Consider the following 51,407-nt stretch of genomic DNA (forward strand, 5'->3'; position numbering starts at 1 on the left):
GGATGGACCAGTACGGGATACCCCGCACGCATATTAAAGAGATCAACGGGGCCTATACCGCGCAGGCATTTATCACCACCGACCAGGACGATAACCAGATCACGGCGTTCCACCCGGGAGCCATGGACCATGCCCACGAGGTAAAAGTCGGTGACGCCAGCGGTGTGAAGCTTGGCATAGTCTCGCCGGACGGCCGCCAGGGCATGATCGATCACGCCAGCCAGTTTGTCGAGGCGGGTATTCCGTTTGTGTTTGACCCGGGACAGGCTATGCCACTGTTCGATGGCGATGACTTCAGACGGTTTATTGAGCAGGCAACCTGGGTGTGTGTGAACGACTATGAATCGCAACTGCTACAGGACCGTACCGGCTGGTCGTTGCCGGACATTGCCTCACAGGTTGACGCCCTGGTGGTGACCCGTGGTGGCGAGGGCTCGCAGATCTATACCGACGGCGCCTGCATCGAAGTCCCGACGGCAAAAGTGGATGCCATAACGGATCCTACAGGCTGCGGTGATGCCTACCGTGGTGGCCTGTTGTACGGCCTGATGAACGGGCTCGACTGGGAAGTTACCGGGCGCATTGCCGCCTTGATGGGGGCGATCAAGATCGAACGGCACGGTACCCAGAATCACGCCTTTACCCTCGATGATTTCCGCGCACGATACCGGGACAGTTTTGGAAGCGATCTGACAGTATTGTAAGAGAGGATGGTTGTGTTCCGTTCAGCAAAATCACAGGATATCGATGTTGTTCACCAGCTGATTGTCAATGAAGCGGCACAGGGCCGCTTTGACCCGCGACTGGCGGACGAAGCTTATCAGTCAGGGTTGCGCAAGAACCTGAATAATATCCGCAAGCGCAGTCGACGACTTGACGAGGATGCCAGTGCCCAGCTGCTGGCCTGGGAAGCCGACGACGGCCAACTGGCGGGTTGCCTGATCAACAGCGCCATTATGTCCGGTCTCGGCAACGAAATCTGGATGATCGCCGTTTTGCCGGAGTTTCGCGGCCGGGGGGAAGGTGCGCGCATGCTGGACAAGGCGCTGGCATACCTGCATCCCCGCGTGGATGTCTTTTCGCGTTGTGCGGCGCAAGCCCAGGTGTTGTACCAGATGAACTTGCGGCGCGGTTTTTTGCCGCTGGATGTCACCGATACAGGTGTGCGTGTGATGAAATTGCCAAAGATGGGTGCGTCGCTTGTCGGGCAGTGTGCTGTTCACCAGGAACTTGAGCCTTTTATGGAGATCCCTGTGGACTGAACTCGGGTTTTCCTGGCAGCTCGCAAGTTGGCCGTTTGCCGGACGGGTGCACGAAGATAATACGCCTGCAATGGTCGCGGCAGGGAGAGTGTCAGTTGTTCTCGTGCATGTCGAGTTGCGAGCGCAGTTGCTCCGGCCTGGTTATGGGGGGCATGCACTGTACGCCCTGGCATAACCAGGCAATGCCGTCCTCCTGTGAGTCGCGAGTGGCGAGCAGGCCGGGGAGGTTGTTTGTTTCATCCGGAATAAAGAAAGTCTGGCGACGCGGGGCATAGTCGTTTCCGACAGCCTGTTTCCAGATGTCCGGGTTACAGCCTGGGCGGATAACCAGTGTGTCTACCGGGTTCAGGTATTCTTCCAGCGCCAGCAGTAACCCGGTATGTCCGTAGGGCCCCTGCTGTATGTGGTGCCAGGCCGACTTCAGGGTGTTTTCTGCTGCATCGGTATAGCGTGTATCACCGAGCAAGTGGCCAAGCCGGCCGAATACTTTGGCCGCGATGGCGTTACCCGATGGCATGGCATCGTCGCCCAGGGGTTTGGGGCGCTGGATCAGGTTTTCATGATCGTCGGCCGTGAACCAGAAGCCGCCGTCCGGGTCGGCGAAGTGTTCCAGTACGACATCGGCGAGTTGCAGGGCGAAAGTCAGTTCATCGCTGTTCCAGCGCACTTGCAGGCGTTCCAGAATGGCGTCGATGAGAAAGACATAATCGTCCAGGTAGGCCGACAGGTGCGCGCGACCGTCCTTGCAGGTGGCAAAAAGCCGGTTATCCGACCACAGCGTGGCGCGAATAAAGTCCAGTGCGCGCCGGGAGGATTCAAAAAAGGCAGGTTCATTAAATACCCGTGCCGCCTGCGCCATGCCCTTGATCATCAGCGCGTTCCACGACACCAGGATTTTTTCATCACGCCCCGGGCGTATGCGTTGTTCACGCGCCCGGAAAAGTTTGTTGCGCGCAGAGGCCAGTACGGCTGTTACCTCCGGGAGATCATGGCCGGTTTTTTCCGCAACGGTTTCGAGTGACTCGTACACATGCGGGTTCCAGCGTCCCTCGAAGTTGGGTTCGCGGTTAAAACCATAGCGTATGGCGGACACGGCATATTCGTCGTCAGCCAGCAGTGTGTGCAGTTGTTCCTGCGTCCAGACATAGAATTTTCCTTCCTCGCCTTCACTGTCGGCGTCCAGACTGGAGTAGTAACCACCTTCGGGCGCCTGCATTTCGCGCTGCACCCAGGCAGCGGTCTCGGAGACGATACGCCGGTAGAGCGACTGGCCGGTCGCCGCAAAGGCTTCGCTGTATAACGACAGCAGCGGGCCGTTGTCGTAGAGCATTTTTTCGAAGTGCGGGATCATCCACTGGTCGTCGACCGAGTAACGGCAGAAGCCGCCACCGAGCTGGTCGTACATGCCGCCGAGCGCCATGCGGTCGAGGGTGAACAGGGTCATATCGAGCGCTTCCTGGTCCTTGCGTCCGGTGATATCCCAGTGGCGCAGCAGACGTTCGAGACTGGTCGGGTGCGGGAATTTGGGCGCCTTGCCAAAACCGCCATATTGCTTGTCGTACTGGTTGGCGAGTTGTTGCCGGGCCACGTCCAGCGGCATGCTGTTGAGTGTGTCCGGCGTTGCACTTTCACTGTGGTGCATGTTGCGCATGAACTCCACCAGCGACTGGTTCTGTTGCTCCAGCTCGTCGCGCCTGTCACGGTAAAAGGCTGCAATGTGTTCACACAGGTCGGTAAAGGCGGGCAGCCCATGGCGCGATTGTGGCGGGAAGTAGGTGCCGCCGAAGAAAGGAATCTGATTCTCCGGGTCGAGGAACATGGTCAGCGGCCAGCCGCCGTTGCGTTGTGTGAGCAGGGAATGCGCCGTCTGGTAAATCTTGTCCAGGTCCGGGCGTTCCTCACGGTCGACCTTGATGTTGACGAACAGTTTGTTCATTACCCTGGCCGTGTCAGGATCTTCAAAGGATTCGTGCGCCATGACGTGACACCAGTGGCAGGCCGAGTAACCGATCGACAACAGTATGGGCCTGTTTTCACGGCGTGCCCGGTCCAGTGCCTCATCCCCCCAGGGGTACCAGTCAACCGGGTTATTTGCGTGCTGTAACAGGTAGGGGCTGGTTTCGTTTGCAAGATGATTGGTATATTGCGTGTCGCGGGTCATGGTTGGGATCCGGTATAATTCCTGACTGTAACAGTCAACTATACAGAGGCGGTCTTGCCGCGCACAAGCGAGCGGAAACCTTTTTAATTCTATGGATCTTTCCCTCGTCATTCCCGTATTCAATGAACAGGACAATGTGCAGCCGCTGCTGGACGAGATTTGCCTGGTGCTGGATGGCCGTTTTGAATACGAGGTGATTTTTGTCGATGACGGCAGTAGTGACGCTACAGCCGAAAGACTGACGGTGTTGCGTTCCGACTATCCAGCGTTGCGCGTTTTACGTCACGCCGTAAATGCCGGTCAGAGTGCTGCTCTGTTATCGGGGTTGCTGGCTGCGCGTGCAGCGTGGATTGCTACGCTGGATGGTGATGGCCAGAACGACCCGGCCGATATTCCTGCGTTGTACGAGGCTGCGCAGGCAGATGACAGTCTGTGGATGGTGTGTGGCTGGCGCAGGCAGCGGCGGGACAGCTGGCTGAAGCGGCTGTCGTCACGTATCGCCAATGCAGTGCGTGCCACCCTGCTTGGCGATGCCACACCGGATACCGGCTGTGGCCTCAAGCTGATGCGCCGTGACGCCTGTTTGCAGTTACCGCGTTTTGATCACATGCACCGCTTCCTGCCGGCACTGGTGTTACGTGCCGGGGGCGGGGTGCGTTCCCTGCCGGTCAATCACCGTCCGCGCCGGCGCGGTGTCAGCAAGTACGGCCTGCATAACCGTCTGTGGGTCGGCATTGTCGACCTGTTCGGGGTCATGTGGTTGCGCCGTCGCCCGTTGCGCCCTGAAGCCCGCGAGGAGCAGTGAGTCTTGCACCCGTATCGACGTCTGTTGAAAGGCTTGTTGCTGATCGTACTGCTGGTCGGTATCGGCTGGCTGGTGCAGTCCGGTGCATTTGGCATGTTACCGGACAAGGACTGGATTGATCGTGAGATTCGTGACCAGGGCATGGCTGGACAGTTGTGGTTTATCGCGATTGCCGCCCTGTTTGCCTCGCTGGGTCTGCCGCGCCAGGTGGTGGCGTTTCTCGGCGGCTATGCGTTCGAATTGACGGGGGGAACCCTGCTGGCCCTGCTGGCCGTGCTGATCGCCTGCGTGATGACGTTTGGCTACGGACGCGTCGCAAGGTGTTTTCTCGGTGTGTCCGGCGTGCCGGAGCGGTTCCGCCGCGTTGCCTCGTTTGTTGACGCGCATACGTTTACCACCACGCTGGTCATTCGACTGCTGCCGGCCGGCAGTAACCTGTTGCTGAATCTGGCCTCCGGGCTTGGCGGCATTCGCGCGCTGCCATTCTTTGCCGGTTCGGCGCTGGGTTATGTGCCGCAGATGCTTGTCTTTGCGCTGCTCGGCAGTGGCATCCGGGTCGATCCCGGCATGCGTATCGGTATCGGTGTGCTGCTGTTCATGATATCCGGCCTGCTGGGCGTGCAGCTTTACCGGCGTTACCGGGGGCGGCTGCCGGCTGCTGCAGAAGAACAGGCGTGAATACGCAAATTTCACCGGGCCTGGATTACGCACCGTCATGCCGGCGCAGGCCGGCATCCAGGGTGTCACGTGCATTGGATACCGGTCTGCGCCGGTATGGTGGAAGATGAATCATCCGGGGCATCCTGTAACACACTGGCCGCAACTGCTACTGGCGGCTGCGGCGCTGGCAGTGATCCAGTTGTGGCTGCGCCCGTTGCTGCCGGTGGACGAAACGCGTTACCTGAGCGTGGCCTGGGAGATGTGGTGGCGCGGCGATTTCCTGGTGCCGTACCTGAACGGCGAAGCCTACAGTCACAAGCCGCCGTTGCTGTTCTGGCTGATTCACGGTTTGTGGGCGTTGTTCGGGGTGTCGGCGCTGTCTGCCCGGCTGTTGATGCTGGGCCTGAGTCTGCTGGCGTTGTGGTTGTCGGCACGGCTGGCGCGTCGCCTGTGGCCACAGCAGGCCGATATGACGGCTGCCCTGACCCCCTGGTTGTTGCTGGGAGGGGTGTTCTGGCACAACTTCTTTACCCTGGTTCAGTTTGACCTGTTGCTGGTCATTGCGGCGCTGGTGGCGTGGCTGGGGATGCTCGATGCAGCGCAACGCCTCGTGCGTGGCTGGGTGCTGGTTGGGGTGGCGCTGGGCTTCGGCGTGCTGGCGAAGGGGCCGGTTATTTTCCTTCCCGTATTGCCGGCAGCGCTGCTGGCGCCCTGGTGGCTGGACGCGTCCCCGCGACGCGCGTGGCACTGGTATGCCGGCCTGTCTGCCGCGCTGATATTGGCGGCAGGTATTGCGCTGGCGTGGGCCATCCCGGCCGGGCTGGCCGGTGGAGAGGCCTACCGCGAGGCGATATTCTGGGGCCAGTCGGCCGGGCGGGTGGTGGATTCCTTTGCGCACCGCAGTCCCTGGTGGAGCTACCTGTGGCTGTTGCCGGTGATGTGGTTGCCGTGGCTGGTCTGGCCAACCCTGTGGAAGGCCGTGTGGCAGCTCGGCAAGCCGCTGCAGTGGGATCGCGGTGTACGTTTCTGCCTTGCCGTGCTGCTACCGGCATTGTTGCTGTTCAGCCTGGTGAGCGGCAAGCAGGGCAAGTACCTGTTACCCCTGTTCCCGGTGCTGGCTGCGCTGCTGGCGCGGGCGCTGGCCGGCTGGCGGCAGGTCCGGCCGGAACAGCGCTTCAGCCTGCGCTTCGCGGCTGCGCTGCTGGCAGTGACGGGTGTGTTGCTGCTGATATTGCCGTGGTGGCCGGATGGCCCGGCGTGGCTGGCACAGGTCCAGCTGATGTGGGGGCCGGCGCTGTTGCTGTGGGCGGTCGTGTTGACGCGCCTGAGCCTGCCGTTGCCGGCCACGGTGCGGGTGGCTGCGCTGACGCTGATGTTCACCACGGCGGTGATTTACCTGGGCGTGTTGTCGCTGGCAACTGCGCCATTCGATATGGCGCCGGCCAGCCGGCAGATTGCACAGTTGCAGGCGCAGGGACATCCGCTGGCGTGGCTGGGCAAGTATCACGGCCAGTTCCACTTTGTCGGGCGCCTGCAGCAGCGCATCGAACCGCTGCGCGACAGGGCGGCCTTGCAGGACTGGTTGAAGACGCACCGTGACGGCTACCTGCTGGTCAATCACAAGCGGCTGCCGGAGCACTTGCCCGCGGACGTGGAAGTATGGCCCTACCGTGGCGGCAGCCTGGTTTTGTGGCCGGTATTTCGCCTGCTGGAACGGCCGGATTGGCTCGACGCGCTGGCGGCGAACGCGTAAGCTTGCCGGCTTTGAATGGCGTTGTATCAAGGAATCCGTTGTGAGTGAAACCCTGCCCCCGTTGCGGTTGAAGAAGAATGAGGAACGCCGCATCCGCGCCGGTCACGTGTGGGTATACAGCAACGAGGTGGACAATACGGCGACACCGCTCAAGGCGTTCACCCCCGGACAGGCGGTACAGGTGCTGGCGCACAACGGCAAGTCGCTCGGTAATGCCTATGTCAACCCGGCTTCGCTGATTTGTGCGCGGCTGGTGAGCCGTGACCCGAACTACGTGCTGGATCGCTCACTGATCGTGCACCGGCTCAAGGTTGCCCTGTCACTGCGCGAACTTTTGTTCGACCGGCCTTTTTACCGGCTGGTGTACGGTGAATCCGACCAGTTGCCGGGGCTGGTGATCGACCGCTACGACGATGTCTGCGTGGTGCAACTCACCACTGCCGGTATGGAAGCGGTGCGCGAGCAGGTGCTGGAAGCATTGGACAAGGTGCTTCATCCAAAGGGTGTGGTACTGCGCGGCGACAGTTCCATTCGCAAGTTTGAAGGGCTGGACAGTTATACCGAGACCCTCGGTGACGTCCCGGAACATATTACGGTGGAAGAAGCCGGGCTGGGTTTTGACGTGTCGTTGCAACTGGGACAGAAGACCGGCTGGTTCTACGACCAGCGTATGAACCGGCTGCGTCTGCGTGCCTACTCGAAACAAAAACGCGTGCTGGATGTGTTCAGTTATGTCGGTGGCTGGGGTTTGCAGGCCGCTGCCGGCGGTGCCAGCGAGGTGTTTTGTGTCGATGCCTCGGAACAGGCGCTGGATCGCGTGCACGCCAACGCCGAGGCCAATGGTTTTGGCGATAGCATAGCCAGTATCCAGGGCGATGCGTTCGAGGTGCTGTCACAGTTGCGCGTCAATCAGGAACGCTTCGACGTGGTGGTGCTCGATCCGCCGGCCTTTATCAAACGCCGCAAGGACAGCAAGGCCGGTGAGCAGGCCTATCACCGTATCAACCAGTTGGGCATGCAGGTGCTGAATAAAGACGGGATACTGGTTTCAGCATCCTGTTCGCATCACCTGGGAGAAGAACAGTTCCAGAAGATCCTGTTGCAGTCCTCGCGCCACCTGGACCGCAGTCTGCAGATTCTGGAACGCGGACACCAGGCGCCGGATCACCCGGTGCACCCGGCCATTCCCGAAACGTCTTACCTGAAAGCGATGTTTTGCCGCGTGTTGCCGAGTTGATATGCTGACCTACCCGAACATCGATCCCGTGGTTGTATCGTTTGGCCCGTTTGCCATTCACTGGTATGGCCTGATGTACCTGATCGGTTTTGTCGCCGTGTGGTGGCTGGGCACGATCCGTGCGCGCAAGCCCGGTTCGGGCTGGAAGCCGGAAGAGATCAGCGACCTGTTGTTTTATGGCGCGCTGGGCGTGATTCTTGGCGGGCGTATCGGTTATGTCCTGTTCTATAACTTCGGCCTGTTCCTCGACGACCCGTTGATGCTGTTTCGCATCTGGCAGGGCGGCATGTCGTTCCACGGTGGAATGCTTGGTGTGTTCTTCGCCATGTGGCTTTTTGGCCGCAAGACCGGGCGCACCTTTTACCAGGTCACCGATGTCATCGCGCCCTACGTTCCCATCGGCCTGGGCGCCGGCCGGATCGGTAATTTTATTAACGGCGAACTGTGGGGGAAACCCACCGACCTGCCCTGGGGGATGGTGTTCCCGTTCGTGGATAACCAGCCGCGGCATCCGTCGATGCTCTACGAAGCTTTTCTGGAAGGACTGGTGCTGTTCCTGATCCTGTGGTTCTACTCGGCAAAGCCGCGTCCGCGTCGCGCAGTATCCGGCATGTTTATGCTGTTCTATGGCATTTTCCGTTTTGTTGTTGAATTTGTACGTATGCCCGATGCACACATCGGTTACCTGGCATTTGGCTGGGTGACCATGGGGCATGTGCTGTCGGCGCCGATGATCCTGTTTGGCATGTATTTATTGTGGTGGGCCTACGCCGGGAGAGGGAAGCGTGAAGCAGTATCTTGATCTGATGCAGCACGTGCTGGATAACGGCGTGCACAAGGAAGACCGTACCGGTACCGGGACATTGAGTGTGTTCGGTTACCAGATGCGTTTCGACCTGGGTGAAGGTTTTCCCGCCATCACCACCAAGAAACTGCACCTGCGTTCCATTATTCATGAGTTGCTGTGGTTCCTGCAGGGCGACACCAATATTCGTTACCTGAAGGAAAACGGTGTCAGTATCTGGGACGAATGGGCCGATGAGAACGGTGAACTCGGGCCGGTATACGGCTCCCAGTGGCGCAGCTGGCCGGCCGCAGATGGCCGGCACATTGACCAGATCAGCCAGGTGATCGAACAGATCAAAAGCAACCCGGACTCACGGCGTATTATTGTCAGTGCCTGGAACGTCGGTGAAATCGATCACATGGCGTTACCGCCGTGTCATGCGTTCTTCCAGTTCTACGTGGCCGAAGGCAGGTTATCCTGCCAGCTGTACCAGCGCAGCGCGGACATCTTCCTTGGCGTACCCTTCAACATTGCCTCCTACGCCCTGCTCACCATGATGGTGGCACAGGTCACCGGCCTGCAATCCGGCGATTTTGTGCATACGCTGGGTGATGCGCACCTGTATTCCAATCACCTCGAACAGGCGCGCACCCAGTTACAGCGCGAGCCGCGCGCCCTGCCGACCATGAACATAAACCCGGACGTGAAAGACCTGTTCAGTTTCACCTTCGATGATTTCGAACTGGTCGACTACGACCCGCACCCGCACATCAAGGCGCCGGTTGCGGTGTGATGAAAATTTCCCTGATTGCCGCCCTGGCGCAGAACCGTGTCATCGGCCGTAACAATCAGCTGCCGTGGCGATTATCTGCCGACCTGCAGCATTTCAAGGCATTGACCATAGGCAAGCCCATTATCATGGGCCGCAAGACCTGGGAATCACTCGGTCGTTCCTTGCCGGGACGAACCAATATTGTCATTACCCGTGATGTCGGCTATCAGGCCGAGGGTTGCGTGGTGGTGCATTCCGTCGAGCAGGCGCTGGAAGTGGCGGCGGGCAGTGATGAGGTGATGGTGATTGGCGGGGCGAATCTTTATCAGCAATTGCTGGATCGGGCAGATCGCTTGTATCTCACGCTGGTCAAGGCGGATATTGAAGGTGATGCGTGGTTTCCCGAATTTGATCTAACGCACTGGCGTGAAGTTGAGCGTGAGTCCCATTCACGGGATGACAAAAACGAATTCGATTATGAGTTTGTTTTGCTGGAGCGTGTTTGACGGTGTTCTGAATTCGTCGAGGGTGGGGGTTCTCCCTTTTTTCAGACGATGACTTGCCCGCTGCGCAGGGAACCTGCGTAGCAGGCAAACCGTTGAACCGGAAACCGGGAACAGACCGGTGCTTTCCACCGTCGTCAATTGCTATTCATCCTCAACAGGTGATTTCGCCCCCGGGCAGGCATATTCCACCCGCTCAGGCTGTGCCCCGTCTATCCGCATTGCCGTCAGCGTTCCGCCCCACAGACAACCGGTATCCAGTGCATGCACGCCTTCGCCGTCATACGCCCCCAGTGTCGACCAGTGTCCGAACAGGATTTTCATGCCAGCACTTTTGCGTGGCCATTCAAACCAGGGTTTCAGGTGTCTGGGCTGGGTGCCGGGCGCGCCCTTGTGTTCGAGAGCCAGTCGTCCGTTGGCATCGCAGTAGCGCAGCCGGGTCAGGCAGTTGGTTGTGAAGCGCAGGCGGTCATGGCCGTGCAGGGATTCTGACCACAGGTTGGGGTGGTTGCCGTACATGGTCTCAAGGAAATCCATGAAATCGGGTCCACGCAGTGCGGTTTCTACCTCGGTGGCGCAGCGCCTTGCGGTTTGCAGATCCCATTGTGGAGGCAGCCCGGCATGGATCAGGGTGTAGCCGCTGCGCCGGTCATGGTGCAGCAGGGGGCGGCGGCGCAGCCAGTCGAGCAGTTCGGGGCCATCCTCGGCGTGCATGATCCGTTGCAGGGTGTCCCTGTGTTTTCGATATTTGGGGATGTGGGCCGAGGCCAGCAGGTGCAGGTCGTGGTTGCCAAGCACGGTCGTGGCATTCAGACGGTGGAGAAAACGCAGGGTTTCAAGCGATTTGGGGCCGCGGTTGACCAGATCGCCGGCGAACCAGAGTGTGTCGTGGCGTGTGTTAAAACCAATTTGTTCCAGCAGCCCCTGTAGCTCGTCGAAGCAGCCCTGGATGTCACCGATTGCCCAGATTGCCACCGGTCAGTGAAGAATGCGCGGGATCGACAGGCTGAAGGGCGGGATATCGGCGTCAAATTCAACACCGTCATCAGCGATCATCTGGTAGCTGCCGCGCATGCTGCCCACCGGAGTTTCCAGCATGGTGCCGCTGGTATAGCGGAAGTTCTCGCCGGGTTTGAGGTGCGGTTGTTCGCCGATCACGCCTTCGCCCCTGACCTCCTGCACCCGGTTGTTGGCGTCGGTGATCACCCAGTGACGCCGCAGTAACTGTGCGGGCACCTTGCCGCGGTTTTCGATGGTGATGGTATAAGCGAACACATAGCGCCCCTGTTCGGGGAGCGACTGCTCTTCGATGTAGCGGGTTTCCACATCGACCTTGATATCGTAACTGTCTGTTGCCATGAACCACTGCTCCTTATTACACCAACAGGATACGTGCTTTGCGACAGGCCGTACAGATTACCCCCTGCAACTTCGTGGGAGGCAGGTCGTCGCAAACGGGTCTATATTTATAGTGAACATTTTGACGTGCAGGAGAGAGTTATGTTCCTGAAAGATAAAAGCACCGGCGATCTGGTGGAAGTGCTGGACATTGCGGCAATGGTAGATCCGTGCCGGGCTGAGCTGGAGGGGCGTTACCACGCGGGAGAGGAGTTGCAGGATCCGGCGCGGTTTCCCAAGCAGCAGCTGACATTTCCTTCCGGGGAGGCGTTGCCGCGTTGCTGGATCGATGCGGACTATCGTGGCAGTCGGCATTAAACCCCAGGCAACCTGTTGAAAAAAATGAATTAATCGCTACTCCCGCAGTGCCGGCATTGAGCGCACACGTGCTTTTGTCTGGCTGCGCTGCGAGGCCGATGTTCATGAACTTGCCGGAAGTGTGAACCGGTTAACAGCACGACCCGCCCAAATCGTGAATTATGCCATCGTACCCCAAAGTATCGGAAACACACCGGCGGCGTTGTTATGAATGCTATAAAATCAAAGCGTTACAGAAAACCGGGTTTGATGGTTGTGTTGACCTGCAGCGTGGCGCTCGGTGTCGTGCTGAGTAGTGTCGCGCAGGCGTCCGGGGTGTCCCGGGGCGTGCAGGAGCGGGTAGCCAGTCTACAGCAATTTGGTGAGGAAATTATCTCCGGTGAATGGCTGCAGTCGTTTGCAGATTTTGACCTGACAGCACGGATGAAAAACTGGAAACCGAAAATCGAAATCGATAACGGCGGCGATGGCCTGCGTATTTCTCATCCCTTCGGCGCGCATGGTCCGGCGCTCAAATTTTCCACCAGTATTCCGAAACACGTGAAACACAGCCTGCATGCCGGTGGTGATAGCCAGATTGGAAGTCTTAACGATAACCCGGACGGCTATATTTTCCTGCAGCGCCGCTGGTAGTCGACGCGGGTTTCACGGCTTCCGGTCTTCCTTTTCCAGCTGTGCCAGCTGGTTCGCCAGTGCAACGTATTGTTCCAGCGTGATCATCTCCGGTCGCGCGCCGGGGTCAACTTCGGCCGCTTCAATATATTCCGCAGCTAACAGTTTCTTCAGTGTGTTGCGCAGCGTTTTGCGGCGCTGTGAAAAGGCCGTTCGTACCAGCCGGGACAGGCTGGCCATGTCGTCGAGTTGTGCAGGTGGATGTTGCCAGGGTGTCAGGCGCACGATAGCGGAGTCCACTTTGGGCGCGGGTGTAAAGGCGCCGGGTTTAACCCGGAACAGTGGATCAACCTTGCAGTGGTATTGCATCATCACCGACAGTCTGCCGTAGTCCCTGTTGCCCGGAACGGCCGCCATGCGGTCGACGACCTCTTTCTGCAACATGAAGTGCATGTCCTGTATGGCTGTTGACTGCTCGATCAGGTGAAACAGCAAGGGCGTTGAAATGTTGTAGGGCAGGTTGCCCACCACACGCAGTTTGTCATCACCTGCCAGTGCCGGAAAATCAAATGTCAGAACATCCTGCTGGTGAATAATCAGTTCGCCATGCCCGGCGGCCTTGTCCCTCAACGGTTGTATCAGGTCGCGATCCAGTTCTATGACGTCCAGTTTTCCGCAGGCTTCCAGCAGTGGCAGGGTGATGGCGCCCTGGCCAGGACCGATTTCCACGACCCGCTGGCCGGGTTGCGGGCTGACGGCCTGCACGATGCGCTGGATGATGCCGGCATCGTGGAGAAAGTTTTGCCCGAAACGTTTGCGCGCCTTGTGCATGGTCAAGCGGCCATTTCGATGGCGCACTGAATGGCGGCAATCAGGCTGCCGGGATCGGCGTTCCCCGTGCCGGCGAGTTCCAGCGCAGTACCGTGGTCAACCGAGGTGCGGATGACAGGCAAACCAAGGGTAATGTTGATGGCCTGGCCAAAGCCCATGTGCTTGAGCACCGGCAGTCCCTGATCATGGTACATCGCCAGTACGGCATCGGCCTGCGCCAGCCAGGGCGGGGTGAAAAGTGTATCCGCCGGCAGCGGGCCGCTGAGGTGCATCCCCTCCCGCACAAGCTGTTCGATAACAGGCTGGATGATATGTGCGTCTTCGTGGCCCAGGTGGCCACCTTCACCCGCGTGCGGGTTCAGCCCGGCCACCAGTATGCGTGGTGTGTCGATGTGAAAGCGCGATTGCAGGTCGCGGTGCAGGCAGCGAATGACGGCTTCGAGGTTTCCCCGGGTGATGGCAGCAGGTACCTCGGACAGTGGCAGGTGAGTGGTGGCCAGTGCAACCCGCAGGCCAGGCGCCGCCAGCATCATGACGACCTGGTGGTTGCCGGTTTTTTTCGCCAGATATTCGGTATGTCCGGTGAAAGGGATGTTGGCATCATTGATGACGGCCTTGTGAACCGGTGCTGTCACCATGGCCTGAAACGTTTGATCGAGACAGCCTTCGATGGCGGTATCCAGCGTCCGCAGGACATAGGTCGCATTGTCCGGGCTGGGTTTTCCGGCCTGTGAAGGGGTGTTCAGGCTGACGGGCGCAACACACAGTCGTCCGGACTGTGCCATTTCAGAGGGATCGAAACGCGGCAGTTGTCCCGTTTTCCCGCCGGGCAGTGTGCGTTCCAGCAGCAGTTGCGCATCGCCGATCAGCACCAGTTCGGCATCGAACCGACCGGCGTCCAGTGCTGCGCATAACTCCGGGCCGATACCGGCCGGCTCACCCGTGGTGATGGCAATACGCGGTGTCACGAGCCGTTGTCGATATACTCAACATAGGATTCATCCCGCAGCCGACGCAACCAGATTTCCAGTTCCTCGTCCGTTTTACGCTGGCGTATCGATTCGCGAACCCGTGCACGACGGTATTCTTCCGTGTCATCATGATCGCGACGGTCCAGCACCTTGATCAGGTGCCAGCCAAAGCGGCTTTTGACCGGTTTGCTGACTTCGCCGATGTCGAGTACGTTCATGGCTTTTTCGAACTCCGGCACCATCTGGCCGGGGCTGACCCAGCCAAGGCTGCCGCCCTCGCTGGCAGAGCCGGGGTCCTGTGAGTGGGAGCGCGCCAGCTCGGTAAAATCATCGCCTGCCATGATACGGTCATAGAGCTGGGTGATACGGGTTTCGACTTCTTTTTCATTCACCAGTGCATCGGGACGCAGCAGGATATGACTGGCCAGTGTCTGGTGGATGGTGTGTTGTTCCTCGCCGCGAATATCCTCGATCTTGACGATGTGGAAACCGCTCGGGGTACGAATCAGGTCGCTGATCTGCCCGCGTTTCAGCTGCCCCACGACGTCGGAGAAAAATGAAGGCAGTTGCCCGGTCTTGCGCCAGCCAAGGTCGCCCCCGTTGAGCGCGTCCTGGCTGTCTGATCCTGCAATGGATTCCTGTTTAAAGTCAGCGCCATTCCTGAGTCGCTCAAGAATCTTCCCGGCCCGCTGTTTCGCTGCCTGGATCTGTTCCGGACTGGCCGCTTCCGGAAGTGAGACCAGAATATGCAGCAGGTGGTATTCGCGTGACTGGTCGTTGAACTCGGCAGCACTTGCCAGCAGGTTGTCGATTTCCTGCTCACTGACCTGCACCCGGTTATCCACCATCTGCTGGCGGATCCTGTTCATAATGATCTGGTTGCGGAACTCCTCGCGAAAGGCGACGTAATCAAAGCCGTCTTTTTCCAGCACTTCGCGGAATTCCGTCAGTGTCATGCCGTTCTGTCTGGCCATGCTGCGCAGGTTGGCATTGAGCGTTTCGTCGTCAACGCGGATACCGCTGCGTTCCGCGATCTGTAACTGGAGGTTTTCCAGTATCAGGCGGTCCAGTACCTGCTTGAGCAGGATGTCGCGCGGCGGCAGCTGTGCACCCTGTTTCCGGAGTTGTTCGACAACAAGACGTTCCCGGTTGTCCAGTTCACTTTGCAGGATAACGTCATCATTGACCACGGCCACGATGTGGTTCAGTGGTGTATTCGCGAGGATTTGCCCCGGCAATATCAATACCAGAGCCAGCAGGAGGGATATCAGTTTCATTCAGGTCTCAGTTCTCAGGTCGTTCAGTGTAGCCAAGGATACCATCTTCCAGCACCGACTCGATGTCATTGCCAATACGCGTCAGCCCCTTGAGGACGAACTGGAACATAATGGAACGATTGGTTTCATCCTTGTTGGGAATAATGTATTCGCGGGCAATCAGGCGCACCCCCCAGCAGCAGCTGTCATATTCGATCCCCGCCATGGTCTCAAGTTCCGAAGATTCGTTCAGATCGTAGTACCAGCGCCCGAGTACGTGCCACGACGGTGTCAGTGGCCAGAGAATCGAGGCGTCGATCTGGCTCTGGGATTGCCTCAGGAAGCGGTAGGACAGGTTGGCGACCTTGCGGTAGCCGGGGCGGTACTGGAGCCGCAGGTTGCCGCGCTCGGTCTGCTCATCGTAGGGATCCCAGACCAGGTCAGCCTTGCCCCGCCAGGCACGCGACAGCGCCAGTTCCATTTCACCGGCGATGCTGGAGCGGCTGCGCGTGCCGGGCGCACTGTTGTCAATGGTGACATTCCGGTTGGCGAAGTAGAACAGTTCGCCAAGCGAGGCGCGGAACAGCTGGGCGCCGGTTTCGGCGTCGAGCACGCGTGTCGAAACAGCCACAGCCGCCTGGTTGGCGTCACCCATCCGGTCGGCGCCATTGAAACGGTTGTCAGAAAACAGCTCGCGATAGGTGAAAGTGGGTTCACTGCTGTCAAACAGGGGGATGTTTGTTTGATCCTCACCCTTGACGTACAGGTAGCGAAGGCGGGGTTCGAGGGTGTGGGTGAGGCGCCTGCCGCCAAATTGCAGGGGGCGTTCGAGGAACAGTGTACCGTCCAGGCTGCCAATCGGTGTCGTGCGGCGCTGTTCTTTCTCCACGCCAGGATTTTGCTGGTCGAGCTTGTAGGCGGTATGGCGGACACCAATGCGCGGTGTGAGCTCGAAAGCATTGCGGCGCAGCGGCCAGCGGATTTCCGGCTGTATATCGATGCGGTCTGCGGTTACCCGTGCATCCTGATCGAAGCTGATCAGCGTGGCATTGAGTTTTGCATCCAGCCCCAGCGGTCGCCACGGGCTGCTGGCCTGCAGGGTCAGTGCAGGCAGGCGTTCATAGGGGCGGTCTTCGGGTGCAATGGTCCGGTCGATTGTCTGGTAGTCGTCAAAACTGATGCCGGCCTGCCACCAGCGGGTGCGGTAGTTTGCCTGCACCGAGCGCTTCAGGTGGGTGGCGCTGGCGAGGCTGAGCGAATCACCCAGGTCATTCAGGTAGTCCTTGTCGGACACCCGGTCATAGTCGATGCGTGTCGACAGGTGTTCCCCGAACCGGCTGGTGTCGCGGAACGTGAAGCGGTTGCGGTTTTCGCCGGTGGCATCGTCGTTGGGCAGTATCTCGTAGTTGATAATGCCGTCCTGGCGCTGCCGTTTGTAACGGAATTCAGTACTGATCTGCGCCCCGCGCTTTTCGAGATAACGGGGTGTGAGTGTGGCATCGTAGTTTGGTGCCAGGTTGAAATAATAGGGCAGGGAAACTTCCGGACCTGAACGGCTGGATGAACCAAATCCCGGCACCAGGAAGCCACTCTTGCGGCGTTCGTCGATCGGGAACGACAGGTAGGGGGTGTAAAGTACCGGCACACCCTTGATATCAAGGCGAGCGTGTCGCGCCACGCCCTCACCTTCTTGTTCGTACAGGGTGACCTTGCTGGCGCGCAGCATCCACGCATTGCTGCTGTCGGCGCATGTCGTATAGGTGGTTTTGTCGTACCGGGTGACACCGGGCTTCAGTAGCCGGGCGGTTTCCGCACTGCCGCGTGCGTGTCGGCTGTAAAGGCGGAACTGCGTATTGTGAAAGATACCGCGATGCTGTTTCAGCCACAGGGTGCCCCGATCAGCGGTCAGGGTCATGTCGGGTTGGTCAATGCGTACCTGGCCCTCGGCCAGCACTTCCTCGTCAGCCTCGGAATAAATGACCTTTTCTGCTTTCAGCCGCTTGTCGGCGCGGGTGACCTCGGCATTGCCGGTTAATGTCAGTTTGCCACCCGTCTCGCGAATGGCGGTTTTGCCGACCAGTCGGGTCGGGGCCTTTTCCGGGTCGCCGCTAAAGGATGGCTGAAAATCCTGTACCGGTTGCGGTGGGCAGACGGCCCAGGCTGACGTCGGCTGGTACGGGTCTTCGTGGATATAGGCGGGGTCGTTTTCGTCGGTGCGTTTTTTTTCCTTGCCGGTCACATCCTGTAGCAGCTCGACACCGGTGCAGGTCCGGCCCGGTATTGAAGTGGAGCAGTCTGAAGAGGCCGCAGCACGATGTGCAGGAGACAGGCCGAGCGCCATGATCAGGAGGAAGATTCGGATGTTCACAAACAGCTATTCGGCTCGGCTGGTTCAGTCGGGATGCGTCTCATCGCGCAAGTAGCCAGTATATTCAATTGTTCAGGCAAAATCGCGCCCGATTCCACTGCCCGCCATGGACGTCAGGGTTATTTATCCAGGCATGCCGTTATAATGCGCGTAACCACCACGGGACTCAGCACGGGATACGCATGACAGACCGGCTCGAACTGCTTCGGCAATGGGCGCATCGTCAAATTGACTGGCCGGACATGGCGCTTGCACCGGCCTCTTCAGACGCCAGTTTTCGCCGTTATTTCCGTATCTCCCGTGGTAATAACAGCTTTATTCTTATGGATGCACCGCCCGGGCAGGAGGATTGCCGGCCGTTTATCCATGTCAGCGCTCTGATGCTGGCGCTTGGCCTGCATGTCCCGGAAGTCCTTGCCAGCGATCTGGAACAGGGATTTCTGCTGTTGTCGGATCTTGGAAGCCGCAGTTACCTGGATGCGCTGGACAATACCACGGTGGACCGCCTGTACGGCGATGCCATGGGCGCGCTGCTCGCACTGCAAAGTTGTGTGGCAGCAGATTGCGGCCTGCCAGACTACGATCGGGAACTGTTGCTGGCCGAGATGGGGCTGTTTCGCGACTGGCTGCTGGGCAGGCACCTGGGGATTGAGCTGGACAGTACGCAGGCGGCAGAACTGGAGGCCTGTTTCAATCGGCTGGCAGACAGCGCACTGACACAACCACAGGTGTGTGTGCACCGGGATTACCATTCCCGCAATCTCATGGTTTGCGACCGGCACAACCCGGGCATACTCGATTTCCAGGACGCGGTGATCGGGCCGGTGACCTATGACCTGGTGTCCCTGCTGCGCGATTGCTATATCAGCTGGCCGCGCGAACGGATCGAGGACTGGGTGGCCGGTTACTATGACCTTGCCCTGCAAAGCGGCATCATGCGCAAGGCGCAGGGGGGTGAAGCCGACTTCCTGCGCTGGTTCGACTGGATGGGCGTGCAGCGGCACCTGAAGGCGGCCGGCATCTTTGCACGCCTCAAGCACCGCGATGGCAAGCCCGGCTACCTTGCGGATATCCCGCGTACGCTGGGTTATGTCAGTGAAGTCTGCGCTGACTACCCGGAACTGTCGCTGGTGGGTGAACTGGCAGAGCGTGCTGTAGCGGCGCTATGAAAGCCATGATCCTCGCAGCCGGACGCGGCGAGCGCATGCGACCACTGACGGACCGGTTGCCAAAGCCGTTGCTGGAAGTCGCCGGCAAGCCACTCATCGTGTATCACATTGAGGCACTGCGTGATGCCGGTTTTCACCAACTGGTGATTAACCATGCCTGGCTGGGTGAACAGATTACGGCATACCTGGGCGATGGTTCGCGTTTTGGTGTGCAGATCCGCTATTCAGCCGAGCCGGAAGGTGCGCTTGAAACCGGCGGCGGTATTTACCGTGCGCTGCCGTTGCTGGGCGACGAGGCTTTCCTGGTGGTGAATGGCGATATCTGGACGGACTACCCCTATGCCAGCCTGCATCACCCGCCGTCGCAGCTTGCCCACCTGGTACTGGTCGACAATCCACCGCACCACCGGCAGGGGGATTTCAGTCTGGAAAAAGGTATGGTCACAGATGCTGGAACCTCTGCATTGACCTTCAGCGGTATCGGTGTGTACCGTCCCGGGTTATTCAGGGGGCATGCGCCAGGCGCTTTCCCGTTGGCCCCCCTGTTGCGCGAGGCCATGCGTCGTGGCCAGGTAAGTGGCGAACACTATCGCGGTCGCTGGACGGATGTTGGCACACCACAACGATTGGCGGAACTTGATTCATCATCAGGGAGCAGGGTGCCGCATGGGTGACGAGATCAGCCACAGCCAGTTCGTGCTTGCCGATTTCGAAACCTTCCGCGAACGCCTGGTTTCCGAGACCGTGTTGCTGGGCCGCTGGTTTGAGGAAGAGGTGTTCTCCACCCGGGTGCCGGTTTGCGGTCTGGAGCTGGAGGCCTGGCTGATCGACAGGCAGGCCCGCCCGGCATCGGTGAACCAGGATTTTCTCAACGCCATGGGCGATCCGCTGGTTGTGCCGGAGCTGGCACAGTTCAATGTCGAACTGAACGTTTATCCGCAACCGCTCGGGGAGCGTGCGTTATCGCGCCTGCACCGACAGCTCGACGAAACCTGGCGGGAAAGTGAGCGGGTGGCGGCCGGCATCGGTGGCACGCGCCTGATGATGATCGGAATTCTCCCCAGCGTACGCCAGCAGGATCTCAGCCTGGATAATATGTCGAAACTGGAACGCTACCGCGCGCTCAATGAGCAGGTATTGCGTTTGCGGGAAGGCAAACCGCTGACGCTGGACATTCAAGGGCACGAGCATCTTCAGATCGTGCACCAGGATGTCATGCTGGAATCCGCGACCACCTCCCTGCAGTTGCACCTGAAGGTCGGCCAGAAACAGGCGCCCCGTTACTATAATGCAGCACAGATCCTGTCTGCACCACTGGTTGCGGCAAGCGCCAACTCGCCCTGCCTGTTTGGCAAACAGTTGTGGGAAGAAACCCGTATCCCGCTGTTTGAGCAGTCGGTAGAAGTGGGTGGGTTTGCCGGCGCCAGTCGTGGCCCGGTACGCCGTGTCAGTTTCGGCACCGGTTACATCAAGGCATCCCTGTTCGAGTGCTTTGTCGAAAACCAGCAGCACTTTCCTGTGCTGTTGCCTATGAAGTATGAGGAACCCGAGCGGGAATTGCGCCATTTGCGCTTGCACAATGGCACCATCTGGCGCTGGAACCGGCCCCTTATCGGTTTCGATGACGATGGCACGCCACACCTGCGTATCGAGCAGCGCGTTATGCCGGCAGGGCCTACCGTGATCGACAGTATTGCCAATGCAGCATTTTATTTTGGACTGGTGGAAGCACTGGCGCAGAGTGAAATACCACCGGAAAACCAGCTGCCGTTCGCCACCGCGCGCGACAACTTTTACGCGGCGGCGCGCGATGGACTGGAGGCGCAGGTTACCTGGCTGGACGGACGCAAGGGGCCTGCGCAAAGCCTGTTGCTGGACAAGCTGGTGCCACTGGCGGGTTATGGACTGAAGCTGTTGGGTATCGATGCAGCAGATCGTGAGCGTTATCTTTCCATTATCAAGCAGCGGGTCAAAAATGCCTGCACCGGTGCCGCCTGGCAGCGTGCCTGGCTGGCACGTCATGGCCATGACATGCAGGCGTTGACCAATGCCTACTACGACCGCCAGAAACGGGGGGAACCCGTGCACGAGTGGGACAGCTGATGGGCAGCATGCTGCGACAGCCGGAGTCATTGCCCGAGGCATTTATCGATACACCGCCACAACAGCTTGCCGATCTGCTTGGCGGGCCGACACTGGTGCACCTGCAGGGCCGGCGTGAAAACCCGTTGTTCATTTCTGTACTGCTGCACGGTAACGAAACAACCGGCCTGCTGGCGGTGCAGGCACTGCTGGAACGCTATTATGACCGCGACCTGCCGCGTTCATTGAGCCTGTTTATCGGTAATGTCGATGCGGCCCGCGACGGTTTGCGTCGTCTGGCCGGTCAGCCCGATTACAACCGGGTCTGGCCGGGCAGCGACGCCCCGGAAACGCCGGAGAAACGCATGATGGCCGAAGTGTTCGACATCATGCAAAAGCGCCGGCCGTTTGCCAGCGTGGATGTACACAACAACACCGGCATCAACCCGCACTATGCCTGCATCAACCGCGTTGACCACCGTTACGTGCGGCTGGCCAGCCTGTTCAGTCGCACGCTGGTGTATTTCACCCGGCCAAAGGGTGTGCAGTCACTGGCGTTTGCCGGGATCTGTCCGGCCGTCACGGTCGAATGCGGCAAGGTCGGGCAGACGGCCGGCGAACAGCATGCGCTGGAGTTTCTCGATGCCTGCCTGCACCTCAATGAAATCCCCGACCAGCCAGTGGTCGATCAGGATGTCGATGTGTTTCATACCGTGGGAATTGTACGCGTGCCGCGCAGTCTGAGTTTCGGTTTTGGCGATGCGTCGGCGGACATCTGTTTTATCGAAGACCTCGACCACCTGAATTTCCGCGAACTGCCGGCCGGCAGCACGCTGGCGTACCTCAATGGTGTGACAAGCCTGCCACTGGAAGCCACCGACGAGCAGGGCAATGATGTGGCTTCGCGCTACTTCACCATCAAGGATGGACTGTTGCTGACGGCACGCCCGTTGATGCCGTCGATGTTCACCCTGGACGAAAGAGTGATCCGCCAGGATTGCCTTGGCTACCTGATGGAACGTTACCCGTTGTCGAATCAGTAACCGTTTGCCGACAGATCAATGCTACCGGGAATCTCGGCGAGACGCGCCACGCCGGTCTGCAGGCTGCCGTCGGGGTAGAGCTCCAGCCAGCGGTAGCCGGGCGGTATTTCATCCACGGCAAAGTCGTCACTGGCGGGCAGAAACTGTATACAGGTTGAGGGTGAGGCGAGTAGCCGGACATCCTTGCGTTGTTGTTCGAAGGCCTGGTGGACGTGCCCCCATACGATAGCGCGTACCTGCGGGTGACGGTCGATGATGGCGAAGAAAGCATCAGGATTGTCGATGGCCATGGTATCCAGCCAGCGGCTGCCCATCAGTACCGGTTGGTGATGCAGCCACACCAGGGTGGGCAGCCCGGGGTGTGCAGCGAGTGTCTGCGACAGCGCTTCCAGTTCCGAGGCATTCAGGTGTCCGCCATCCTGACCTGCCACGCTGGAATCCAGGAAGACCAGTTGCCAGCCGCCGGCCAGGTGGTTGCGGGTACAGTGGAAGCCCTCGCCACTGAGATGGTCGCGTATGGCTCTTGCTTCATCGTGGTTACCGGGCAGGCAGTAGACGGGAACACCCAGCCGGCCCATCTGCGCGCGTAGCTGCCGATAGGCAGCGGCACTGCCATCGTGTGCCAGGTCGCCACTGGCAACAGCCAGATCAGGTGAGCCATTTTCCTGCGCCAGTTGTAAAACCCGGTCAAGGCATCTGCGGGTGTCGAGGCCCAGCAGCCTGCCATCGGCGGCCGCATAGAGGTGGGTATCGGTAATCTGGGCGATGCGTAGTGGTTGTTTGTCCGTCCGCTTTTGCTGCACCTGGTTCCGCCTTGTTCATCCCCCCGGGTTTGAGAAATTCGGACTACCCTGTTGAGTCGGGTGTCTCGATGGTTTTTATCAGCACCCTGGACTTGCGCTGGTAGTTATACAGGTTCCGCCTTTTCACGGGAAGGTCGGACAGTTCAGCGCTGCGAAATCCCCGCTCGCGGAACCAGTGTGCAGTGCGTGTGGTGAGAATAAACAGCCGCCGGATTTGACCCCTGGCGGCACGCTGCTCGATAGCCTGCAACAGCCGGTCGCCCCGGCCCTGTTTCCGGTAATCCGGGTGCACGGCCAGGCAGGACAGCTCGGCAATGTTCCCGCTGCAGGGGTAGAGTGCCGCGCAGGCGATAATCATGCCGTCACGTTCAATGACGATGAAGTGATCGATTTCCATTTCCAGCATTTCACGCGAACGCCGTACCAGCACACCGCTTTCTTCCAGTGGTGCAATCAGTTGCAGGATGCCACCAACATCGTCGATGCTGGCAACGCGCAGACCTTCGTAGGTTTCCGCTGTGATCAGGGTGCCGACACCGTCGCGGGTAAACAGCTCCCTGAGCAGTGCGCCGTCCTGCTGTCGGTCTACCAGGTGAGTCCTGCGTACCCCGCGCTGGCAGCTGTCGATCGCATGGATAATGTGTCTTTCCCGGTCCGGGTCCAGCTTGCGCCGTGAATGCAGGAGCTGTTCTGCTTCCTGCAACGACAGCTGCCGGATCAGCCGGCGCCGGCTGTCGCGCAGGCCGTTGCTGTCAGTCAGCAGGATCAGCTTGTCTGCGTGCAGGGCAATGGCGGCAGACGTGGCAACTTCCTCTGCGCTCAGGTTAAAAACTTCTCCCGTGGGTGAATAGCCGAGCGCTGACAGCAGCACAATACGGCCGGCTTCCAGTTGCTGGCGGATGCCGCCGGTGTCCAGGCGCCGCACTTCACCGGTGTGGCAGTAATCCACGCCGTCGCGAACGCCGAGCGGTTTGGCGATGACAAAGTTTCCGCTGGCCACACCAATACGCGCATTGGCTGTGGGTGTGTTGACCAGGCTCATGGACAGCTGTGCTTCAATTTCAACGCGCAGGCTGCCAACCGCGTCCTTGACGCAGGCCAGTGCTTCATCGTCGGTAACGCGCAGGCCATTCACATACTGCATTCCGGCCTTGCGCAGCTTCAGACGGTGTTCGATCTGCGGGCGTGCACCGTGTACCAGCACCAGCCGGATGCCAAACGTGTGCAACAGGGCGATGTCATGAACCAGGCTTTCAAACTGTTCATCCACGGCCTCGCCGCTGAACATCAGCACAAAGGTCGAGCCGCGGTGCGCCTGGATATAGGGTGCTGCCTGGCGGATGTTTTCGACGAAACTGTCCTGTTTCTTTTTGATCGTTTTGTCGGGCATGCGTGCTAGGTTACCGGTTTCGTTAGCACAGGGCTACTCACCGACGTCGATGCAGAAGCGCTGGATCAATTGTCTCAACAGCCTGATTGTCGGCTCGATGCGATCGCAGGCGAGGTACTCGTCAGGCTGGTGGGCCTGGCCGATGTCTCCGGGGCCGAGCACCACGGTGTCTATGCCCATGTCATTGAAATAGGGTGCCTCGGTACCAAAGGCAACCGCTGCTGCACTGTAACCGGTAAGTTTTTCCGTGACGCGAACAATGTCGGAGGCGGCATGGGTTTCCATGGCCGGTGTGCCTTCGAACAGCGGGTGGCAGTCGAGCTCCAGGCCACTGCCTTCAATGACCCGGGACAACCGGGTTTGCAGGCTGTGGCGCAGCGCCTCGATTTCCATGCCGGGCAATGGCCGCAGATCGATGTGCAGCTCACAGTCGGCGCAGATACGATTGGGATTGTCGCCACCATGAATATGACCCAGGTTGAGTGTTGGTACCGGCACTTCAAACAGCGGGTTGTGGTGTTCGGCCTGTAACTCACCCCGCCAGCGCAGCAGTTCCTCGATCACCCGGTGCATGCCTTCCAGCGCATTATTGCCCAGTGACGGATCACTGGAATGGCCGGACTGACCGCGCAAGTGAATCGCTTCCATGAGGATGCCCTTGTGCAGGCGTACCGGGCGCAGGCCGGTGGGCTCACCGATAATTGCATAGCGCGCCTGCGGCCGTTTGGCATCCACCAGCGCACGGGCGCCAGCCATGGAGCTTTCCTCGTCTGCCGTGGCGACCAGTATCAGCGGTTCGCGAAACTGGCTGGCCTCGAAGGTGCTCGCGGCTTCGATGGCCAGCGCGAGAAAGGCTTTCATGTCGGAGGTGCCAAGCCCGTACAGGCGATTATCCTGCCGGGTGAGCCGGAACGGATCAAAATTCCAGCGTCCTTCGTCCCACGGTACGGTATCGGTGTGCCCGGCCAGTACCAGCCCGCCTGGCCCACTGCCCAGCGTGGCAATCAGGTTGGCCTTGTCGGGGCGGCCGGGCAGGGGCATGATCTCGACCTGGTAGCCGAGCGGGTCGAGCCAGTTGGCCAGCCGTTCGATGACCTGCCGATTACCCTGGTCGAAGGCTGGATTGACGCTGCTCACCGAAGGTGCCGAGATCAGTCCGTCAATCAGTTCGAGCAAGTCGGGTGTGTTGTGCATGCCGGTCAGCCTACCGCGTATCAACAATGGGTAAAAGCATGTCACGAGCCAGTGAAAGCATGCGTGTACTTTTGTAACAGACTGAAAATAATATTGAAAATAGATTTCTTCCGCAGGTTTTTCTCATCGATGTGATGGTTGGTGTTTCTGACAGGCATGGCGTCATACTGACAATATGTCATGTCAGAATGACAAATGCACCCGGATTTTGTGAGGAGACCAAAGCCCCTGGTGGCAGACATTGAGCGCAGGGTTACACGAATATCAGGCCGAAATAGTCTGTGTAGACAACGCGATGGAAGCTGCGACTCAAGATGGAAGCAGTTTGGGTCGAAAACAGGCCATGGTTCATTTAAACAGAGTACTTGTCTCCGCCTGCTGCATGCTGGTGTCCCAGTTCATCGGCTTCCCTGCCTCGGCCAGTCTGCAACAGTTCCAGACCAGTTGGGAGGCATCTGAATGGGTGGTTGACAGCAAGCCGGGGCACTGCGCCCTGACCCATGAGATACCCCGCTTCGGACGTGCGCGTTTTGAACAGGAATCCGGGCAACGCCTGAAATTTTCCTTGCTGGTCGAACAGCCGCCGGTGCGTGACCAGCAGGTGCAGATTCGCTCCGAAACTCCGCCCTGGCGGCACCAGGGTATGTCAAGGGATCTGGGAGGCTTCAGGTTGCAACAGGGTAAAACACCTCTGAAAATACCTCGTGACCAGGCGTTACGGCTTTATTATGAGCTGGAGCAGGGCATGCAGCCGGTTATTGAGTTTGACGACTGGGGTGATGGCAAGGATCGGGTCAGGGTTACGTTGATGCCGGTACGCTTCCGCGAGGCGCTGCCGAAGTTCCTCGAGTGTACAGCGGGCTTGCTCTATCTGGACTTTGAGCCGCTGATGGAGAAACGGGTGTTCTTTTCCACGAATAGTGCAAAGCTGAGTCGACAGTCACGGCGGATTCTCGAAGATATTGCCCGTGAGTACCGTAAAAAACGTGATATCCGTATTGTCCTTGGGGGACATGCTGATGAGCGCGGCGACGAGAATTTCAATCTGGCGCTTTCGCGCAAGCGCGCCGGCATGGTGGCGCGATACCTGCGTTCCCGGGGCGTGCCCGCCGGGGCAATCGAGTCTCGTTATTTTGGAGAGACGCAACCTGTGGCTACGCAAAGTAACGCACAGGCCTGGGCAAAGAACCGGCGCGTTACCGTGTGGATTGCCGCGCACTGATCCTGTTGCTTATTCCCTGACCGGGTGTTTTGCCAGTTTGCGCTGCAGCGTCCTGCGGTGCATATGAAGCTTTCTTGCAGCAGCCGAGATATTGCCATTGCATTCTGTCAGTACTTTCTGCAAGTGTTCCCACTCCAGTCGTTTGACGCTGAGCGGGTTGTCGGGAATGGGTATACCGGGATCGCCTTCATCCCTGTGTAGTGCAGCAAGAATCTCATCGGCATCGGCGGGTTTTGCCAGGTAGTGTGTTACTCCCAGCTTGATAGATTCCACCGCAGTGGCGATGCTGGCAAAGCCGGTCAGAATCACCATGCGTGTATTTTCATCACGCGCGTGTAGTTGCGCTGCCAGTGACAAACCGGATTCGTGGCCAATGCGAAGATCGATAACGGCATACTCCGGGTCAAGGCTTTGCGCTTTTTCCAGTCCGTCAGCAATGTTATGTGCGCTTTGCACCAGGTAGCCACGGGTTCGCAGGGCATCTTCGAGTACTTCGCAGAAAATCTCGTCATCGTCAACGATCAACAGGCTGGGTTGTGTGCTGGCAGGCTGATTCATGGCATTGGATTCAGTTGTGTCAGGGGTAGCCGGATTCGGGTGCAGGTTCCGCCTCCGTTGCGGTCGAACAGGGCGATATCACCACCCAGTCGCTGTAGTGTTGCGTGTGTCAGGAACAGGCCGAGGCCAAGGCCATGTTCCTTGTTGCTGCGCTTGCGTTCACCGAGCGCAGCAGAAGCGTCAGGATGCAGTCCCGGCCCACGGTCAAGGATATCGATTGTGAGGTGCTGTGTGTTCCAGTGGACTTTTATATTGGGCGCCTGTTTCGATGCATCAGCCGCGTTGTTGAGCAGATTTATGATCGATTGCTGCAGCGTTTGTTCGTCGATGATGGCGGCTTCCACCGGCTGTGGCGGACGCTCGACTGAAAGTTTCGCATTTGGGCGTTGTGCTTTCCAGTTGTTGATAACGTCTTCAAGCCAGTCTTGTACCGGAATCAGCCTGCCACTTTCAGCGCGTAGTTGGCCTGCTGAGGCAGAGATGACGGATAGTGCCTGTTTACAGCGCTCGACCTGGCTGCGCAGTATTTCGAGTTTATGCTTCATGTCTTGCGGCACTTCCGAACGTTCCAGTTCGCGAGTTACGACTGCCATGGTGGAAAGTGGTGTGCCCAGTTCGTGTGCAGCACCGGTTGCCAGTGTACCAAGTGCTACCAGTTGTTCATCACGCAGCGCCTGTTCACGGGCCCTGGCGAGCAGGCTGTCGCGCTCGCGCAGTGTCCTGGCCATGCCGGTGACAAACCATGCGATCAGTGCGGCACTGAGCGCAAAGCCGAACCACATGCCAAAGATATGCTGACTAAAGGCCTGATCATGCTGCATAGGCGCATCGTTACCGAGGGGTTGGTAGTAAAAGAAAAGCAGTGAATAGCATAGCGTCGTCAGTGCAGCCATCAGCCAGGTGGCCGGAGCAGACAGCACTGTAGCGGCAATAATCAGTGGTATAAGGAAAAGCCAGGCAAAGGGGTTGGTGGCTCCACCGGTATAATAGAGTACAACCGCCAGTGCCAGTACGTCGATGCACAGTTGCAGGAAAAATTCCCGGTCACCAGTAGTGGCGCCGCAGTTGGCGCGACGCCAGGTCCACAGGCTGGTCACTGCCATCAGTATAAAGACGGTAAGCAGTGCAGTCAGGGGTAGTGGTATATCGGCGAGGAAATGGGCGCCCAGCACCGCGAGTACTTCCGCAACAAGCAGCAAGCCACGCAGCAGCGCCAGACGACGGAGGTTGCTTGAGCTACTCGATTTTTCGGAGCCTTGCGTCAGCATGGTGGTTATTCTAGCAGTCAGGGGTGCGACAATGTGTCGCATTCAACCGACTGAACCCAATTGATAAAGTGCCTGCCTCGATACCAACCAGACGGGCTGCAGGCGGAATATGTTGAAAACACACCCAGGAATTGTGTTCATGCTGCTGACTACAATGATGCTGGCAGTGGCGAAGGCGGCTGATCATACCCATCATGCCGATCATGCGGCGCACCTGGGACAGGCTCCGGCCGGCGTTATGGGCGACCACGTCCATTCCAGTGGTGACCTGATGTTTTCCTACAGTTACATGCGTATGCATATGGAAGGCATGCGGGATGGCGGTGATCATGTCAGCACGGCCAGGGTATTAACCGAATACATGGTTGCGCCTTTACGTATGGATACGGAAATGCACATGTTTGGTGTTATGTACGCCGTGAATAGCCGGTTGTCGCTGATGGCCATGGTGCCGCTGGTTCGCAAGGACATGGACCACATAACCCGTATGGGCGATCGTTTTACCACGCACAGTGACGGTGTTGGGGATGTCAGTCTCAGGGGTGTTTTTACCTTGCAGAGCGCATTGCGGCAACAGTTGTTACTGACGCTTGGCCTGTCCGCGCCGACGGGTGAAATTGATGCAAGTGATGATACCCCGGCGGCTTCCGGCGCACAGTTGCCTTACCCGATGCAGCCAGGATCCGGTACATGGAACCTGTTGCCTGGAATAACCTGGACGCGGCAGGCCAATGGCTGGTGCTGGGGTGCGCAGGCAATGGCAACAATCCGGCTCGGGGAAAACGATAACGAATACACGTTAGGTGACCGTCTGGAAGTGAGTGGCTGGGCCACCCGTTCGTTATCATCACGCTTGAAAGCTTCATTACGCCTGAAAGGGCAACGCTGGGACAGGATCAAAGGCACTGATGCCAGGCTTGATCCCATGATGGTGGCAACGGCAGACCCTGACCTTCAGGGCGGGTCGCGCATCGATTTGCTGGCCGGTATAAATATCTACGGGCCGGGCGGTGTATTTCAGGGCAACCGGCTATCCATGGAAGCCGGTATACCTGTATATGAAGACCTTGACGGTTTGCAAATGAGCGCCGACTGGCAGTTTCTGGCCAACTGGCAGCTTGTATTCTAATACGGCTTATTCCACAGCCTGTTTTCAGTGAAGTGCCGGGTTGCCCGGAGGCACCCCGGTACTCTGTGTTTCTTCAGTCTTCCTGTTATTCGACGGAACTTGCAATCTTCATATTGCTGCTCAGCCACATAACCATAAATAAAGTGCGTGATTTGTCGCTAAGTTATTTTGAGACGGTGCCGCCCACGCAGGAGACGGGGTAAAAGAACAGGAAGCGGCATGGGAAAAAAGAGCAGCTATGATTATGGCTATGTGGCGTAGCTACCACATTCGGAGTTTATTGATTTTCCTCATTGGCGCGCTGTTTTCGGCGCGGTTGCTGGCTGAGGGGGAGTTACTGTTTTTTCCCGAAATACGCTTCGACCATCACCAGGGCGAGTCGCTGGCTGACACGGAAACAACCCCACTGGTGGATTTATTCGCTACGGCCCGCCGTGGTCGCCTGCGACTACTGGGTGAAGTGGTTCTGACGGATAATGGGGTCGAGGCTGAACGCCTGAAACTGGGTTATGCCTTTTCACACCAGACAACGCTCTGGGCCGGCCGGGTGCATAATCCATTGGGGTACTGGAACACCCAGTACCATCATGGCAATTATCTGCAATCTTCGATCAGCCGCCCGGAGGTCGCCCGCTTTGATGACAGGGGCGGAGTGTTCCCCAGTCATATCATTGGTCTTTTGCTCGATACGACGCACACCAGCGGGAACCATGCGTTTGATTACTCACTGCTGGTCGGCACAGGTCCCGAATTACGGGTTGGCAGTAACGCCATGCTGCATTCGGTTGACCTGCTCGATATTGGCAGCGGTAAACACAAGTTCAGTATTACGGGGCGTATTTCCTATCGCCCGGACAGCGCACTGGGTGACCAGGCTGGCGTATTTGCCAGTTATGTTGAAATGCCCGTCAGAAACTCCACCTTCGATACACTAAAGCTGGCCATTGCCGGTGTGTTTTCCAGCTGGCAGTTTGCAGACATCACATTGAGCGGCGCCCTGTACGTGGCAAGTGACGAGCTGTCTGACAGCAGAACCAGGGAAAGCGGGGACTTTGCCAGTGGTTATGTGCAGGCAGATTACCTGGCCCACGAAATATGGACACCCTATGCCCGCCTTGAGCAGAGCTTTGGCGATGACAATGACCCATACCTCCGGTTAATGAATAATTTTATCCCCGGGCGCCGGGTGCTGGGGTTGCGTTGGGACTTTACTTCCAGGCAGGCGTTGAAACTGGAGTATTCACGCAATCGTGCGCGTAGCAGGACGTTTGGCGAAACATTCCTGAACTGGAGCGCCGTTTTCCCATGATCAGGCGCTGCATCATTTTTGCGGGACTGCTCCTGCTGCTCAGCGGGTTGCCGCTGTCCGCCGATGAACCGCGGGAGGTTACCCTGGTCCTGGTCAGCGGCAGTGATATGGGCGGTGTACAGTTGACGCCAAACCAGTTGCGCCGGGTCTTTCTGGGGATTCCTGTTTCTGTCAATGGCCAGCCGCTCAAGGCGTTGCGCAGCAGCGCGGATATCCTGTTGAACGAGGTGTTCCTGCAAAAAGTTGTCTATATGTCCGAGCGCCGCTATGAGCGTCAGTTGTTGTCGCAGACGTTTCGTACCGGTCGTGTGCAGCCACCCCGTTTCGAACGGCAGCGTGATCTGGTTGAGGCGCTGAAGTCGATTCCTGGCAGCGTCAGTGTTATGTGGGAACAGGATGCAAGAGAGTATCCAGAGCTGTATATCATCCAGGTGTTATGGAAAGGCCGGGTGCGATGAGGGCTTTTTTCTCGACACTTACCGGGCGTATCGCCATTGCGGCACTGTTCCTTTTCCTGATCATGGTGCCGTTGCTGTTTGGTGGCGTTTTGTACCTGGTGCAAAAGAATTACGAGAGCCAGTTTGTCGACCATGCGCGAAATGATGCCTATCAGCTGGCGTCCATCAGTCAGGCGGGGGGAGGATTTGAAAGACTGGAAAATGAACTGGAAGAAGCCCTGATCAGCGGGCGCATCGCGTTTTCCAGGATCGTGGACAGCAGGGGTTACCTTATCCACGCCGGCCGGCAGGTGCGCCTGGCATCGCCCTTTGAAGAGGATTTCTTTTTCGGGCAGGGGGGTGACAAGCTGTATCACATTGTTGTGCCCCTGTTCGGTGCTAACGGTGAACGCATGGGTGAACTCCAGCTCGGGTACGACGAAATGCCAACCCGGGAGCAGTCTTTACAGGTCTACCGGCACGGTCTTTACCTGATGCTGGGTTTTATCCTCGTTGCTTTCTCCATCACCATGTTGCTCGGGCGCCAGTTCGCCGGCCCGCTTCATCAGTTGAGCGAGGCCGCGAAAAAGATCGCGCGAGGCGATTACGGGGCCGCGCTGCAGGTCAGGACGCGGGTGTCAGAAATTTCTGCACTGGCCGAGGCGCTGGATCACATGCGTGACGAACTGGTGCAGAAGAAAAACGAGATGCGGCACCAGGCCCGGCACGATTACCTCACAGGCTTGCCCAATCGTGTACTGTTGCAGAAGCGTGTCGAGGCCGCCCTGAAAGGTGCGCGTGGCCAGGACCACAGCATGGCCTTTCTGTTGATCGACCTGGACCGGTTCAAGGAGATCAACGATACACTCGGTCACCTGACGGGGGATGCGGTACTCAGGCTGGTCGCGGAGCGCATACGCAGCTGTGTGCGCGAAACCGATACAGCGGCGCGTCTTGGCGGGGATGAGTTTGCCCTGTTGCTTCCGGCAACCGGTGGTGGCAGTGCAGAAGCTATTGCGAGACTGGTTTCGGAACGACTGCAGGAAGAATTCAGGGTGGCGGGGCACCAGCTCAGCCTGGGTGCCAGCATCGGCATAGCCCTGTACCCGCAACACGGTGACAGCTACGAACAGATACTCCATTGTGCGGATGTCGCCATGTATGCCGCCAAGCGCAGGGGCGGGGCGGCTGTAACCTGGCATCCCGGGCTGGAAAGCAACAAATAACCGGATTTAACGCTGGCAGTGAATGGCACTAAGTTAAGCCTTAAATCCCGTCATTCCCGCGCAGGCGGGAATCCAGAAAGCCTGATCAAACCGCCTGGATCCCGGCCTGCGCCGATGACGAATTAATCAGACCTTCCTTAGTGCCATTCAACGCTGGCAGTCATTTTTCCGCACGCCATTGGAGGGCCGCGCATTGCCCGGTACAATAGTCCGCTTTGCCGGTAATGGCGCTGTCCGGGCGCCCAGAGGAAGAGCAATGGCTGACAAACTGAACCGCTACAGTTCCCGTATCACCGAACCCCGTTCACAGGGCGCCTCGCAGGCGATGCTGATCGGCACGGGCATGAAACCCGAGGACATGGCGAAAGCCGAAGTCGGTATTTCCAGCGTCTGGTGGGAAGGCAACACCTGTAACATGCACCTCAACGACCTGGCCGCCAAAGTGAAAGAAGGTGTGCAGGCAGCTGGCCTGGTCGGGCTACGGTTTAACACCATTGGTGTCAGTGACGGTATTTCCATGGGTACCGATGGCATGAGTTACTCGTTGCAGTCGCGCGATATCATCGCCGACTCCATCGAAACCGTCATGTGCGCACAGTGGTACGACGCCAATATATCCATTCCCGGTTGTGACAAGAACATGCCCGGCGTGATGATCGCCATGGGCCGTGTCAACCGGCCGGCATTGATGGTTTATGGCGGCACCATCAAGCCCGGACACTGGAAGAACGCCACCCTGGACGTGGTATCCGCGTTCCAGAGTTATGGCGAATATCTTGCCGGCAAGATCGACGACGAGGAACGCAAACAGATTGTTGCGCATTCCTGCCCGGGTGCCGGCGCCTGCGGTGGCATGTACACAGCCAACACCATGGCTTCCGCGATCGAGGCGATGGGTATGAGCCTGCCCTACAGTTCCTCGATCCCGGCGATCGATCCCGGCAAACTGGAAGAGTGCCTGCAGGCTGGCCAGTCAATTCGTTACCTGCTGGAACGTGATATCAAGCCGCGCGACATTATGACCCGCGAGGCATTCGAGAATGCCATGGTTATCGTCATGGCGCTTGGCGGTTCCACCAACGCCGTGCTGCACTTGCTCGCCATGGCGCGTGCTGTGGATGTTCCGTTGACGATCGACGACTTCCAGAAGATCAGCGACAGCGTACCATTCCTGGCTGATCTAAAGCCGTCCGGTAAATACGTCATGGAAGACCTGCACAATGTGGGTGGTACACCAGCGGTGATCAAATATCTGCTGGAACAGGACTTGATGAGCGGCGACTGCCTTACGGTAACCGGTAAAACGCTGGCGGAAAATGTCGCCGATGTGCCGGGGTTGACGCCGGGGCAGGAGGTTTTCATGCCCATCGACAAACCGATCAAGAAAACCGCACACATCCAGATTCTCAAGGGCAATCTCGCGCCCGGCGGCTCGGTGGCCAAGATTACCGGCAAGGAAGGCCTGGCCTTCAAGGGGCCGGCGCGCGTGTTCGACCGTGAGGAAGCCATGCTGGCCGGCCTGGAAAAAGGTCTGATCCAGAAGGGCGATGTGGTAGTCATTCGCTATGAAGGTCCGAAGGGTGGTCCCGGCATGCCGGAAATGCTCACCCCGACATCAGCCATTATGGGGGCCGGCCTGGGCAAGGATGTTGCGTTGATTACCGACGGCCGTTTCTCCGGTGGATCGCACGGTTTCATTATCGGTCATGTGGTGCCGGAGGCGCAGGAAGGCGGCCCGATCGGCCTGGTCCGCGACGGTGACATCATCAGCATCGATGCCGGCAAACAGCGTCTCGATGTGGATGTCAGCGACGAGGAAATGGAAAAGCGTCGCAGTGAATGGACGATGCCGGACTACACGGCAACGCGTGGCACGCTCTACAAGTACATCAAGAACGTAAAGGATGCCTCACACGGCTGCGTGACGGACGAGTAATATTTTCTGCGTTACAACGAATCCCAGCTGGATTTCTTGCGCCAGCGAATGCGCGGAATGATCAGCCCGATAATCATGCCCAGCAGAATCACCCCTGCGCCGACCATGAACCAGTCGCGCGCGGTGCGGTCTTTAAGGCTCTTGTTTTCCTGCAACAGGCTTTGCGACTGGCGTTCGTAGCCAACGATACGGCTTTTCAGTTCCTTGTTCTCGGCGTCGATGGCCAGTGCGCTCGACGCGGTGCGGCGAATACGCTCCAGCTCCTGGCTGAGCTTGTTGGCTTCCTTCTTCAGCGCGCTGCGTTCCTGGTCGGTGCTGCCCTTGGCCTTGCGCAGTTCCGCCAGTGCGGTCTTCAGCTTGCGGTTCTCCAGTTCCAGCCTGGCGAGTTTCTTTTCCGCCTTTGCCAGCCGGTCGCGTGCCGACGGACCTGACATCAGCAGGTGGTTGAGTACCCAGCCTTCCACACCGTCCGGCGCCCGCACGCGCGAATACTGGTTCTGCTTGTCGACTTCCAGAACCTCCAGCGGTGTGCCACTGGGCAGGCTGCGCAGGATACGAAACTGGGTGCCCTTGCCGGCACGCATCTGGATCTCCAGCCGGTCACTCACGTAGCGGGTTTCCGCCACGGCCTGGCCGAATACGCCCAAAACGAGGACGAGAGAAAGAATAATCGATTTCACAAAAACTCCTGATGCATCCTGAACAAGAAAACTGCGCCGTATTGTAACGGAACAGGCCGGCGCGCGATAATGGCGTCACAGCTGGCAACGGTAAACATAATGCAATTAACAGAAGATGGCGACTGGCTGGTAGATGTTCGACGTGTTTTGTCGCCGAATTGCGACGAAAGACCGGCGCCGGGCGCCGTTTCCCTGATTGTGGTGCACGGTATCAGCTTGCCGCCGGGTGAATACGGCGGCCCCTGGATCGATGATTTTTTCACTAACCGGCTGGATAGCGCGGCGCACCCGTATTTTGCCGAAATTGCGGACCTTCGCGTGTCATCCCACCTGTTGATTCGCCGCGATGGTGAACTGGTGCAGTATGTGCCGTTTTCGTGCCGCGCCTGGCATGCGGGCAAGTCCTGTTACCGGCACCGCGAAGCCTGCAATGATTTCTCTATCGGTATCGAACTGGAGGGGCAGGATGCAGCGCCCTATGAACCCGAACAGTACCGGCAACTGGCCGGCGTGATCCGTACCCTGCGTACACATTACCCGGATATCGGTGCACAGGATGTCGTTGGCCACGCTGATATTGCCCCGGGCCGCAAGACCGATCCCGGCCCCGCCTTCGACTGGACACAACTGCATACCCTGCTGGCCTGAAACGGTCACCAATCCGATGAAAAGCAGATAAATATTCAAACGATGACGGCAGTGTTCGGGCTGAAAGGCGGGATGACCGGTTGTTCAATAATTTTGGACTTTTGGGAAAATGGCTTTTATTCTTCCTGTACGTCTACGGTTATAGAATGCTCTGCTGACGGAGCAGGTTTCCTGTGAAACCATCACGACGCTACAAAGTTAAATGGGTACGGGGCGCGCTGATCCTGGCGGCGCTCGTAAACTGCAGCCTTGTTTTCGCGGATACCAGCTTATTACCGAGGGACGGCAACATGACACTTCTACTCGAATCCAGCGTTTTCGAACACGGAGGCGCCATTCCATCCCGGTACACCTGTCAGGGTGAGGACATCTCTCCGCCACTGACATGGACGGGTATGCCAGAAACGGCGCGCAGCCTGGTGCTGATCGTCGATGACCCGGACGCACCGGATCCGAAGGCACCGAAAATGACCTGGGTCCACTGGCTGCTATACAACATACCCCCGGACGTTAGCGGTCTGCCCGAGGACGTCGGCTCGGAAAATCTGCCGCCCGGTACGAGGGAGGGCCTGAATGACTGGAAGCGAACCGGTTACGGCGGACCATGTCCCCCCATCGGGCGACACCGTTATTTTCACAAACTGTACGCGCTCGATACCGTGCTCGAAGGATTGAATACACCGACCAGGTCAGAACTGGAAGCGGCCATGAAAGGACACATCATCTCGCAAACAGCGTTGCTGGGAACCTACCAGAAGCAGTGAAAACGGTATGAAAGTTTTCCTGCCCGGTTTGCGCAGGACCTTGCGTTTGAAGAGGCGCCAACTTCTACGACCAGCAGCCCGGGAAGATCAATTGCCACGCCCTGAGACATTCGTACGCGACACATCTTCTTTGGTGGCATCCGGCGCGGATGGTCGTGATAACCCGGCCTGCCGGCTTGACAGTCCGCGCACGCAACCGGTAGCGTAAGCCGGTCTTCCTCACCCTGGCAGCACCATGACACTGATTTCAGCCATTCTGGGCATTATTGCAGACCGTCTGCTCACGCACCTGCACGCGTACCGTCATTACCGGCAGTTTCTCGCCTGGGCGGATGCTGTGCATACGCGTCTTTCCGGTGACATCTGGAACGGTATCCCCGGTGTCATGCTGGTGCTGTTGCCGGTGTGGTTGCTGACTGGCCTGTTGCAGGTCTGGTTGCACGATATGCTGCTCGGGCTGGTCGGCTTGCTGTTCTACGTGGCCACCTTTGTTTACTGTCTTGGTCCGCGAGATCTCGCGATTGATGTGAACACGTATTGTGAAGTGGCGGACTCCAGCGACACGGATCTGCGTGTGCGGGCCGCCGCCCGCCTGCTCGGTGAGGAAAAACTGGAAGAGGGCGATGCCGGTGAACGCCAGGTCACGCGTGCCGTGCTGACGGAAGCCAATGATCGCCTGTTTGCTGTGCTGTTCTGGTTTGTGGTGCTGGGGCCGGTCGGTGCTGTCATGTATCGCTCTGTGGTGGTGCTGTATAGCGAGCGCCGGGAACCCGGTGAGTATGGTGATGCGATTGAATGGGCATACAGTGTGCTGGTGTGGATTCCTGCGCGCCTGCTGGCGCTGGGTTATGCACTGAGCGGCCATTTCGATGCCGCCATTGAAGGCTGGCGCGCTGCACACCGCGAAATGCCGCGCGGCAGCGAAGGTTCATACCAGGTGCTGGCGTCTACCGGCGAGGGTGCGCTGGGTATGTCTGATGGTGATACGGTTATCGAGGGCGTTGCTTCACCCGTGCGCGCCGCCATGCGCCTGGTGTGGCGTACACTGACGATCTGGGTGGTGGCGCTGTCCCTGCTGACCCTGGCCGGTTGGTCCGGCTGAATGTAGCCCGGCCGATAATGGCATGAAACGCCCCGTGCCTGGAGTACCGGTTAAAGGCCGCTTGCGGGCGCTGAAATGGATGCGGCACGGATTTGCCGGAAATCGTTGCCGATGAGGAACGACCGGCATCATCCGGTTTCCGGGTTCTTGTATTAAGGAGCAACTATGAGTGACACGATAATGGAAAATCTCGGCCCCCTGGCAGCACTGGCAGGAACCTGGGAAGGCGACAAAGGTATTGATGTTTCCCGGGTCCACAGCAAGGAAACGGAAACCCGCTACCGGGAGAGAGCGGTTTTTGAGCCGCTTGGCCCGGTCAGAAACGGCCCGCAGGAATTGTATGGCCTGCGCTATTCGATGACGGCCTGGCGTCTGGGTGAAGACGATGCCTTTCATGAAGAGCTGGGTTACTGGTTGTGGGATGCTGGCAACAAACAGGTGCTGCGCTGTTTCATGGTACCCCGCGGGGTTCTGGTCAATGCCGGTGGCGATGCCGAGGCGGACAGCAAAAGCTTTCACCTGTCCGCCGAGGTGGGTTCCGAAACCTACGGCATATTGTCAAACAAGTACCTGGATGAATCCTACAAGACCATGAAGTATCTTCTGGACGTCACGATCAACGATGACGGGACATTCAGTTACAAGGAAGATACCCAGTTATGGATACCGGTTAACAAGGCGATATTCCACCACACGGACCAGAACACCCTGGGCAAGGTGTAAAGCCTATGCCGGTGACAGGGTCTGCGCTGCAATCCGTTTCATCACCGGCACGTCTACACCGTACTGCGCAGCCAGCTCCAGCGCTCTCTGCAGGCGGGCGGGCGCGCTGCGACCCATGCACTTGTGTTCAGTATCGCCGTTAAAGGCTTCCACCATGGCGCTGATCAGGGCTTCACGATTGAGGCTGCGACCGGTAAGTTTTACCTGCAGGGCGATGACCTCACTGGCTATGTCACGGGCAAGCCCCTGGTGTTGTGACCAGAGTTCACCAACGTTTCCACCGGTTGTCAGACCGGCAATATTGGTGGTGAGAATATAGACATTCTTGCGTACCAGTTCGAATAGCAGCTGGTCGGCGTTATCCAGTACAGCCACGGGGATATCGATACGGCCAAGTGCTTCAGCCAGCAGCTCGGCTTCCGGGCCGAAGCACGGCGAGGGGATAATAACCCTGGCGTCCTGCCCCTTTTTCTTTTCAAACCAGACCGAGATGACGGTAGGGTTTTTGTAGCCGTACTGTGCCCAGTCGCCGGGTAGCAATTCGTTTTGCAGGAGTGCAATGCGGTCGCGCCAGGTCCCGGGAATATTTTTCAATACAGGGTGCAGGTCTTTCTCGGCCACGGCAACAAGCACCTGTTCCGGGGAGGGCAGCCTGGTGGCCAGCGCTTCGCAGTCTGTTTCTCGCGTAACAGGATAAACCGGGTACCCGTCACGCAGGAAACCGCGGGCGAATACGCCGCCCATTTCACCCAGCCCAATGATGACCACAGGATTTTTCATGTGTGTTGCCCCTGAATTCAACTGGCGGCGGATTATACCCGGCTTTCGTCCATCGCGTAGAATGGTGCTCATGAAAGCGTGCTTCGCAATACTGGTGATTGGCCTGCTGAATGGTGTGGTACATGCTGCCGTGGAAGTTTCCGATGACGCGGGCCGGACCGTTCGACTGGAGCAACCGGCACAGCGGATCGTGAGTCTTTCACCACATGTAACCGAACTGTTGTTTGCCGCCGGTGCTGGTGACCGTGTGGTCGCCGTGTCGGAGTACAGTAACTGGCCCCCGGCCGCCCGGCGGTTACCGCGCACAGGTAGTGGCGCAGGTCTGAATGTGGAAGCCATAGTGGCGCAGCGACCGGACCTGGTGGTGGCCTGGTTGAGCGGTAATGCAAGGGCGCAGTTGCATCAGCTGGAAGGTTTCGGTGTGCCGGTGTTCTACTCCGAGCCGGGCGATATCGACGGTATTGCGGAAAACCTGCTGGCGCTGGGACGTCTTGCCGGCAGTGAAGTGCAGGCGCAACGGGCGGCGAAGGCTTTTCGTGAAGGTGTAAGTGTCTTGCAGACACGTTATGCCCATCGAAGGCCGGTCACGGCGTTTTACCAGGTATGGGAACAACCCCTGATGACCATTAACGGCCGGCACCTGATCAGCCGCTGGATGCACCTGTGCGGCGCGCGGAATATCTTTGCCGATCTGCCGGACCTTGCGCCAACAGTGGATCTGGAGGCAGTACTGAAAGCGGACCCCGACGTATTGCTTGCCGGCCGGCATCCTGGCAAAAGCACGAACTGGCAGGCGCGCTGGCGGCAGTGGAAAGACCTGCGCGCTGTACGTGGTAATCACCTGTATAGCGTGCCGGCGGAAACCCTGGAACGGCAAACGCCAAGAGCCTTGCAGGCAGCGCAGGAGTTGTGTGAGCGCGTTGATGAAGCGCGCAAGGCGAATTGATCAGCGTTCGTGTCGCCAGAGTACGTCGGGTACCTGTGCGTTTTTATTCAGGTGGCGGGCGAGTACAAACAGGTAATCCGAAAGCCGGTTGAGGTAGTGAACAGCAGCTGGATTGACCGGCCCGCTTTTGGCCAGTGTGACCAGTCGCCGTTCGGCTCGCCGGCACACACTGCGCGCAAGGTGGCAGTGCGCGGCAGACGCGCAGCCACCCGGCAGGATAAATTCTTTCAGCATCGGCAGGTCGGCGTTCAGCGCATCGAGTTGTTGTTCCAGTTGCTCAACAGCAGCGGCATCGATCATGGTGTGCCCCGGGATCGACAATTCACCGCCAACATCGAACAGCCGGTGCTGGATTTCGGTCAGCGCCGCGCGCGCTGTGTCGGGGGGCTCTCCACTCAACATGACGCCGATCTGGCTGTTCAGCTCATCAATCGTGCCAATGGCTTCGATGCGGAATTCATCTTTGCAAACCCGCGACCCGTCACCGAGCCCGGTGTTGCCATCATCACCGGTACGGGTATAGATCTTTGACAGACGATGTCCCATGTATTCAGCTGTCGAGCAGCTTGTATTGTACGGGGAGCCGGACTTCCAGTGACCCGCCGTTGAGCCAGTGTCTGGCCTGAGGAAGGTGTTCGATGCGACGTACAGCCCTGAGTGCAGACTGATCAAGGGTGCGATAGCCGGAAGTCTGCACAATCCTCCAGTCACTCAGGTCACCGTTACTTGCGACACGCAGTGACAGCAGTACGCGACCCTGCCAGCCACGTTGCCGTGCCAGCCATGGGTACTCAAAATGTTTCGCCAGTCGGTTTTTTAGCGCAGCGCTGATCTGTTCGCTGGCGTTCTCTGCAGCACGATGGCGTGGCAATGCCGGCGTATTGCTGCTTGTGGCAAGCCGTTCGCTGGTGGGCCGGGGTTTTGTTTCCCGGGTTGTCGTTTCTGCCTGTATATGGGGTACGGCGGTCTTTACCGGACGTGGCTTGCGGGTTGTTGACAGTTTTGCCTGGCCTGGAATTTGTACCGGCCGGTTTTCTGCATGATCTGTTTTGCCGGCCTGTCGCGCAGGCTGCAGTGCAACACGTAACACCTGCGCTTCACCGCCAATGGCCAGCGGCGAAGTATGGTCGACATCGAACCACAGCGCCGCAGCGCCGTGCGCCAGCGTCGAGACAGTAATAAAAGCGGCGATACGTAGATCCATGGGTGGGTCAAAGTGGTTCAGGGCGACGCATTACTGTACGCGCCGGACGGCCAGTGTGTCAAGGGGGGTGATCAGGTAACTCTATGAGTTTAAAGTGAGTTTTTGCGGCGCAGGGTTTGCCGTTGAGTTGGGTCGGTGACTGTATTAGGCTTGGCTGACAGTATTGTATGGCGGGTAGACGGATGACAGAAAACCTGAAAAGCGAGTTTCACCGTGAGTTCAGGGGTACGTTTTACGGCGTGCTGCGCTGGGAGCATCTTGATGCGCTGTGGGGGCGGTTGCGCGAGGATGCGGGCGGTGACTGGTATGTTTATGCGGTAGGCGAAACGCCACCGGAAACAGTGGCCGGGGCGGATGACGTACTGCGCTTTGTCGATGAAATCGACGTGTTATTGCGCAAGGAACACGAAGAAGACTACTGCGGCATTGTCTATGTCGACGACCCGGCTAACCCCGGTTTCGTGAAAATTTTTGACCCGAACAACCTTGGGGTGTCCTGCGGCTACAGTGATAACCCGCCCCTGCCCGGCTGGATTCTTTCCAAGCTGCCGCCAGCCGACTTGCAAGCGCCGATGCCGCAACCCGGCAACCGGCGCCGCTGGTGGCAGCGGCTGTTTTCCAGTTGATCCTGTTTGTCACAGGATAACCCTCAACAGTACGATCTCGTACGCGATAAGCGTACCGTACACGAATAGCAGCAGCTTCAGCATTTGCTTGCCGCTGGTGACTTTCAGTATACGGAAGTGCGAATGCATCAGCAGGAACAGGACACCGACGCAGGTGATAGCGATTTTGGTCGCGACGAATGTGCGGGTGCTTATTTCCAGCAGATGGGCCATGAAATGATTGGCTTCGTAAGCGCCGTGACTGAGTAGCGTAAGTGTCAGGAGTGCGTCCAGGCAACTCAGCAGCAGCACGCCAAGTCCGGTTAGGACCAGTCCGGGTTCATACCAGTCCAGGTAGTAGTTGTGCCCCGCGCGGCGCGCCTGACGACGCCGGCCACGGCCGTGGAGACCGCAGTAGGTCACGGTGCGCCAGCTATGGCGGCGGCGGTCTTTCTGGCCGCGTCGTTCCGCGAGGGTGGTTTCGCTATTCAGCACAGCCATTGGGTCACCTGAAATCATGGACGCCTTTCCGCGGATATTTTACCTGAGTATACAAGCAACTGCTGTGCCGTTTCAGAAGCTGCTGGAAACTCAGTCGCTTAGCGTGGCCAGGAAAATGCTGCCTTGAAACAATGTAAAATTCACCGACATTCGGGTATCGGCTGGCTCGTCTGGAATGGAGGTAAAAGATAATTTATACAAAGGCCTGGGAGGGTTTGTATGGAGCTGACAGTGGAGCCGGAAAAATTAGCGCCGCTGACTGTTTGTCGAAATAGTTAACAATTATTCAGGCAGCCAGGCTTGCCCATGTGCGGTTTCAATGGCGATTAACGGGTGGTTAAAGGCGCTTTCCAGGGCGGAAGTCTGAAGAATATCGCCGCTTCTGCCGAGCTGGATGTGTGCGTCGCCACGCATCAGTAACACATGGTCGCAGAAGCGCGCAGCCAGGTTGATGTCGTGCAGCACCATGATGATGGCTGCGTTGTTCCGGCGGGCGTGATCGCGCAGTTTTTGCAGGATATGAATGCGGTGATGCAGGTCCAGGTGATTGGTCGGTTCGTCGAGCAGCAGCAGGCGGGGTTGCTGGGTGAGCAGGGTGGCGATGGCGACGCGCTGACGTTCGCCACCGGACAGTGTCTGGACATTGCGTTGTCTGAAACCTTCGAGGTCGACTTGTGCCAGTGCGTTGCTGGCAATATCGATGTCTGCTTCAGTTTCCCATTGCCAGCCATGCAGGTGCGGGTGTCTCCCCTGCAGGACGGTTTCCATCACCGTGCTCGGGAACGGGTCTTCCTGGTTCTGGAACAGTACGCCGAGCTGCTGTGCGACGCGTTTTCGCGGTAGCGCCTGGATCGATTGCCCTTCGAGCTGAATGCTGCCGGCAGCAGGCGCATGCAGGCCGGCGAGCGTATGTAGCAGAGTGGTCTTGCCGGCACCGTTGCGGCCGAGGATGCACCAGCACTGTCCGGCCTCGACAGCGAGGTTCAGTCGCTGCGCAAAGCATGTGTTGTCGATGCGGATATCGACATCGGTGGCCCGCAGTAACGGTGTGTTTTTATCCATGTCGGTTGTCCTGTGCGCGGTACAGCAGGAACAGGAACATCGGCACACCCAGCAGTGCGGTCAGCACCCCTACCGGCAGCAACTGCGGTGCAATCAGGCTGCGCGACAGGGCGTCGGCAAACAACAGTAATGCGCCACCCAGCAGCGCTGCGCCAGGTATCAGTATGCGGTAATCGCGCGCGCCGGCGAGGCGCAGCATGTGTGGCGCGATCAGGCCGATGAAACCGATGTTGCCCGCCTGGGTGACGGCTGTCGCTGTCGCCAGCGACGCCAGCAGATAAAGCAGCAGGCGCAGTCGATTCACCTCGACACCCAGTGAGGCCGCGCGCAACTCGCCACCGGCCAGCAGGTTCAGGGACGGGGACAGCGCCATGGCAAACCATGCCGTAAACAGCAAAACCATGCTGCCGGTAACGGGCAATTGTGTATAGCCGAGGTCGCCCATCAGCCAGAACAGCATGCCCTGTATCCGGCTGGCCGGGCTGATGGCAAGCAACAGGCTGATGAGTGCGCCCCAGCCGGCGGCCAGCACCACGCCGGTCAGTAGCAGGCGGGTGGTGTTCCAGTTGCCGCGCCCGCGCGCCAGCACGAATACCAGCAGTGTCGAGAGTAAAGCGCCGGCAAAGGCCGAGGCCTGCAGCATGATGGCGCCGGCGCCCAGCAGCAGGGCCAGTAGCGCGCCGACCGAGGCGCCTCCCGATACGCCGAGGATATAGGGATCGGCCAGCGGGTTACGCAACAGCACTTGCATGAGCGCGCCGGCAATGGCCAGCAAGGCGCCGGTGACAAACGCCGTGGCGGTGCGCGGCAGTCGCAGTTCCAGCAGGATTTGCGTGTTGAGTGAATTGCCATCCGCGAGCATATCGCGCAGGCTGATGGCGGCAGTTCCGGTGTCGAGGCTTAGCCAGAGGCCGGCCAGGCTGGCGACACCGAGTACGGCAAACAGCGGCAGGGCGCGTAGTGGTTTCACGCGGTCAACGCAGGCTGGTCACCGGCCAGCCGCGTTCGCTGGCCAGTACGCGGAGTTTGTCATCGGGATCGACGGCAACCGGGTACTCGACCTGTTCCAGCAGTGGCAGGTCGTTGTGCGAGTCACTGTAGAACCAGCTGCCGTTCAGCGATGCATGATTGTCGGCCAGCCATTGTTGCAGGCGTTTGACCTTGCCGCCCTGGAAGCAGGGTTCGCCGACGACGCCACCGGTGTATTCGCCGTCACGCAGTTCGGGTTCTGTCGCCAGTAAATGCCTGACGCCGTAGCGTTCGGCAATGGGTTCGGTGATAAAACGATTGGTCGCGGTAATAATCAGTAGCTCATCACCGGCCGCCCGGTGCCGGTCAAGTAATGCCCTGGCCTTGTCGAGCATGATCGGTTCGATCTTGATGGCCAGAAATTCTTCACGCCAGGCTTCCAGTTGCTGTCGGCTGTGGTCGGCCAGCGGCTTGAGCTGGAAACGCAAAAATTCGTGAATATCCAGGCTTCCGTCGAGATATTGGTCGTAAAAGCGTTGATTTTCGGCTTCGTAGGCTTCGGCGTCGACAATACCGTGTTCCGCGAGAAAACAGCCCCACAGGTAGTCGCTGTCGCCATCCAGCAGTGTGTTGTCGAGGTCGAAAAGCGCCAACGCCATGATTTTTATCCGATAAGATAACCTGAGGGTGCAGGATAGTCGCCCCGCCGGCAAAGGTAAATCAGACTTTGTGCGGCAGATTTGCGCCGATTGACGCCGTGTGTACAATGGTTTTATACAGTAAAAGATTCCACAGAGCGCGCAAGTGATTGATTCAAATGGCTATAGAGCAAATGTCGGGATTATCCTGACAAATCCGGAGGGGCAGTTGCTATGGGCGCGGCGGATACGCCAGGACGCCTGGCAGTTCCCGCAGGGCGGCATCCAGAAAGAAGAGACGCCCGAACAGGCGATGTACCGTGAACTGGAAGAAGAGATTGGCCTGGAACCGGATCATGTCGATGTGCTCGGTTCGACCCGAGGCTGGTTGCGTTACCGGTTGCCGGAACGGTTTATCCGTCATCACCAGAAGCCGGTGTGTATTGGCCAGAAGCAGGTCTGGTTCATGTTGCGGTTGCTGAGCGACGAGCGGTTTGTCAGGCTGGATCTGAGTGACAGGCCCGAGTTTGATAACTGGCGCTGGGTGGACTACTGGCACCCGCTGCGCGAAGTGGTTCCCTTCAAACGAACGGTATACAAAAAGGCGCTGAATGAACTGGCGCCGCTGATCTTCCCCGACGGCAAGGTGCCGGACAGGGTGGTGCGCTGAGACGCCTCACGGGCTTTGCCCTGACTCGAATGGAATCTGAAACTTGCTTGATACCCTGAGACGCATTATTCAGGAAGTGAACCGTGCACCGGACCTGTCGCGTGCGCTGTCCATTATCGTCAGCCGCGTTAAACAGGCGATGGTGGTGGATGTCTGTTCGGTGTATCTCACCGACCCTGAAAGTCAGCAACATGTTCTGATGGCGACCGACGGGTATAACACGGCTGCCGTGGGCAAGGTGCGACTGAATTTTGGCGAAGGCCTGGTCGGTGTGGTGGCGCGTCGCGAGGAAATACTCAACCTCGACGATGCCTCTTCGCACAAGGCCTATGTCTATACCGGTGAGATCGGCGAAGATCCTTTCCATGGTTTTCTTGGTGTGCCGATTGTGCAACATCGCAAGGTGCTGGGTGTGCTGGTGGTGCGCCAGCATGAACGGCGGCGTTTTGCCGAGCCGGAAGAAACGTTCCTGTTTACCCTGGCGGCACAGCTGGCAGGTGCAATCAGTCATGCCGAAGCCAGTGGTGATATTACCCGCCTGCTGCAGGAATCCGATGAATCCCGCTATGCATTGAAAGGTAACTCCGGTACGCCGGGTGCGGCCGTGGGTCGTGCGCATGTGGTTTACCCGATGGCGAACCTGGAAGCGATCCCGGACCGGCCGGCGGAAGATACAGAAAAAGAGATTGCGGAGTTCCGTGCCGCGGTGGCTGCTGTCGAGCGTGACATGCGCATGATGTCGGCGCGTATGGTGGATTCGTTACCGGCAGAAGACATTGCACTGTTTGACGCGCTGATCATGATGTTGCGCAGCGAGAACCTGGTCGATGGCACCATCAAGGGGATTCGTGCCGGTAACTGGGCGCCGGGTGCCTTGCGCGAGACCATTGTTGAACACGTGAGAGCCTTCGAGGCCATGGAAGACCCGTACCTGCGCGAACGCGCCAGCGACGTGCGTGATCTCGGGCGGCGTATTCTGGAGCATCTGCAAAGTACCAGCCCGGCCCGGCGTTGCTGGCAGCCGAACACCATTCTGGTCGGTGAAGAGATCAGCGCCAGCCAGCTTGCCGAGGTGCCGGTGCAATACCTGGTCGGCGTTATATCGGCGAGTGGATCAAGTGCCTCGCATGTTGCCATCCTGGCGCGTGCACTGGGTATTCCCGCGGTGATGGGCGTAGAAGACCTGCCCGTCAATCGGCTGGAAGGTCAGGACATTGTCGTCGATGGTTACCAGGCACGCCTGTTTGTTCGCCCGTCGCGCGCCATACGCGAAGAATTCCAGCGCCTGCAGGCCGAAGAGGCAGCGCTTTCCCAGGACTTGCTGGATCTTATCGAGTTGCCATCCGAGACACCTGACGGTGTACACGTGCCTCTGTATGCAAACACCGGTCTGCTGACGGATATCACACCATCGCTGCGTTGCGGGGCGGAAGGTGTCGGGCTTTATCGCACCGAAGTGCCTTTCATGATCCGCGATCGCTTCCCGGGCGAGGAGGAACAGTTCCGTATTTACCGGCAGGTGCTGGAAGCCTTTGCGCCATCACCGGTAACGGTACGCACGCTGGATATCGGCGGTGACAAGGCGTTGCCGTATTTTCCGGTCGAGGAAGAAAACCCGTTCCTGGGCTGGCGTGGTATTCGCATTGCACTGGATCACCCGGAGATTTTCCTGACCCAGGTACGCGCTATTCTGCGCGCCAACAGTGGGCTGGGTAATTTACAGTTGATGTTGCCGATGATCAGCTGTGTCAGCGAAATCGATGATGCCATGGGCCTGGTGCGGCGTGCTTACGAAGAGCTGCTCGAGGAAGGTGAAACAATCAGCTTCCCGAAAATCGGTGTCATGATCGAAGTGCCATCGGCGGTGTACCAGGTGCCGGCCATGGCAAAGCGGGTGGATTTCTTTTCGATCGGCAGTAACGACCTGACCCAGTACCTGCTGGCGGTGGACCGCAATAATGCACAGGTCAGCGGACTCTATAATGCGCTGCACCCGGCGGTATTGCGTGCCATACACCAGGTAGTCGTTGAGGCGCATGCCGTGGATCGCCCGGTGAGTGTGTGCGGTGAAATGGCCGGCGACCCGGCAGCGGCATTACTGTTGCTCGGCATGGGTGTCGATTCACTGAGTATGAGTGCGGCCAGCCTGCTGCGTGTGAAGTGGGCGTTACGCAGCTTTAACACGGAAAAGATGCGCGACTTGCTGGAAGAGACCTGGCAACTGGAAGACGCGGCTGCCGTGCAGGCCCTGTTGCACAACAGTCTGGATGAAGCGGGCCTCGGTGGCCTGGTGCGTGCCGGTCGTTGAAATCAGACCGGTTGTCAGCGACGGCGTTTCAGCCAGATCCAGCCGCCAGTCAGTGATAGCAGGATGAGTAATGCCGCAGCAATATCAAATACCCACGGCCCGGGTTTACCGAAGAAACGCCCGCTGTGCAGGTCGAGCAGTACGCGCTCGACAGGCAGCACTTCACCCCTGAAATGATGCTGCAATAATTTCTTCAGGCCGGGATCCAGTGGTTCAGGGTTCGCCCAGTGGATACGGCGGCTATCCCGGTCGAGCCGTTGCCAGCGAATAAAGTCGCTGTCCGGCTGGTAAATTTCGTGCAGCGTGCGGACTACAAGTTTGCCAGTGTCATCCACGCCAATCTGTTCGATGCCTGCGGGGACGCCATCCTTGCGCTTGAGATGTTCGATGATTTCCCCACGCGGTGTCAGTAACAGCATGTTGCTATTGACGCTGACAACAATAACATCGGTGATTTGCAATGCGCCCGTCAGGTTACGGTAATTGTCGCCAATTTCCTTTCTGTCCAGGTACAGGTCGTCTCCCATCAGGGTGATATGGCGGTCGCCAACCGGGAAACTCAGCAACTGTTCCGGGGCCTTGATGCCATACCAGTCGAGTATCCATTCAGACTGGATATGTGAGTCGCTGAATTTAAAATCGTCTGTATGATTCAGCAAAATACCGGTAACTGCGATGATCAGTGTGAACAGTGCCGCACTGACCCCCATGTAGCGGTGCCATACATAGAAAGAGCGTATCTTGAAGCGTTGTTTTCTACGGTGATGTTTCGACATGCGGCTTGACCGTTACGCTATCGAGATACAGGGCCAGGGTGGCGATTTTCTTCAGTGCTCGTACCGACAGCGTTGCCCCGGAAATACCGTCGATGGTTTTATTCAGTGTGCCATCATTGCCCAGCCCGGCATCATTGAACTGGTCGGTAAAGAACGGGTGGCGAACTTCCCAGCCGCGACTTTCCCTGAAGATGAGCACCTTGATGCGTTCAAGATGACCGTCCTGGATAACCACGCCCACAGTGATAGGGTGGTCCTTGCCGATTTCCTCCAGTATCCAGGCACTGCGCTGGTTCTTGCGCCAGTAGCGAATGCGCAGACTCGGGTAATCGTGTGCCAGTATTTCACGTGCGCGCAGCTTGCGCTCACCGGTCAGCCACACCACGGCGGGTTGCGGCACCTGGCCGTTAAAACTGTCAGAGAGAAAATCCTGCGGTTCCTGGTAGGTGCCACGCGCCCACAGCAGCACGGGTAACAGGCTGAGCAGGATAAACAAGCGGAAGGTAATGGGTTTCATGAACTAACCGGAATTGAACACGGGACGCCGGAGCGCCCCGTATTCTGCCTGAGTTGAGGATTGAGTGACAGCCTCAGAACTGGTAACCGACGCCGAGGTTGAAACCATCGAACTCATCCTTGCCGGACGGGGCATCCTGAATCTGGTAGTCGGCTTTTAACACCACGTCCGGGTGCGGCCAGTAGTTCACACCGAAATCGACCTGGGTGTATTCCGTGTCAGTGGAATTACCCGCCTGGTTGTCCCAGCTGTTGTAGCGGGCAAATACACCCACTTTCGGCGTGACCTTGAAGGAAGGCTCGACGTACCAGCCAGTCTGCTCGTCTGCACCGACAGCGGCCGGGCCGGAGCCGTCCAGGTCCCAGCTGGCATACAGGGCGCGCAGGCCAAACGGGCCGCGATTGGCGATAACGTGGGCTTCAACGAGGGTGGCGGAACCGGCGGAAGGGTCAACCCCCTGCGTCATGTCGGTCTGGTACTGGACGGTCATGGCCAGTTCTACGCCCGGCAGGCCGGTCCATTTGATGCGTCCGGTATAGGCCAGATCGTTGGCGTTGGCTTTACGGGCACTTTGCCGGCCGCTACGCACGGCGTAGTCTTTGCCGACATTGGTGTTGAACCCGGAGTGAACCAGCAGGTCATAGCTCCAGCCTTCACCAAAGCGGCCGTTCAGACTGGCGCCACCCTCACGCCAGGTGGTCGGGATAATCTTGTTTTCCACCGGATTGCGTTCCACGCCATAGAAAGTGTTGGGCTCATGGACCTCGTTCAGAATGCCGGCCGGTACCAGCAACAGACCGGCACGACTGGAGAGGTTCTCGTTAAGGTCAAATTCGACGTAGGCCTGCTCCATGGAGACTTCGCCACCGCCTTTGCCTTCGCCGGCCTGGGCGTGTTCAACCTCCAGTTCAGACCAGAAGCGGATGCGGTCGTTGAACTCATGGCCGAGAAACAGGATGGCACGGTGCAGGTCGATTTCTTTCTTGTCACTGCCGCCGCTGGTCTGGTTGTCCAGGTTGTTGTAGTGCAATTCGCCGTAGCCGCCAACGACAGTCCGGCCCGAGCTGCCGTGTGAAAAGGCGGTACTGCTGACGCCGTGCCCCGCTCTTTCCGGCTTGTAACCGGAAGTGGCGCTGGCCGGGCCGCCAGTCTGTATCTGATCCACGACCTCGCCCGTAGCTTCGACCTTTTCATCAATCGTCTCTTGCCGTTTCTGCAGGGCCTTAATTTCCTGTTGCTGCTTCTGGATGATATCCCACATGACTTCAGGGGAGGGCATTTCGGTGGCGCCGACGGAGGCGGTCACCAGGAGGGTTGCAAGGCTGATACTGGTGTTCAATGCGCGTTTCATTGCTGAAAGTTCCTCAGTGCAGTTGTAGACTGAGGCGCATTATAGAGAAAAATAAACTAAATGCAAATCGTTCTTATTAGCATGTAGAGGTGGCGAGAACAGGGAGTCGTGTTTCACACTGTTCTGCCAGTGTTTCGTCCCTGATTTCACGCACCTGCTGCTTACATTTGCCGCACTGACCGGTACACCCCAGTTGTTTGCGCAGGGCTCGAACTGTGTTTGCGCCATCCTGGACCGCGTTGCGTATTTCCCGGTCCGTTACACCTTTGCAGATACATACATACATCGTGATCGTTCTCGACAAGGGTTGTTAATTTACAGGGCAAACAGTTAATCACTAATGCGAATCATTGTCAATTGCATTTCGTCACCGTTGAGGCGAGGCCTGGATGCGAATGCTTCTTATTGCTTGATTTTCAGCGACTTAGTTCTTGCGTCAAGCCGTTGCGCCGGTATACTTTTGCGGTAGAAATTCTGTTTGCACACCGACTGCTCAGCCAGCCAATCCCTGACTGTCCAGGGATAGCCAGCCATGCCCACACGTCCAGACAGGGAGGCCGACCCATGAAAGGCGACACCAAAGCAATTCAGTATCTGAATGGCGTGCTCAAGAACGAGCTCATCGCGATCAACCAGTATTTTCTGCATGCCCGCATGTATAAGAACTGGGGGTTAAATCAACTCAATGAGCACGAGTACAAGG

The 51,407-nt window shown here is 58.4% G+C and carries 54 protein-coding genes; 30 read left to right on the forward strand and 24 right to left on the reverse strand.

The window, feature by feature from the left end:
* On the forward strand, nucleotides 1–704 hold a 704-nt coding region (locus ACW81B_RS07355), incomplete at its 5' end, for a carbohydrate kinase family protein (RefSeq protein ID WP_491579568.1).
* Between the two features lie 12 nt (nucleotides 705–716).
* On the forward strand, nucleotides 717–1,262 hold the full coding sequence (locus ACW81B_RS07360) for a GNAT family N-acetyltransferase (RefSeq protein ID WP_491579569.1): 546 nt from the start codon (nucleotides 717–719) through the stop codon (nucleotides 1,260–1,262).
* Nucleotides 1,263–1,353: 91 nt separating this feature from the next.
* On the opposite strand, the gene ACW81B_RS07365 is transcribed toward ACW81B_RS07360, so the two are convergent.
* Entirely contained in the window at nucleotides 1,354–3,423 is a 2,070-nt protein-coding gene (locus tag ACW81B_RS07365) for a thioredoxin domain-containing protein (protein ID WP_491579570.1), read from the reverse strand.
* 91 nt (nucleotides 3,424–3,514) lie between these two features.
* On the opposite strand from ACW81B_RS07365, the gene ACW81B_RS07370 reads away from it, so the two are divergent.
* The 7 genes from ACW81B_RS07370 to folA all read left to right on the forward strand — a co-directional run bounded on the left by ACW81B_RS07370 (nucleotide 3,515) and on the right by folA (nucleotide 9,943).
* Entirely contained in the window at nucleotides 3,515–4,228 is a 714-nt protein-coding gene (locus tag ACW81B_RS07370; RefSeq protein WP_491579571.1) for a glycosyltransferase family 2 protein, read from the forward strand.
* A 3-nt stretch (nucleotides 4,229–4,231) separates the two neighbouring features.
* Nucleotides 4,232–4,906 (forward strand): TVP38/TMEM64 family protein, encoded by a 675-nt coding sequence (locus ACW81B_RS07375; RefSeq protein ID WP_491579572.1) that lies wholly within the window; start codon nucleotides 4,232–4,234, stop codon nucleotides 4,904–4,906.
* A 106-nt stretch (nucleotides 4,907–5,012) separates the two neighbouring features.
* Nucleotides 5,013–6,641, forward strand: coding sequence for an ArnT family glycosyltransferase (locus ACW81B_RS07380; RefSeq protein ID WP_491579573.1), 1,629 nt, complete (start codon nucleotides 5,013–5,015; stop codon nucleotides 6,639–6,641).
* Nucleotides 6,642–6,681: 40 nt separating this feature from the next.
* Complete coding sequence (locus ACW81B_RS07385) at nucleotides 6,682–7,878, forward strand: class I SAM-dependent rRNA methyltransferase (RefSeq protein ID WP_491579574.1); 1,197 nt, start codon at nucleotides 6,682–6,684, stop codon at nucleotides 7,876–7,878.
* 1 nt (nucleotide 7,879) lies between these two features.
* Complete coding sequence (gene lgt, locus ACW81B_RS07390) at nucleotides 7,880–8,680, forward strand: prolipoprotein diacylglyceryl transferase (RefSeq protein ID WP_491579575.1); 801 nt, start codon at nucleotides 7,880–7,882, stop codon at nucleotides 8,678–8,680.
* Nucleotides 8,664–9,458, forward strand: coding sequence for a thymidylate synthase (locus tag ACW81B_RS07395; protein WP_491579576.1), 795 nt, complete (start codon nucleotides 8,664–8,666; stop codon nucleotides 9,456–9,458). Before lgt ends, ACW81B_RS07395 begins: the two co-directional genes overlap by 17 nt.
* On the forward strand, nucleotides 9,458–9,943 hold the full coding sequence (gene folA, locus ACW81B_RS07400) for a type 3 dihydrofolate reductase (RefSeq protein ID WP_491579577.1): 486 nt from the start codon (nucleotides 9,458–9,460) through the stop codon (nucleotides 9,941–9,943). Before ACW81B_RS07395 ends, folA begins: the two co-directional genes overlap by 1 nt.
* A 141-nt stretch (nucleotides 9,944–10,084) precedes the next feature.
* Here folA and ACW81B_RS07405 read toward each other — a convergent pair whose 3' ends face one another.
* Together ACW81B_RS07405 and apaG are read right to left on the reverse strand one after the other, a co-directional pair.
* Nucleotides 10,085–10,915, reverse strand: coding sequence for a symmetrical bis(5'-nucleosyl)-tetraphosphatase (locus ACW81B_RS07405; protein WP_491579578.1), 831 nt, complete (start codon nucleotides 10,913–10,915; stop codon nucleotides 10,085–10,087).
* Between the two features lie 3 nt (nucleotides 10,916–10,918).
* Complete coding sequence (gene apaG, locus ACW81B_RS07410) at nucleotides 10,919–11,299, reverse strand: Co2+/Mg2+ efflux protein ApaG (protein ID WP_491579579.1); 381 nt, start codon at nucleotides 11,297–11,299, stop codon at nucleotides 10,919–10,921.
* A 141-nt stretch (nucleotides 11,300–11,440) separates the two neighbouring features.
* Here apaG and ACW81B_RS07415 point away from each other — a divergent pair, with 141 nt between their 5' ends.
* Both ACW81B_RS07415 and ACW81B_RS07420 read left to right on the forward strand, forming a co-directional pair.
* Entirely contained in the window at nucleotides 11,441–11,656 is a 216-nt protein-coding gene (locus tag ACW81B_RS07415; RefSeq protein WP_491579580.1) for an acetyltransferase, read from the forward strand.
* Nucleotides 11,657–11,863: 207 nt separating this feature from the next.
* Nucleotides 11,864–12,289: a hypothetical protein gene (locus ACW81B_RS07420; protein ID WP_491579581.1), complete on the forward strand. Its 426-nt coding sequence runs from the start codon at nucleotides 11,864–11,866 to the stop codon at nucleotides 12,287–12,289.
* Between the two features lie 12 nt (nucleotides 12,290–12,301).
* On the opposite strand, the gene rsmA is transcribed toward ACW81B_RS07420, so the two are convergent.
* The 4 genes from rsmA to ACW81B_RS07440 are packed head-to-tail and all read right to left on the reverse strand — an operon-like array spanning nucleotide 12,302 to nucleotide 17,694.
* Entirely contained in the window at nucleotides 12,302–13,099 is a 798-nt protein-coding gene (rsmA, locus tag ACW81B_RS07425) for a 16S rRNA (adenine(1518)-N(6)/adenine(1519)-N(6))-dimethyltransferase RsmA (RefSeq protein ID WP_491579620.1), read from the reverse strand.
* A gap of 2 nt (nucleotides 13,100–13,101) precedes the next feature.
* Nucleotides 13,102–14,067 (reverse strand): 4-hydroxythreonine-4-phosphate dehydrogenase PdxA, encoded by a 966-nt coding sequence (pdxA, locus tag ACW81B_RS07430; RefSeq protein ID WP_491579582.1) that lies wholly within the window; start codon nucleotides 14,065–14,067, stop codon nucleotides 13,102–13,104.
* Nucleotides 14,064–15,347 (reverse strand): peptidylprolyl isomerase, encoded by a 1,284-nt coding sequence (locus ACW81B_RS07435; RefSeq protein ID WP_491579583.1) that lies wholly within the window; start codon nucleotides 15,345–15,347, stop codon nucleotides 14,064–14,066. Before ACW81B_RS07435 ends, pdxA begins: the two co-directional genes overlap by 4 nt.
* Nucleotides 15,348–15,354: 7 nt before the next feature.
* On the reverse strand, nucleotides 15,355–17,694 hold the full coding sequence (locus ACW81B_RS07440; protein WP_491579584.1) for an LPS-assembly protein LptD: 2,340 nt from the start codon (nucleotides 17,692–17,694) through the stop codon (nucleotides 15,355–15,357).
* A 182-nt stretch (nucleotides 17,695–17,876) separates the two neighbouring features.
* On the opposite strand from ACW81B_RS07440, the gene ACW81B_RS07445 reads away from it, so the two are divergent.
* Genes ACW81B_RS07445 through ACW81B_RS07460 form a run of 4 tightly spaced genes read left to right on the forward strand, consistent with a single transcriptional unit; the run spans nucleotide 17,877 to nucleotide 21,988 of the window.
* Nucleotides 17,877–18,863, forward strand: coding sequence for an aminoglycoside phosphotransferase family protein (locus tag ACW81B_RS07445; RefSeq protein WP_491579585.1), 987 nt, complete (start codon nucleotides 17,877–17,879; stop codon nucleotides 18,861–18,863).
* On the forward strand, nucleotides 18,860–19,537 hold the full coding sequence (gene murU, locus ACW81B_RS07450) for an N-acetylmuramate alpha-1-phosphate uridylyltransferase MurU (RefSeq protein ID WP_491579586.1): 678 nt from the start codon (nucleotides 18,860–18,862) through the stop codon (nucleotides 19,535–19,537). Before ACW81B_RS07445 ends, murU begins: the two co-directional genes overlap by 4 nt.
* A complete protein-coding gene (locus ACW81B_RS07455) occupies nucleotides 19,530–20,966 on the forward strand; it encodes a glutamate-cysteine ligase family protein (RefSeq protein WP_491579587.1) in 1,437 nt (478 codons plus the stop codon). The genes murU and ACW81B_RS07455 overlap by 8 nt, the downstream gene beginning before the upstream one ends.
* Nucleotides 20,966–21,988, forward strand: coding sequence for a M14 family metallopeptidase (locus ACW81B_RS07460; protein WP_491579588.1), 1,023 nt, complete (start codon nucleotides 20,966–20,968; stop codon nucleotides 21,986–21,988). The genes ACW81B_RS07455 and ACW81B_RS07460 overlap by 1 nt, the downstream gene beginning before the upstream one ends.
* On the opposite strand, the gene cpdA is transcribed toward ACW81B_RS07460, so the two are convergent.
* Genes cpdA through argE form a run of 3 tightly spaced genes read right to left on the reverse strand, consistent with a single transcriptional unit; the run spans nucleotide 21,982 to nucleotide 25,375 of the window.
* The gene (gene cpdA / locus ACW81B_RS07465) at nucleotides 21,982–22,791 is read right to left on the reverse strand and encodes a 3',5'-cyclic-AMP phosphodiesterase (RefSeq protein WP_491579589.1); all 810 of its coding nucleotides are present in this window, start codon (nucleotides 22,789–22,791) and stop codon (nucleotides 21,982–21,984) included. The two genes, ACW81B_RS07460 and cpdA, sit on opposite strands and share 7 nt — an antisense overlap.
* 43 nt (nucleotides 22,792–22,834) lie before the next feature.
* The gene (gene argA, locus ACW81B_RS07470; RefSeq protein ID WP_491579590.1) at nucleotides 22,835–24,181 is read right to left on the reverse strand and encodes an amino-acid N-acetyltransferase; all 1,347 of its coding nucleotides are present in this window, start codon (nucleotides 24,179–24,181) and stop codon (nucleotides 22,835–22,837) included.
* A 33-nt stretch (nucleotides 24,182–24,214) separates the two neighbouring features.
* On the reverse strand, nucleotides 24,215–25,375 hold the full coding sequence (gene argE, locus ACW81B_RS07475; RefSeq protein WP_491579591.1) for an acetylornithine deacetylase: 1,161 nt from the start codon (nucleotides 25,373–25,375) through the stop codon (nucleotides 24,215–24,217).
* Between the two features lie 343 nt (nucleotides 25,376–25,718).
* Here argE and ACW81B_RS07480 point away from each other — a divergent pair, with 343 nt between their 5' ends.
* The gene (locus tag ACW81B_RS07480; RefSeq protein WP_491579592.1) at nucleotides 25,719–26,597 is read left to right on the forward strand and encodes an OmpA family protein; all 879 of its coding nucleotides are present in this window, start codon (nucleotides 25,719–25,721) and stop codon (nucleotides 26,595–26,597) included.
* 9 nt (nucleotides 26,598–26,606) lie between these two features.
* On the opposite strand, the gene ACW81B_RS07485 is transcribed toward ACW81B_RS07480, so the two are convergent.
* Both ACW81B_RS07485 and ACW81B_RS07490 read right to left on the reverse strand, forming a co-directional pair.
* Nucleotides 26,607–27,155 carry a response regulator transcription factor gene (locus tag ACW81B_RS07485; RefSeq protein WP_491579593.1) on the reverse strand — a complete coding sequence of 183 codons (549 nt, stop codon included), beginning with the start codon at nucleotides 27,153–27,155 and terminating at the stop codon, nucleotides 26,607–26,609.
* The gene (locus ACW81B_RS07490; protein WP_491579594.1) at nucleotides 27,152–28,423 is read right to left on the reverse strand and encodes an ATP-binding protein; all 1,272 of its coding nucleotides are present in this window, start codon (nucleotides 28,421–28,423) and stop codon (nucleotides 27,152–27,154) included. The genes ACW81B_RS07485 and ACW81B_RS07490 overlap by 4 nt, the downstream gene beginning before the upstream one ends.
* 139 nt (nucleotides 28,424–28,562) lie before the next feature.
* On the opposite strand from ACW81B_RS07490, the gene ACW81B_RS07495 reads away from it, so the two are divergent.
* The 5 genes from ACW81B_RS07495 to ilvD all read left to right on the forward strand — a co-directional run bounded on the left by ACW81B_RS07495 (nucleotide 28,563) and on the right by ilvD (nucleotide 34,460).
* A complete protein-coding gene (locus ACW81B_RS07495) occupies nucleotides 28,563–29,552 on the forward strand; it encodes a transporter (RefSeq protein WP_491579595.1) in 990 nt (329 codons plus the stop codon).
* A 244-nt stretch (nucleotides 29,553–29,796) separates the two neighbouring features.
* A complete protein-coding gene (locus ACW81B_RS07500; protein WP_491579596.1) occupies nucleotides 29,797–30,861 on the forward strand; it encodes a hypothetical protein in 1,065 nt (354 codons plus the stop codon).
* Nucleotides 30,858–31,319: a hypothetical protein gene (locus ACW81B_RS07505; RefSeq protein WP_491579597.1), complete on the forward strand. Its 462-nt coding sequence runs from the start codon at nucleotides 30,858–30,860 to the stop codon at nucleotides 31,317–31,319. Before ACW81B_RS07500 ends, ACW81B_RS07505 begins: the two co-directional genes overlap by 4 nt.
* Nucleotides 31,316–32,524 (forward strand): diguanylate cyclase domain-containing protein, encoded by a 1,209-nt coding sequence (locus tag ACW81B_RS07510; RefSeq protein WP_491579598.1) that lies wholly within the window; start codon nucleotides 31,316–31,318, stop codon nucleotides 32,522–32,524. The genes ACW81B_RS07505 and ACW81B_RS07510 overlap by 4 nt, the downstream gene beginning before the upstream one ends.
* Before the next feature lie 256 nt (nucleotides 32,525–32,780).
* Entirely contained in the window at nucleotides 32,781–34,460 is a 1,680-nt protein-coding gene (gene ilvD, locus ACW81B_RS07515) for a dihydroxy-acid dehydratase (RefSeq protein WP_491579599.1), read from the forward strand.
* An 11-nt stretch (nucleotides 34,461–34,471) separates the two neighbouring features.
* Here the strand turns inward: ilvD and ACW81B_RS07520 are convergent, their stop codons facing one another.
* Nucleotides 34,472–35,140, reverse strand: a complete 669-nt coding sequence (locus ACW81B_RS07520; protein ID WP_491579600.1) for a TIGR04211 family SH3 domain-containing protein — start codon at nucleotides 35,138–35,140, stop codon at nucleotides 34,472–34,474.
* A 99-nt stretch (nucleotides 35,141–35,239) separates the two neighbouring features.
* Between ACW81B_RS07520 and ampD the strand changes: the two genes are divergently transcribed.
* The 4 genes from ampD to ACW81B_RS07540 all read left to right on the forward strand — a co-directional run bounded on the left by ampD (nucleotide 35,240) and on the right by ACW81B_RS07540 (nucleotide 38,377).
* Nucleotides 35,240–35,788 (forward strand): 1,6-anhydro-N-acetylmuramyl-L-alanine amidase AmpD, encoded by a 549-nt coding sequence (gene ampD / locus ACW81B_RS07525; RefSeq protein ID WP_491579601.1) that lies wholly within the window; start codon nucleotides 35,240–35,242, stop codon nucleotides 35,786–35,788.
* A gap of 290 nt (nucleotides 35,789–36,078) precedes the next feature.
* Complete coding sequence (locus ACW81B_RS07530; RefSeq protein ID WP_491579602.1) at nucleotides 36,079–36,552, forward strand: YbhB/YbcL family Raf kinase inhibitor-like protein; 474 nt, start codon at nucleotides 36,079–36,081, stop codon at nucleotides 36,550–36,552.
* Nucleotides 36,553–36,787: 235 nt separating this feature from the next.
* Entirely contained in the window at nucleotides 36,788–37,654 is an 867-nt protein-coding gene (gene ampE / locus ACW81B_RS07535) for a regulatory signaling modulator protein AmpE (protein ID WP_491579603.1), read from the forward strand.
* Nucleotides 37,655–37,819: 165 nt separating this feature from the next.
* Nucleotides 37,820–38,377 carry a heme-binding beta-barrel domain-containing protein gene (locus ACW81B_RS07540; protein WP_491579604.1) on the forward strand — a complete coding sequence of 186 codons (558 nt, stop codon included), beginning with the start codon at nucleotides 37,820–37,822 and terminating at the stop codon, nucleotides 38,375–38,377.
* 3 nt (nucleotides 38,378–38,380) lie between these two features.
* Here ACW81B_RS07540 and ACW81B_RS07545 read toward each other — a convergent pair whose 3' ends face one another.
* Nucleotides 38,381–39,157 (reverse strand): hypothetical protein, encoded by a 777-nt coding sequence (locus tag ACW81B_RS07545; RefSeq protein ID WP_491579605.1) that lies wholly within the window; start codon nucleotides 39,155–39,157, stop codon nucleotides 38,381–38,383.
* Between the two features lie 70 nt (nucleotides 39,158–39,227).
* On the opposite strand from ACW81B_RS07545, the gene ACW81B_RS07550 reads away from it, so the two are divergent.
* Nucleotides 39,228–40,103 carry a cobalamin-binding protein gene (locus tag ACW81B_RS07550; protein ID WP_491579606.1) on the forward strand — a complete coding sequence of 292 codons (876 nt, stop codon included), beginning with the start codon at nucleotides 39,228–39,230 and terminating at the stop codon, nucleotides 40,101–40,103.
* Here the strand turns inward: ACW81B_RS07550 and ACW81B_RS07555 are convergent, their stop codons facing one another.
* Both ACW81B_RS07555 and ACW81B_RS07560 read right to left on the reverse strand, forming a co-directional pair.
* Entirely contained in the window at nucleotides 40,104–40,649 is a 546-nt protein-coding gene (locus tag ACW81B_RS07555; RefSeq protein WP_491579607.1) for a cob(I)yrinic acid a,c-diamide adenosyltransferase, read from the reverse strand. It lies immediately after the preceding gene.
* 4 nt (nucleotides 40,650–40,653) lie between these two features.
* The gene (locus ACW81B_RS07560; RefSeq protein ID WP_491579608.1) at nucleotides 40,654–41,307 is read right to left on the reverse strand and encodes an energy transducer TonB; all 654 of its coding nucleotides are present in this window, start codon (nucleotides 41,305–41,307) and stop codon (nucleotides 40,654–40,656) included.
* A gap of 182 nt (nucleotides 41,308–41,489) precedes the next feature.
* Between ACW81B_RS07560 and ACW81B_RS07565 the strand changes: the two genes are divergently transcribed.
* Complete coding sequence (locus ACW81B_RS07565; RefSeq protein ID WP_491579609.1) at nucleotides 41,490–41,933, forward strand: hypothetical protein; 444 nt, start codon at nucleotides 41,490–41,492, stop codon at nucleotides 41,931–41,933.
* A 9-nt stretch (nucleotides 41,934–41,942) separates the two neighbouring features.
* On the opposite strand, the gene ACW81B_RS07570 is transcribed toward ACW81B_RS07565, so the two are convergent.
* From ACW81B_RS07570 to ACW81B_RS07585, 4 genes are all read right to left on the reverse strand, one after another.
* Nucleotides 41,943–42,413, reverse strand: a complete 471-nt coding sequence (locus tag ACW81B_RS07570; RefSeq protein ID WP_491579610.1) for a DUF5658 family protein — start codon at nucleotides 42,411–42,413, stop codon at nucleotides 41,943–41,945.
* A 282-nt stretch (nucleotides 42,414–42,695) separates the two neighbouring features.
* Entirely contained in the window at nucleotides 42,696–43,475 is a 780-nt protein-coding gene (locus ACW81B_RS07575) for an ABC transporter ATP-binding protein (protein WP_491579611.1), read from the reverse strand.
* Entirely contained in the window at nucleotides 43,468–44,445 is a 978-nt protein-coding gene (locus ACW81B_RS07580; protein WP_491579612.1) for a FecCD family ABC transporter permease, read from the reverse strand. The genes ACW81B_RS07575 and ACW81B_RS07580 overlap by 8 nt, the downstream gene beginning before the upstream one ends.
* Before the next feature lie 4 nt (nucleotides 44,446–44,449).
* Nucleotides 44,450–45,103, reverse strand: coding sequence for a histidinol-phosphatase (locus ACW81B_RS07585; RefSeq protein ID WP_491579613.1), 654 nt, complete (start codon nucleotides 45,101–45,103; stop codon nucleotides 44,450–44,452).
* Nucleotides 45,104–45,248: 145 nt separating this feature from the next.
* Between ACW81B_RS07585 and ACW81B_RS07590 the strand changes: the two genes are divergently transcribed.
* Nucleotides 45,249–45,752 (forward strand): RNA pyrophosphohydrolase, encoded by a 504-nt coding sequence (locus ACW81B_RS07590; RefSeq protein WP_491579614.1) that lies wholly within the window; start codon nucleotides 45,249–45,251, stop codon nucleotides 45,750–45,752.
* A 43-nt stretch (nucleotides 45,753–45,795) separates the two neighbouring features.
* Nucleotides 45,796–48,060: a phosphoenolpyruvate--protein phosphotransferase gene (ptsP, locus tag ACW81B_RS07595; RefSeq protein WP_491579615.1), complete on the forward strand. Its 2,265-nt coding sequence runs from the start codon at nucleotides 45,796–45,798 to the stop codon at nucleotides 48,058–48,060.
* Between the two features lie 14 nt (nucleotides 48,061–48,074).
* Here the strand turns inward: ptsP and ACW81B_RS07600 are convergent, their stop codons facing one another.
* From ACW81B_RS07600 to ACW81B_RS07615, 4 genes are all read right to left on the reverse strand, one after another.
* On the reverse strand, nucleotides 48,075–48,836 hold the full coding sequence (locus tag ACW81B_RS07600) for a PepSY domain-containing protein (protein ID WP_491579616.1): 762 nt from the start codon (nucleotides 48,834–48,836) through the stop codon (nucleotides 48,075–48,077).
* Nucleotides 48,817–49,353, reverse strand: coding sequence for an FMN-binding protein (locus tag ACW81B_RS07605; protein WP_491579617.1), 537 nt, complete (start codon nucleotides 49,351–49,353; stop codon nucleotides 48,817–48,819). Before ACW81B_RS07605 ends, ACW81B_RS07600 begins: the two co-directional genes overlap by 20 nt.
* A 73-nt stretch (nucleotides 49,354–49,426) precedes the next feature.
* Nucleotides 49,427–50,704: a porin gene (locus ACW81B_RS07610; RefSeq protein WP_491579618.1), complete on the reverse strand. Its 1,278-nt coding sequence runs from the start codon at nucleotides 50,702–50,704 to the stop codon at nucleotides 49,427–49,429.
* A gap of 76 nt (nucleotides 50,705–50,780) precedes the next feature.
* Complete coding sequence (locus ACW81B_RS07615) at nucleotides 50,781–50,990, reverse strand: (2Fe-2S)-binding protein (protein ID WP_491579619.1); 210 nt, start codon at nucleotides 50,988–50,990, stop codon at nucleotides 50,781–50,783.
* A gap of 278 nt (nucleotides 50,991–51,268) precedes the next feature.
* Here ACW81B_RS07615 and ACW81B_RS07620 point away from each other — a divergent pair.
* Nucleotides 51,269–51,407 (forward strand): ferritin-like domain-containing protein (locus ACW81B_RS07620; RefSeq protein ID WP_491579621.1); only part of this gene is annotated, 139 nt, incomplete at its 3' end.

The organism is Thiogranum sp. (genome assembly GCF_058323355.1).

Coding starts and splice junctions, on each gene's coding strand:
- ACW81B_RS07585 (WP_491579613.1), bottom strand. CDS start 45,103: ATGGCGTTGGCGCTTTTCGACCTCGACAACACACTGCTGGATGGCGAC.
- ilvD (WP_491579599.1), top strand. CDS start 32,781: ATGGCTGACAAACTGAACCGCTACAGTTCCCGTATCACCGAACCCCGT.
- ACW81B_RS07445 (WP_491579585.1), top strand. CDS start 17,877: ATGACAGACCGGCTCGAACTGCTTCGGCAATGGGCGCATCGTCAAATT.
- ACW81B_RS07570 (WP_491579610.1), bottom strand. CDS start 42,413: ATGGCTGTGCTGAATAGCGAAACCACCCTCGCGGAACGACGCGGCCAG.
- ACW81B_RS07510 (WP_491579598.1), top strand. CDS start 31,316: ATGAGGGCTTTTTTCTCGACACTTACCGGGCGTATCGCCATTGCGGCA.
- ACW81B_RS07615 (WP_491579619.1), bottom strand. CDS start 50,990: ATGTATGTATGTATCTGCAAAGGTGTAACGGACCGGGAAATACGCAAC.
- ACW81B_RS07380 (WP_491579573.1), top strand. CDS start 5,013: ATGAATCATCCGGGGCATCCTGTAACACACTGGCCGCAACTGCTACTG.
- ACW81B_RS07485 (WP_491579593.1), bottom strand. CDS start 27,155: ATGAATCAGCCTGCCAGCACACAACCCAGCCTGTTGATCGTTGACGAT.
- ACW81B_RS07560 (WP_491579608.1), bottom strand. CDS start 41,307: ATGGATCTACGTATCGCCGCTTTTATTACTGTCTCGACGCTGGCGCAC.
- ACW81B_RS07530 (WP_491579602.1), top strand. CDS start 36,079: ATGACACTTCTACTCGAATCCAGCGTTTTCGAACACGGAGGCGCCATT.
- ACW81B_RS07565 (WP_491579609.1), top strand. CDS start 41,490: ATGACAGAAAACCTGAAAAGCGAGTTTCACCGTGAGTTCAGGGGTACG.
- ACW81B_RS07500 (WP_491579596.1), top strand. CDS start 29,797: ATGGCTATGTGGCGTAGCTACCACATTCGGAGTTTATTGATTTTCCTC.
- ACW81B_RS07610 (WP_491579618.1), bottom strand. CDS start 50,704: ATGAAACGCGCATTGAACACCAGTATCAGCCTTGCAACCCTCCTGGTG.
- ACW81B_RS07480 (WP_491579592.1), top strand. CDS start 25,719: ATGGTTCATTTAAACAGAGTACTTGTCTCCGCCTGCTGCATGCTGGTG.
- ACW81B_RS07575 (WP_491579611.1), bottom strand. CDS start 43,475: ATGGATAAAAACACACCGTTACTGCGGGCCACCGATGTCGATATCCGC.
- ACW81B_RS07540 (WP_491579604.1), top strand. CDS start 37,820: ATGAGTGACACGATAATGGAAAATCTCGGCCCCCTGGCAGCACTGGCA.
- argA (WP_491579590.1), bottom strand. CDS start 24,181: ATGCCCGACAAAACGATCAAAAAGAAACAGGACAGTTTCGTCGAAAAC.
- ACW81B_RS07545 (WP_491579605.1), bottom strand. CDS start 39,157: ATGAAAAATCCTGTGGTCATCATTGGGCTGGGTGAAATGGGCGGCGTA.
- ACW81B_RS07455 (WP_491579587.1), top strand. CDS start 19,530: ATGGGTGACGAGATCAGCCACAGCCAGTTCGTGCTTGCCGATTTCGAA.
- murU (WP_491579586.1), top strand. CDS start 18,860: ATGAAAGCCATGATCCTCGCAGCCGGACGCGGCGAGCGCATGCGACCA.
- ACW81B_RS07550 (WP_491579606.1), top strand. CDS start 39,228: ATGAAAGCGTGCTTCGCAATACTGGTGATTGGCCTGCTGAATGGTGTG.
- ACW81B_RS07505 (WP_491579597.1), top strand. CDS start 30,858: ATGATCAGGCGCTGCATCATTTTTGCGGGACTGCTCCTGCTGCTCAGC.
- ACW81B_RS07600 (WP_491579616.1), bottom strand. CDS start 48,836: ATGTCGAAACATCACCGTAGAAAACAACGCTTCAAGATACGCTCTTTC.
- ACW81B_RS07435 (WP_491579583.1), bottom strand. CDS start 15,347: ATGAAACTGATATCCCTCCTGCTGGCTCTGGTATTGATATTGCCGGGG.
- ACW81B_RS07495 (WP_491579595.1), top strand. CDS start 28,563: ATGCTGCTGACTACAATGATGCTGGCAGTGGCGAAGGCGGCTGATCAT.
- ACW81B_RS07460 (WP_491579588.1), top strand. CDS start 20,966: ATGGGCAGCATGCTGCGACAGCCGGAGTCATTGCCCGAGGCATTTATC.
- ACW81B_RS07605 (WP_491579617.1), bottom strand. CDS start 49,353: ATGAAACCCATTACCTTCCGCTTGTTTATCCTGCTCAGCCTGTTACCC.
- ampD (WP_491579601.1), top strand. CDS start 35,240: ATGCAATTAACAGAAGATGGCGACTGGCTGGTAGATGTTCGACGTGTT.
- apaG (WP_491579579.1), bottom strand. CDS start 11,299: ATGGCAACAGACAGTTACGATATCAAGGTCGATGTGGAAACCCGCTAC.
- ACW81B_RS07415 (WP_491579580.1), top strand. CDS start 11,441: ATGTTCCTGAAAGATAAAAGCACCGGCGATCTGGTGGAAGTGCTGGAC.
- ACW81B_RS07555 (WP_491579607.1), bottom strand. CDS start 40,649: ATGGGACATCGTCTGTCAAAGATCTATACCCGTACCGGTGATGATGGC.
- lgt (WP_491579575.1), top strand. CDS start 7,880: ATGCTGACCTACCCGAACATCGATCCCGTGGTTGTATCGTTTGGCCCG.
- argE (WP_491579591.1), bottom strand. CDS start 25,375: ATGCACAACACACCCGACTTGCTCGAACTGATTGACGGACTGATCTCG.
- ACW81B_RS07370 (WP_491579571.1), top strand. CDS start 3,515: ATGGATCTTTCCCTCGTCATTCCCGTATTCAATGAACAGGACAATGTG.
- folA (WP_491579577.1), top strand. CDS start 9,458: ATGAAAATTTCCCTGATTGCCGCCCTGGCGCAGAACCGTGTCATCGGC.
- rsmA (WP_491579620.1), bottom strand. CDS start 13,099: ATGCACAAGGCGCGCAAACGTTTCGGGCAAAACTTTCTCCACGATGCC.
- ampE (WP_491579603.1), top strand. CDS start 36,788: ATGACACTGATTTCAGCCATTCTGGGCATTATTGCAGACCGTCTGCTC.
- ACW81B_RS07420 (WP_491579581.1), top strand. CDS start 11,864: ATGAATGCTATAAAATCAAAGCGTTACAGAAAACCGGGTTTGATGGTT.
- ACW81B_RS07490 (WP_491579594.1), bottom strand. CDS start 28,423: ATGCTGACGCAAGGCTCCGAAAAATCGAGTAGCTCAAGCAACCTCCGT.
- ACW81B_RS07365 (WP_491579570.1), bottom strand. CDS start 3,423: ATGACCCGCGACACGCAATATACCAATCATCTTGCAAACGAAACCAGC.